The 45,681-nt window shown below is 70.9% G+C and carries 37 protein-coding genes and 1 pseudogene (1 of these 38 running past the window's edge); 15 read left to right on the top strand and 23 right to left on the bottom strand.

Features of this window, described 5'->3' with window-relative positions:
* Positions 1-291: 291 nt before the first annotated feature.
* Positions 292-1,332 (top strand): AI-2E family transporter, encoded by a 1,041-nt coding sequence (locus tag ABGA98_RS31245; protein ID WP_347621978.1) that lies wholly within the window; start codon positions 292-294, stop codon positions 1,330-1,332.
* Here the strand turns inward: ABGA98_RS31245 and ABGA98_RS31240 are convergent.
* Both ABGA98_RS31240 and ABGA98_RS31235 read right to left on the bottom strand, forming a co-directional pair.
* Positions 1,309-2,016 carry a DUF6597 domain-containing transcriptional factor gene (locus tag ABGA98_RS31240; protein ID WP_347621977.1) on the bottom strand — a complete coding sequence of 236 codons (708 nt, stop codon included), beginning with the start codon at positions 2,014-2,016 and terminating at the stop codon, positions 1,309-1,311. The two genes, ABGA98_RS31245 and ABGA98_RS31240, sit on opposite strands and share 24 nt — an antisense overlap.
* Positions 2,017-2,052: 36 nt before the next feature.
* Positions 2,053-2,604: a hypothetical protein gene (locus ABGA98_RS31235; protein WP_347621976.1), complete on the bottom strand. Its 552-nt coding sequence runs from the start codon at positions 2,602-2,604 to the stop codon at positions 2,053-2,055.
* Positions 2,605-2,897: 293 nt separating this feature from the next.
* Here ABGA98_RS31235 and erm point away from each other — a divergent pair, with 293 nt between their 5' ends.
* Positions 2,898-3,722 carry an ErmE/ErmH/ErmO/ErmR family 23S rRNA (adenine(2058)-N(6))-methyltransferase gene (gene erm / locus ABGA98_RS31230; protein WP_347621975.1) on the top strand — a complete coding sequence of 275 codons (825 nt, stop codon included), beginning with the start codon at positions 2,898-2,900 and terminating at the stop codon, positions 3,720-3,722.
* On the opposite strand, the gene ABGA98_RS31225 is transcribed toward erm, so the two are convergent.
* Positions 3,711-5,105 carry a hypothetical protein gene (locus ABGA98_RS31225; RefSeq protein WP_347621974.1) on the bottom strand — a complete coding sequence of 465 codons (1,395 nt, stop codon included), beginning with the start codon at positions 5,103-5,105 and terminating at the stop codon, positions 3,711-3,713. The genes erm and ABGA98_RS31225 overlap by 12 nt on opposite strands.
* Positions 5,106-5,222: 117 nt before the next feature.
* Here ABGA98_RS31225 and ABGA98_RS31220 point away from each other — a divergent pair, with 117 nt between their 5' ends.
* Positions 5,223-6,803, top strand: a complete 1,581-nt coding sequence (locus ABGA98_RS31220) for a molybdopterin-dependent oxidoreductase (protein WP_347621973.1) — start codon at positions 5,223-5,225, stop codon at positions 6,801-6,803.
* Positions 6,804-6,990: 187 nt separating this feature from the next.
* On the opposite strand, the gene ABGA98_RS31215 is transcribed toward ABGA98_RS31220, so the two are convergent.
* The 3 genes from ABGA98_RS31215 to ABGA98_RS31205 form a co-directional block, all read right to left on the bottom strand.
* Positions 6,991-7,731, bottom strand: a complete 741-nt coding sequence (locus tag ABGA98_RS31215; protein ID WP_347621972.1) for a DUF4253 domain-containing protein — start codon at positions 7,729-7,731, stop codon at positions 6,991-6,993.
* 205 nt (positions 7,732-7,936) lie between these two features.
* Entirely contained in the window at positions 7,937-9,352 is a 1,416-nt protein-coding gene (locus tag ABGA98_RS31210) for a carbohydrate-binding protein (RefSeq protein WP_347621971.1), read from the bottom strand.
* Positions 9,349-10,914, bottom strand: coding sequence for a cellulose binding domain-containing protein (locus tag ABGA98_RS31205; protein ID WP_347621970.1), 1,566 nt, complete (start codon positions 10,912-10,914; stop codon positions 9,349-9,351). The genes ABGA98_RS31210 and ABGA98_RS31205 overlap by 4 nt, the downstream gene beginning before the upstream one ends.
* A gap of 281 nt (positions 10,915-11,195) precedes the next feature.
* Between ABGA98_RS31205 and leuE the strand changes: the two genes are divergently transcribed.
* Both leuE and ABGA98_RS31195 read left to right on the top strand, forming a co-directional pair.
* A complete protein-coding gene (leuE, locus tag ABGA98_RS31200; RefSeq protein WP_347621969.1) occupies positions 11,196-11,855 on the top strand; it encodes a leucine efflux protein LeuE in 660 nt (219 codons plus the stop codon).
* Positions 11,856-12,069: 214 nt separating this feature from the next.
* On the top strand, positions 12,070-12,711 hold the full coding sequence (locus tag ABGA98_RS31195) for a VC0807 family protein (protein ID WP_347621968.1): 642 nt from the start codon (positions 12,070-12,072) through the stop codon (positions 12,709-12,711).
* Here the strand turns inward: ABGA98_RS31195 and ABGA98_RS31190 are convergent.
* The gene (locus ABGA98_RS31190; protein ID WP_347621967.1) at positions 12,619-13,593 is read right to left on the bottom strand and encodes a hypothetical protein; all 975 of its coding nucleotides are present in this window, start codon (positions 13,591-13,593) and stop codon (positions 12,619-12,621) included. The genes ABGA98_RS31195 and ABGA98_RS31190 overlap by 93 nt on opposite strands.
* Positions 13,583-14,800, bottom strand: a complete 1,218-nt coding sequence (locus ABGA98_RS31185) for a histidine kinase (RefSeq protein ID WP_347621966.1) — start codon at positions 14,798-14,800, stop codon at positions 13,583-13,585. Before ABGA98_RS31185 ends, ABGA98_RS31190 begins: the two co-directional genes overlap by 11 nt.
* Positions 14,801-15,189: 389 nt before the next feature.
* On the opposite strand from ABGA98_RS31185, the gene ABGA98_RS31180 reads away from it, so the two are divergent.
* The 7 genes from ABGA98_RS31180 (at position 15,190) to ABGA98_RS31150 (ending at position 23,804) form a co-directional block, all read left to right on the top strand.
* Positions 15,190-15,807, top strand: a complete 618-nt coding sequence (locus ABGA98_RS31180) for a DedA family protein (protein ID WP_347621965.1) — start codon at positions 15,190-15,192, stop codon at positions 15,805-15,807.
* Positions 15,808-15,843: 36 nt separating this feature from the next.
* A complete protein-coding gene (locus tag ABGA98_RS31175) occupies positions 15,844-16,656 on the top strand; it encodes a DMT family transporter (RefSeq protein WP_347621964.1) in 813 nt (270 codons plus the stop codon).
* A gap of 63 nt (positions 16,657-16,719) precedes the next feature.
* On the top strand, positions 16,720-17,925 hold the full coding sequence (locus ABGA98_RS31170; protein ID WP_347621963.1) for a glycosyltransferase: 1,206 nt from the start codon (positions 16,720-16,722) through the stop codon (positions 17,923-17,925).
* Complete coding sequence (locus ABGA98_RS31165) at positions 17,922-18,611, top strand: DUF998 domain-containing protein (protein WP_347621962.1); 690 nt, start codon at positions 17,922-17,924, stop codon at positions 18,609-18,611. Before ABGA98_RS31170 ends, ABGA98_RS31165 begins: the two co-directional genes overlap by 4 nt.
* 48 nt (positions 18,612-18,659) lie before the next feature.
* Complete coding sequence (locus ABGA98_RS31160) at positions 18,660-19,439, top strand: cytochrome P450 (protein WP_347621961.1); 780 nt, start codon at positions 18,660-18,662, stop codon at positions 19,437-19,439.
* A 7-nt stretch (positions 19,440-19,446) separates the two neighbouring features.
* Positions 19,447-22,263, top strand: coding sequence for a BTAD domain-containing putative transcriptional regulator (locus tag ABGA98_RS31155; protein WP_347621960.1), 2,817 nt, complete (start codon positions 19,447-19,449; stop codon positions 22,261-22,263).
* 35 nt (positions 22,264-22,298) lie between these two features.
* Entirely contained in the window at positions 22,299-23,804 is a 1,506-nt protein-coding gene (locus tag ABGA98_RS31150) for an MFS transporter (RefSeq protein ID WP_347621959.1), read from the top strand.
* Between the two features lie 47 nt (positions 23,805-23,851).
* Here ABGA98_RS31150 and ABGA98_RS31145 read toward each other — a convergent pair whose 3' ends face one another.
* The 7 genes from ABGA98_RS31145 to ABGA98_RS31115 form a co-directional block, all read right to left on the bottom strand.
* Positions 23,852-24,775: a serine hydrolase gene (locus ABGA98_RS31145; protein WP_347621958.1), complete on the bottom strand. Its 924-nt coding sequence runs from the start codon at positions 24,773-24,775 to the stop codon at positions 23,852-23,854.
* A gap of 451 nt (positions 24,776-25,226) precedes the next feature.
* Entirely contained in the window at positions 25,227-27,500 is a 2,274-nt protein-coding gene (locus tag ABGA98_RS31140; RefSeq protein WP_347621957.1) for a phosphodiester glycosidase family protein, read from the bottom strand.
* An 11-nt stretch (positions 27,501-27,511) separates the two neighbouring features.
* A complete protein-coding gene (locus ABGA98_RS31135; RefSeq protein WP_347621956.1) occupies positions 27,512-28,318 on the bottom strand; it encodes a phosphatase in 807 nt (268 codons plus the stop codon).
* 4 nt (positions 28,319-28,322) lie between these two features.
* A complete protein-coding gene (locus ABGA98_RS31130; RefSeq protein ID WP_347621955.1) occupies positions 28,323-29,441 on the bottom strand; it encodes an ABC transporter ATP-binding protein in 1,119 nt (372 codons plus the stop codon).
* Positions 29,442-29,461: 20 nt separating this feature from the next.
* A complete protein-coding gene (locus ABGA98_RS31125) occupies positions 29,462-31,171 on the bottom strand; it encodes an iron ABC transporter permease (RefSeq protein ID WP_347621954.1) in 1,710 nt (569 codons plus the stop codon).
* A 3-nt stretch (positions 31,172-31,174) separates the two neighbouring features.
* Positions 31,175-32,206, bottom strand: coding sequence for an ABC transporter substrate-binding protein (locus ABGA98_RS31120; RefSeq protein WP_347621953.1), 1,032 nt, complete (start codon positions 32,204-32,206; stop codon positions 31,175-31,177).
* Positions 32,207-32,323: 117 nt separating this feature from the next.
* Positions 32,324-33,133, bottom strand: coding sequence for a GntR family transcriptional regulator (locus ABGA98_RS31115; protein WP_347621952.1), 810 nt, complete (start codon positions 33,131-33,133; stop codon positions 32,324-32,326).
* A 284-nt stretch (positions 33,134-33,417) separates the two neighbouring features.
* On the opposite strand from ABGA98_RS31115, the gene ABGA98_RS31110 reads away from it, so the two are divergent.
* Entirely contained in the window at positions 33,418-34,599 is a 1,182-nt protein-coding gene (locus ABGA98_RS31110; protein WP_347621951.1) for an SGNH/GDSL hydrolase family protein, read from the top strand.
* 62 nt (positions 34,600-34,661) lie between these two features.
* Positions 34,662-34,781 (top strand): annotated as a pseudogene (locus tag ABGA98_RS31105) (FAD-dependent monooxygenase); the annotation flags it as partial.
* A gap of 223 nt (positions 34,782-35,004) precedes the next feature.
* Here ABGA98_RS31105 and ABGA98_RS31100 read toward each other — a convergent pair.
* The 6 genes from ABGA98_RS31100 to ABGA98_RS31075 are packed head-to-tail and all read right to left on the bottom strand — an operon-like array spanning position 35,005 to position 41,872.
* Entirely contained in the window at positions 35,005-36,399 is a 1,395-nt protein-coding gene (locus ABGA98_RS31100; protein ID WP_347621950.1) for an FAD-dependent oxidoreductase, read from the bottom strand.
* 40 nt (positions 36,400-36,439) lie between these two features.
* Positions 36,440-37,234 (bottom strand): ABC transporter permease, encoded by a 795-nt coding sequence (locus tag ABGA98_RS31095; RefSeq protein WP_347621949.1) that lies wholly within the window; start codon positions 37,232-37,234, stop codon positions 36,440-36,442.
* Positions 37,231-38,082 (bottom strand): ABC transporter permease, encoded by an 852-nt coding sequence (locus ABGA98_RS31090; RefSeq protein WP_347621992.1) that lies wholly within the window; start codon positions 38,080-38,082, stop codon positions 37,231-37,233. The genes ABGA98_RS31095 and ABGA98_RS31090 overlap by 4 nt, the downstream gene beginning before the upstream one ends.
* 52 nt (positions 38,083-38,134) lie before the next feature.
* Positions 38,135-39,340: a spermidine/putrescine ABC transporter substrate-binding protein gene (locus tag ABGA98_RS31085; RefSeq protein WP_347621948.1), complete on the bottom strand. Its 1,206-nt coding sequence runs from the start codon at positions 39,338-39,340 to the stop codon at positions 38,135-38,137.
* A 9-nt stretch (positions 39,341-39,349) separates the two neighbouring features.
* Entirely contained in the window at positions 39,350-40,417 is a 1,068-nt protein-coding gene (locus tag ABGA98_RS31080; RefSeq protein ID WP_347621947.1) for an ABC transporter ATP-binding protein, read from the bottom strand.
* 21 nt (positions 40,418-40,438) lie between these two features.
* On the bottom strand, positions 40,439-41,872 hold the full coding sequence (locus tag ABGA98_RS31075; protein ID WP_347621946.1) for a gamma-aminobutyraldehyde dehydrogenase: 1,434 nt from the start codon (positions 41,870-41,872) through the stop codon (positions 40,439-40,441).
* Positions 41,873-42,142: 270 nt separating this feature from the next.
* On the opposite strand from ABGA98_RS31075, the gene ABGA98_RS31070 reads away from it, so the two are divergent.
* A complete protein-coding gene (locus ABGA98_RS31070; RefSeq protein ID WP_132597601.1) occupies positions 42,143-42,634 on the top strand; it encodes an Lrp/AsnC family transcriptional regulator in 492 nt (163 codons plus the stop codon).
* A 28-nt stretch (positions 42,635-42,662) separates the two neighbouring features.
* On the opposite strand, the gene ABGA98_RS31065 is transcribed toward ABGA98_RS31070, so the two are convergent.
* Both ABGA98_RS31065 and ABGA98_RS31060 read right to left on the bottom strand, forming a co-directional pair.
* A complete protein-coding gene (locus tag ABGA98_RS31065; RefSeq protein WP_347621945.1) occupies positions 42,663-43,541 on the bottom strand; it encodes a hypothetical protein in 879 nt (292 codons plus the stop codon).
* 31 nt (positions 43,542-43,572) lie between these two features.
* Positions 43,573-45,681, bottom strand: the 3' portion of a protein-coding gene (locus ABGA98_RS31060; RefSeq protein ID WP_347621944.1) for an alpha-mannosidase. Its footprint extends 633 nt past the window's final position; the window shows 2,109 of its 2,742 coding nt (coding positions 634-2,742); its start codon lies beyond the right edge, outside the window — the gene reads right to left on this strand; the stop codon is at positions 43,573-43,575.

Raw genomic sequence — 45,681 nt, 5'->3', positions numbered from 1 at the left:
GCGTTCATTTCGTTGTGTCTTAACTCTTTCAGCCGTTCAAGTCCCTGTCAAATTGACCGGACCTGCACAACCTGCGGGAATTAAGCGCCGCCCCCTTTCGGAGACAACCCCTCTAACTTACCAGCCCTTCAGAGTGGACGCGAACATCCACGAGGGTGATCAGTGTCTGGAGGTGGCCCCCGAGTGAGACCGGCGACCAACGCCGCTCTCGTGGGACTGCTGAACTCTATGTACGCCTCCCGGAACCGTCAAATCGGCGGTGCTCCCGCCGGGTACGGGTAGGTAGGGGGCGTGCCAGATCAACCCGTCCCCAGGGCGCTCATCATCTTGGTGGGAATCGCCGCCGCGGTGGTCGCCCTGTTCGGAATCCGCGAGGTCGCCTCGATCGTGGGCCCCGTCGTGCTGGCGCTCGTGCTCGTCATCGCCGTCTCGCCGGTGCGCACGTGGCTGGCCGCCAGGGGGGCGCCCACGTGGTTGCAGGTCGCCGTGCCCTTCCTCATCGTCGTGTTGGCGCTGCTCGGCATGGTGGGCATCCTGACGATCTCGATCACCCAGCTCGTCTCGCTGCTGCCGGCGTACGCCGCACAGTTCGACCGGCTCCTCGCCGACACGCTGGCCTGGGCCGCCGCGCACGGCGTCAGCAACGACGTGCTCGACAGAATGCTGCAGGCGTTCGACGCGGGGTCGATTCTCGGCTTGGCGCAGAGCCTGCTCGGCAGCCTGATCGGCGTTCTTTCCGCGCTCTTCCTCATCATCGTGCTGCTGCTGGCGATGTGTCTCGACGCGCCGGTGACGTCGAGGGTCCTGACGACCGGTGAAGGGTATCGGCCGCAGCTGGTGACGGCGCTGGCCACGTTCGCGCACAAGACGCGGCGCTATCTGATCGTCTCGACCGTCTTCGGGCTGATCTGCGCGACCCTCGACGTGCTCGCCCTGTCGGTGCTGGACGTGCCGCTGCCGCTGCTCTGGGGTGTGCTGGCGCTCATCGCCAACTACATCCCGAACATCGGCTTCGTCATCGGGCTGGTGCCGCCGGCCATGCTCGCCCTGCTGGACGGCGGCGTGCAGACGATGGTGCTGGTCATCGTCGCCTACAGCGTCATCAACGTGGTGGTGCAGTCGTTCATCCTGCCCAAGTTCCTCGGGGACGCGGTGGGGCTCTCGACCACGATGACGTTCCTGTCGCTGATCGTGTGGACGTTCGTGCTGGGGCCGCTGGGCGCGATCCTCGCCATCCCGCTGAGCCTGCTGACCCGGGCGTTGCTGATCGACAGCGATCCGCGCGCCAGGTGGGCGCAGAGCCTCGTGTCAGGCGGACCGTCCCGCAGGTGAGAGCAGGCGGCGCATGGACCCGCCGCTCAGCCGCCTGACGTCGTGGGACAGGTGGCTCTGGTCGGCATAACCGGCCGTGACGGCCGCCTGTGCCAGCGGGACGCCGGCGCGGGCCAGGCCGAGTGCGCGCTGGAAACGCACGATGCGCTGGAGGGTCTTCGGCGCGTAGCCGAACGAGGCCAGGCTGCGGCGGTGGAGCTGGCGCTCGCTGAAGCCGAGCTGCCAGGCCACCTCCGCGACCGTGCGGCCCTCGCGGAACGCCCTCGTGATGGCGGAACCGGCGGGGTCGGCGCCCGTGGTGGCGGCCAGCCGCCGCCTCACCTCGGCGCGCATGGCGGCCGACCGCGCGCCGGCCCGCGGGGCGGCCTCCTCGATGCGCTCGGCCGGGAAGGGCAGCTCGGACAGGGGGACGCGCCGGTCACGCAGCTCGGGGAGCGGCACGCCGAAGAAGTCGCCCACCGCGCCGGGACGGAACCGCACGCCCGTGAACGTGTCGCCCACCGCCATGGACGTCGGCATGGGCCCGGTGTCGGGGCCCGCCACGAACAGCCCGCGGGGGCCCCAGATGAGGTCGACGCAGGCGTCGGGCACGACGATCTGGGTCTGCTCCGTCTCGCTGACCAGGTGCCACACGCAGGCGACACGGCCGGCGAGGTCGGGGTCGGGAGGCCGTTCCGCGTACATGCCCCCAACGTACGCCGCCCCACCGACAGGACGGTCTCACGCCTTCAGCCGTCCGTACGCGCGCAGCGTCTTCAGCTGGTGGACGGTGAGGTAGCCGCCCCATTCGTGCGCCACCAGCGGCGTCCACATCAGCCAGTTGCCGTTCCAGCCGCCTTCCTCGGACTGGGCGGCGGCGAGCGCGTCGAGGTGGGTGTCGAGGACGTCCTGTGTGAACAGCGGCAGCCGCAGCGGCTCCGGCGCGAAGTCCAGCGGGAAGTGCGCCTCCCCCGTGGCTTGGGGGTCGAGGGTGACCGTCGCGAGGATGACCTCCTTGATCCGGGCGAACTCGGCCTCCGCCCTGTCCCGGTCGGGCACGAGGTTGAGGAAGGTCACGACGGCGCGGGCTTCGTACGGATTCGTCTCGCCGATCCCGGCGATCCGCGACCAGCAGAACGCGGTCGCGGCGGCCAGCCACGGGTGGGTGCTGCCGTGCTTGTGGAGCAGCGCGGCGATCGACGCGGTGGGCACGAGACTGCCCGGAGGGTCGTCGGCCGTCTCCCACCACGGGGCTCTCGGCGTGTTCCTGACCGACGGCAGCACGAACGGCACGCCGCCGTCCTCGGCGCTGACCTGGGAGAGGTAGTCGAAGGCGTCGAGCTCGTGGCCCGCGCGGGAGCGACGGCGTCGCCGGCGCGAGCGATTAAATGTTTTGCCCGGTCGCCGGCGGGCGGCTTAGGGTCGGCCTCATGTCATGCATGTTCACCTGCCAGGTTTTCATCCGCATCCGCCGCGGCCGGGCTCTGGCCCGCTAGCGGACGCGATCACCTGAGGCTGGGCGTCCGCGCGCGTGCCCAGGGCCCTTCGAGCAACCCGTTGTCTCGAGGACCCGGAAGGGCAGTGCTGTGGCGCAGAATTACGCGCACGGAAACTATTCACACACTCAGAAGAAGGCCAGGAACAGCGGTGGCGGCCGCACGCCCGTGGATCGGGCGCGGCGCACGCTCTCGCAGAACTTCCTGGTCGACCGGCATGCCGTCGACCTGATGGTCAAGGCCGCCGCCCCGGAGGGGCTGGTGCTGGAGCCCGGCCCCGGCGAGGGCGCGCTCACCCTGGCGCTGGCCGAGGCGGGCGCCCAGGTGGTCGGCTACGAGGTCGACCCCCGGCTGGCCGGGCGGCTGGCCTCGCGCACCCGCAGCGACCCGAGGATCGACATCGTCAGGCGCGACTTCACCACCGTGAGGGCGCCGCGGGAGCCGTTCGCGGTCGTGGGGAACATCCCCTACTCGATCACGTCGAAGATCGTCGACTGGTGCCTGCGGGCACCGGCCCTGACCTCGGCGACGCTGCTCACGCAGCGGGAGTACGCCCGCAAGCGCGCGGGCGGCTACGGCCGCTGGAGCCTGGTCACGGTGGAGTCGTGGCCGTGGTTCAGCTGGAAGCTCGGCGACACGATCGGCAGGGAGAGCTTCCGGCCCGTCCCGTCGGTCGACTCGGCGATCCTGCGCATCCAGCGCAGGCCCGAGCCGCTCGTGAGCGGCGGCCGCTCCTACCAGGAGCTGGTCGAGGTGGGGTTCGGCGGCGTGGGCGGGTCGGTGCGCGCGTCGCTGAAGGCGAGGTATGACGGGGTGGACACCGCGCTGGCGGCGGCCGGCGTGCCCCGCGACGCCGTCGTGGGACACGTGCACCCCGACCAGTGGATCACGTTGTGGGGGCGCCTATGCCGGTGACGTGATTTTCGAGTCGTCAGAACACCCCTGAGACGGGGCCGGTCCCGGGGCTGTCGCCACGCGGCGGCGGCCCCAGGGCATGGCCAGGGCCAGGATCGGCAGCAACAGGATCGAGGCCCGCGACCAGTCGGCGTGCTGCAGCCACCACCCGTTGAAGTCGAACTGCGTCATGTAGAGGTAGCCGTAGCCGGCCCAGAGCGAGGCGCCGATGATGGCCGGCCAGGCGAACCTCGTGGGCCTGGCGACCAGGAACGGCATGAACCACATGAGGTATTGGGCGCCGAGCCGGGGCGTCATGACCATGAAGACCAGCAGCACGGCGATCGTCATGTCGACCGGGTCGGCCCGCCGCCAGTAGAGCACGGCGGCGACGACGCTCACGTAGATCAGCTTCGTGCCGAACGAGGCCAGGTCGGGCCGGAGCGCCCACTGCCCCTCGGTCAGCCACGGAGTCCAGCCCCACTCGCCGACGATGGGCCGGATGTCCTGGATGGTGTGGATGACCGCCGGGATCTGGTCGAGCGACGTGCCCGCGAAGACCGGCAGCGTCACAAGGAAGAAGACGGGCACCAGCCCGGTCGCGAACAGGGCGGCGACGCGGGCGCGCAGATGGGGCAGGAGCAGCAGCATGCCGGGGATCAGCCAGATGGGCCAGCTCTTGGCGCACAGCGCCAGGCCCATCAGCAGCCCCGCCAGCGCCCCCCGCCTGAGGTCGGCGTGGTCGTCCTCGCCCGGCAGCAGCGAGCGGTGCAGCATGCCGCCGCGGCCGATCACCCGCGGGACGGAGGCCCGGACGCCGTGCGCGGCCAGGCCCGCGCGCACCCGCGCGACCACGTCGGTGGTCATCCCGGGGCGCTCGGGCGCGCCCGGCCCTCTGGCCACCACGAACGCGGCGACGCCGAACACCAGCGCGACCGGCTCGACCTGGCCATGGATGCAGGCGACCATCAGGGCGAGCGGGTTGAGCGCGTACTGGAAGGCCCGCAGCGACGCCTTGGGGCCGCCGGCCAGCTTGGCCACCAGCGGGATGAGCACGATGTCGGCGACCACGGTGACCAGGCGCCCGGCGTATTCCCACGGGATGCCGAGCCACAGCAGGATGCCGTACGCGTAGGGGATCGTCGGCAGGAAGTGCCAGCCGCCCTCGCTGGCCAGCACCGGGTCCTCGCCCCGCAGCACGGCCTCGCCCGCGGGCTTGAAGCTCTCCACGAAGTCGACGGGCTGCCACGAATCGATCGCCGACGTGTACATGATCAGCACGCGTACGGCGATGCCCACGGCAACGGCGACGAGGAGCGGCGGCCGCCAGTCGCGCCACTGGGCGACGAGGGCGAGCACGACACCGGTGACGAGGACGATGCCCGTGAGAACTGCGTAATCCATGGCGGGATATAGCCTGCCGCACCCGGCGCGCAGCCGCCACCAGGGGTTCCGATTCTTATCCCCGACATGCCGACACGTATAGCGATACGGCATCACTCTTTGTGTTGAACTTTTCGCATGGGGGGATCGCAGGTCAACCAGGCACTGGTCAGGCTCTATTTCGAGGTGAGGAACGGGCTGCGCGACCCGGTCGCGGCGTGGGCGAAACTCACAGCCAATTCGCAGGAGTACCAGCGGGCCAGGGGTGAGCGGCGGGTGCCGATCGACGACGCGACGGCCGCCGAGCTGGTGGCGGCGGCGATCGTGCACACCGCCGACGAGCACGGGCCCGAGCGGGTGGCGGCGCTGGCCAGCTCCCCGCTGGCGCGTCTCGTCGGCCAGCTCGGCGGTGCGGTGCTGACCGAGCACCCGTGCGCCCCCGAGCAGGTGCTGGGGCCGCGCTTCGCCGGTCCGTCACGCGCCGAGGACTGGGCGCGGGCGGCATACGTGCTGCTGTGGGGTGAGAACAACCGGCTCGTACGCTCGGCGGACACGCCCTGGGTGATCGCCGGCCGCTACAAGGGCCAGAAGGTGGTCGCGATCGGCACGCATCCGACGCGGTTGTCCGACGAGACGCTGGTCGTGCGGCCCGGCACGGACGGCGCGCTGGCCATGGCCATGGGGCACGTGCTGCTCAAGGAGTTCTTCCTGGACCGCACGCCGTTCGCCGGGCAGGCGATGGAGCACACCGATCTGCCGCTCCTGGTGCGGCTGCGGGACCGCGAAAAGGCGTACGTGCCGGGCGGGCTGACGGGCGGCGCCTGCGACCGGCTCAGCGTGTACGGCGGCGAGGCGGTGGAGGTGCTGCTGCCGCGCTTCGACGACGGCCCGGGGGTGCTGCGGCGCGGCGTGCCCGTGCTGCGCGACGGCGGCGAGCTGGTGACGACCGTGTTCGACCTGCTGCTGGCCGTCTACGGGGTGGTAAGGCCCCGGTTGCCGGGCGTGTGGCCGCGCGGCTACGACGACCGGGCGGAGCCGTACACGCCGGCCTGGCAGGAGGCCTGCACCGGGGTGGCCGCGTCGCGGACGGTGAAGATCGCGCGGGAGCTGGGCGTGACGGCGGAGAAGACGGGCGGCGAGTGCGTGATCGTGCCCGGTCGGCTGGAGACGCCGCACGCCGACACCGCCTACCGGGCGATGCTGGCGCTGCTGGTGCTCACCGGGTGCGGCGGCGGATGGGCGCAGGCGGGCGGGGCCGGGGTTCCGCTGGTGCCGTACCTGTGCCTGCACGCCTGCGGCGAGGACCGCTCCGACGTGGGCGCGCTGAGCTGGGCGCTGGCCGACGGGTTGTTCGCGCACAGGACGTCGCGCTCGGTGCTGCTGGAGGCGGTGCGCGACGGCTGGCCGATGGCCCCGCCGCCGCGCGTGCTCGCCCTGCCGCGCCCGATCTATCCGCTGCCTCCCGACGCCGACCTGCTCATCGGGCCTGACGACCACTGCGACCTGTCCGCGCCGGACACGGAACTCGTGGTGGCGGCCGTGACGAGGATGATCGGCCGGGTCGACCCCGCGAGGCCCGGCCGGGTGCCGCCTGCCGGGCGGATGCGCCTGCTGGTGGACCACGCCTGGATGCATGAGTACGGCGAGGCCCTGCCCACCTACCGGCCGCCCGGGCTCGGCGTCCCGCTCAAGCCCACCCAGCTCGTCCGCGTCAGGTGAGCCCGTCCAGGTACGCCCGGTGGCTCCGGGAGAACTCGAACCCGTTGCGCCGGTCCCCGTTGATCGACCAGGTCATCAGGCCGCGAAGACCCGGCCCTCTGGGCGCATTCGACGGATCGTCGCAACACAGTGATCACCCGGCAGGGGTCAGCATGGCTCGGACCGACTGGGTTCAACGTCCCCCTGGTCAGTCCCACCAGAAGGACCAATGGCCGGAGCCGATCAGTTCTTCAGCGTAGTCCTCGAAGTCTCCGCAGCCCTGCCAGATGGTGTCCGGGGAGAACGCCTCATGCTCGGCTGCCACCTGGTGTGCGTGCTCGCGTGTGGTCGGTGGTGCGGCCACGGACAGCTCAAGCGTGTCGTAACCGACGGTCACCACACGAGCCCCGAACCGCTCCTCCCACGAACGGACCACGACCGAGATGTCCTCCGTTTCGTCGGTGTGGTTGCACGGCCCGGTCCATCCGCACAGCGTCAGTGTGTCCGCGCCGCGCGTGGCTGGGACCAGGCCGAGCAACGGTGGGCAGGCCGAGCCGAGGGACTCGGCGAGCAGCATGGCAGCCGTGTCCGGATCCCGGTCCGACACGCCCGGCGGCGCCAGTCCGGGCCAAGGGCCGCGCGCATCGGAGGTCCAGAACCCGATCAGTACGTTCTCGGCGGTCAGCGCGTCGATCGCCCCGATCGGCGCGGCCGCGAGTTCGCCGTCGTGCCACGGTCGTCCGGGGTTACCCTCGAGCGAGTTCAGCAGCAGCGGGTAAAGGCCGGTCTTGTCGCGAAGTTCGAAGAGCCGCCGCCAGTGTCGTCCCGCGTCAGGAAGCCGTTGGTCCGAGACCCACATGACAGGGCTGTCGGAGCCGTGTTCGGGTGTCACCAGACGGCCCGGTGGCAGTCCGTCGGGTAACGCGTTGAGTGGCGATTCGTGATGCATACCGCAGAAGTTAGCGACATGCTCCGACTCTCCCGCACCCGGTCGGCGATGTGGACCCGCTCGGTCTCGTCGAGGTAGCGGCACGCACGTCTGGGGGCGCCGCCGATGTGATCGGTAGCGCCCCCACGTTCTTACCGTCGGATCGCATCCGTTACGCCATCGTCGTCCGGTTCGGAGTCGATGGCGACGACGGATTCGCGCGGGGTTAGAAGCCGGCGGTGGTCCTGGTGAACTCCCAGTCGGACTGGGCGATGCCGCTGCAGTTGGAGGTCACGCCGCCGCCCGGGCAGGGCCGGTCACGGTTGACCGCCCAGTACGCGAGCCTGGTCAGGCCCTTGGACCTGGCCCAGTCGCGGATCTGCGTCCAGGTGCCGGGCGAGGTCAGCTCCTGCTGGTCGGACAGGCCGTTCATGCCGGAGATGCCCATGTGGGCGTACGCCTGGGCGTCGGACCAGCCGTACGCGTTCTTGAGCGCGTTCTTCAGGCCTTCGGACGCGTTGACGGTGTCCTGGTAGATGTTGGGGCTGCCGAAGTCGAAGGGCATGATCGTGAAGTTGTCGATCGGCACGCCGAGGGCCCTGGCCTGGTTGATGAGGCGGACGCCGTGGGCGTTCGGGCCGGTCCTGGTGGTGCCGAAGGTGACGACGATCTTGACGTTCGGGTTGTTCTGCCTGACGATCTTGAGGGCGTTCAGGATGCGGTCCTGGACGGTGTAGTTCTCGAACTCGTCGGTGTTCTCGATGTCGAAGTCGACGACGGCCGGGCCGACGGCGTTGATGACCTGCTGCACCGCGCCCGCGAACGCCTGCGGCGAGGAGCAGTTGGGGCCGAGCTTGTTGCCCTGCCAGCCGCCGAAGGAGATCTGGACGCTGCCGCCCTTCGATTTGATCGTGTTGATCGCCTGCTGGTCGGCGCCGCCGGTCAGCGGGCGCTGCCCGTCCCACGCCGGGGTGCAGCCGCCGCTGGACAGGATGAACGCCATCGTGAACGACTTGACTCCGGTGGCGTCCATGACGGCGCCCGGGTTGGGCGGGTTGCCCCAGCCCATGTAGAGGTAGGGGGCGCCGGGCATCTTGCTGGGGTTGTTACCGGTGCAGCCCGACGTGGTGGCGGTGGCGTCGCGGCCGGCCGACTCGCCCGCCGCGTTGTACGCCTTCACGGTGTAGGTGTGGGTCGTGCACGCGCCGAGCCCGGAGATGGTGGCGCTGGTGCCGGTGACCTGGGCGCGCCGGGTCGAGCCCTCGTACACGCGGTAGCCCGTCACGGTGCCGCCGGCGGCGCCCCAGCGCAGCGTGATGCTGGAGTTGGTGACCGACGTGCTCACCGTGCCCGGCGCGCCGGGGGTGCCGGGGTCGGGGTCGCCGCCCGAGGTGGGCTTCCAGAGCGCGGGCACGGCGGGAGGCTCCCAGCCGGTCTGTGAGGTGTGACCCTGCAGGCAGACGTAGTCGACGCCGTTGTAGGTGACGACCGCGCCGGTGGCGTACGCGGTCCCCGGGGCCCAGGCGGCGGCCATGTGCCGCACCGTGCCGGTGGCGTGGGCGGCGGGCCCGCTGGTGGCCAGGCCGGTCAGGGCGAGGGCGACTCCGGTCGCTAACGCAAGAATTTTGCGACGAAATTTCATGACATTCCCTGAAGGTGAGGCTTGACGGTCTTGGAGAAGGACCAGTTGTTGCTCGCGTCCCAGTTGATGGACCACGTCATCGCGCCCCTGATGTCCGGGTAGACGCGCGGCGGCACGAAGGTCCCGCAGCCGGTCCGCTCGGCCAGGCAGTCGAGCGCCCTGGTGACGACCGAGGGCGACACGACGCCGCCGTTCGCGGCGCCCGGCCCGGCCGGCAGGCCCAGCGCCACCTGGTCGGGACGGAGCCCGTTCTCGAGCTGGATGCAGGCCAGCGCGGTGACGAAGTCGACCGTGCCCTGCGAGTACGCGAAGGCCTGGTCGCAGCCGAGCATCGAGCCGGAGTTGTAGAACTGCGTGTGGACGACGGTGAGGATGTCCTTGATGGACAGGGCGAGCTTGAAGTACTCCATCCCGGTCGACTGCATGTCGATGGTCTGCGGGGCCATGGTGATGATCAGCCCGGATCCGGCCTGGGCGCGCAGCGACCTCAGCGCCTGACCCATGTAGGTGGCGTTAAGACCGTTCTCCAGGTCGATGTCCACGCCGTCGAAGCCGTAGTCGCGCATCAGCGCGTACACCGAGTCGGCGAACCGCGTGGCGGCCGCGGCGCTCGCGACCTGCACGCGCCCGGCCTCGCCGCCGACCGACAGGATGACCTTCTTCCCGCGCTGCTTCAGCGCCTGGACGTCGGCCCTGAACTGGGCGTCGGTGTAGCCGCCCAGCGCCGTGGCCAGTCCGGGGTCGACCCCGAACACGACCTCGCCCGGGGTGGCGGTGGCCTCGCCGAACGCCACCGCGATCAGGTCGTACTCGTCGGGCACGGCCGACAGCTTGAGCTCGACGGCGGGATTGACGAAGTTGTGCCAGTAGCCGGTGAGGACGTGCCTGGGCAGCGTGCCGCTCTGGCAGCCGGCCGTGGTGAAGCCGAAGGGATCACCGGCGGGGCCGTCGCCCGAGGCGGCCGTCGCGGTGATCGTGACCGTGTGCGAGGAGCAGGGGTCCAGGCCGGTGAAGGTGTGCGTGGTGCCGGTGACGGTGACGGCCGCCGCGCCGTCGAGCCGGACCTTGTAGCCGGTGGCGCCGGGGACGGCGCTCCAGCTCAGCGCGGCGCTGGTCGCGGTGGCGGAGGTCAGCGTGATGCCGCCGACCTTGCCGAGCCCGCCCGGGTCCTCACCGGAGCCGCCGCAGGGAGCGCCGTTCAGCGTGCAGCCGGAGACGCCGGGGAAGTCGCCTGGGCTGCCGTTGAAGCCGAAGCTCACGCTCGCTCCGGCGGCCAGCGCCGGCGCCCAGGACGGGTTGGTGAACGTGTAGTGCTGCCCGCTCCTCGACATGACCGCGTCCCACGCGGACGGGATGGAGAAGCCTGCCGGGACGTCGAACTCGACGTTCCAGCCGTTCATGGTGGTGGAGGTGCCGTTGGTGACGGTGACCTTGCCCTCGAAACCCGAGCCCCAGTCGGAGACCTTGACGAAGGTCGCGGTGGATGAGGCGGCGTGGGCGGGCGGGGCGGTCAGGCTGAGTGCGAGGGTCGCGAGCGCCAGGAGGATCGGCCGAAGTCTCACGGTTCTTCCTTGGGGGGTGTGCGTGCCGTACGCCTTGCGCCGGGGGGTGAGAGCGCAGGGCGTACGGCACGGCCCGTGGGGGAGGTGGCACGGGCGTTGGAGGTGTCAGCGCGGACCGGTGGTGTCCATCTTTTAGGAAACTTTCCTAAGCATTCGCGGCGATCGTAACCTTGACTCCGGAGCCTTACAAGACCCAAACAACGTCCCCGCCACCTGCGGGTGGGACAAACCAGGCGATATCGTGATGTGTCACTAGCAAGCGTTCACGGAGGGCGGTCCGCATGTTCTTCGGCATCACCGACTTCTGGGCCTACGTCATCGGCGCCTTCCTGATCATTCTGCTGCCGGGCCCGAACTCGCTGTACGTGCTCAGCCTCGCCGCCCGCCACGGTGTCCGGCAGGGTTACCGGGCCGCCGCGGGCGTGTTCGTCGGCGACACCGTGCTGATGGTCCTGGCGGCCGCCGGCGCCGCGTCCCTGCTCCGCTCCACCCCGCTGCTCTTCACCGTCGTCAAGTACGCGGGCGCCGGCTACCTGGCCTGGATCGGCTTCCAGATGATCCGCGGCGCGGTGCGGGCCTGGCGGGCCGGGCATGACGGGGACGCCGCCACGCGACCCCAGGAGGAGCGGGAACGCCGCCTTCGCCCGTTCCGCAAGGCTCTGGGCATCAGCCTGCTCAACCCGAAGGCGATCCTGTTCTTCGTCTCGTTCTTCATCCAGTTCGTGGACCCCGCCTATCCGGCCCCCGCGCTGTCGTTCGCCATCCTGGGCGCGATCATCCAGGTGTTCAGCGTGCTCTACCTGACGGCCCTGATCTTCGGCGGCACGTTCCTGGCCGGCCAGTTCCGCCGGCACAGGAAGCTGGGCGCGGGGCTGACCTCGGGGGTCGGCGTCGTCTTCGTCGGGTTCGGCGCGAAGCTCGCCACCGCGTCACTCGGATGAGAGCCGGGTTCACTACCCAGCCGATTCCGTATGGAACAGGGGGAACGTGTCGAAGGAGGCAGTCGCATCAGCCGGCCTCAGGTACGGTAGGCCACCGGCCCGCTTCCCGGGACGGCGCTGATGACGCTCTGGTCACCACGAGCGGTCCATCTGGAGAGCCTGGTCCTGCGAGGCCCGGGTAGTCGCTGATCGTCGGCCTATCTGCGGAGCAGCCTTGAATCACCCTCAGGTCACCCTTCCACGCCTCACGGCGCTCGCCCGGCAGGCGGCACCCCAGCTGCTCGAAAGCGTGGTGGCGCCGCTGGTGGTGTTCTACCTGGCCATGGTCGTCCTCGGGTTCCAGTGGGCGCTCGTCATGACCGTCGCCTGGGTCTATTTCGGGGTGGCGTGGCGGCTGGTCAGGCGGATCAGGGTGCCCGCGACCATGTATCTGGCGGCGTTCGCGATCACCATCCGCGCGATCGTGGCGTTCTGGACCGGCACCTGGGTGTGGTTCTTCATCCAGCCGGAGATGGGCACCATCTGCATCAGCATGGTCTTCCTCGCGTCCGTGCGGCTGAACAGGCCGCTCGTGCAGAAGCTCACGCTCGACTACATCCACCTGCCGTCGGCGGTGCTCAAGCACGAGCGGGTGCGCAGGTTCTTCGCCAGGATCACGCTGCTGTGGGCGTTCGTGCTGCTGATGAACTCGTCTCTGAGCATCTGCCTGGCCGTCTACGAATATGTCGCGGGCTCGCTCGGCTCGTACATGGTGCTGCGGACGTCAGCGGTGGCCGTGATAAGCGGCCTGGCGATCACCATCTCGATCGTCGCCTTCAAGCGGCTCCTCAAGCGGCTGCACGTCGCCCACGCGTGACCGCTCGGCCAGCACGTACGCCCCGCTCATCCCCATGACCAGCCCGGTCAGCATGCCGAACAGCTCCACGAGGCCGGCCGCTCCCGAGCCCTCGCCGGCGAGCGGCCCTCCGACGGAGCTGACGATCATCGTGTAGAGGCCCCAGCCGAACAACGAGCCGGAGCCGAGCCAGACCGGCACGAGCAGCCGCCAGAACGGGCCGTCACCGCGCCGCCGGACGACGGCCACGAACGCGACGGCCCCGGCGAGAGCGAGCAGCGCCTTGAACCCGTCCATGACGACCGCCACGGCGGGCGCGCCGAACGTCCACGACAGGCGCACCCCGGCGACCGCCGTGGTGACCAGCAGCGCTCCCCAGGCCACGACCCTCTGGAACGACTCGGCAGGGCCGGGGAAGGCGTGTCCGAGCCGGGCGGTGAAGATCGCGGGCCACCGGTCGTGGGCGTAGAGGACGAAGGTCGTCATCAGGCCGATGCCCTGCCCGACGAAACCGCAGTAGACCATCATGTAGACCCACGCCTCGATGGCGCCGCCGCTGAACACCGCGATCCCGTCGGTCGCCACCAGGACCGGCGCCGTGACGGTCACCACCGACAGCAGTCCCGTGCCCACCCACAGCGGCAGCAGCACGAGCCAGGCCGGCAGCCGCATGCCCCAGCGCGTGGTGAAGGCCACCGCCAGCAGCAGCCCGACGGCGTCCATGCCGAAGGTCATGGCGTTGAGCCCGACCATCGCCGAGTCGTTCATCAGCTCCGGCTCGGTGACCCCGACGGAGCTCCCGGTCAGCCAGAGGATCTTCAGCGTGAGGTACGGGAGCATCGCGGCGACCGTCACGATCGCCGCGGTGACGCGGCCTATCGCCGGTCTCTGTTCAGTGGTCATGCATCGAGCGTCGCGCGGCGGGCCGTTCGTCACCTCCCGAGCGGCGGGGATCCTCCTCCCCCGCGTGGGGGAGGGTCACGGCCAGCTCGTAGCCGCCGCCCTCCCCCATCGGGCCCGCGGTGAGGGCGCCGCCGGCCAGCCGTACGCGCTCGCGCAGGCCCGCCAGCCCGAGACCGCCGGGCTGCGCGGTGGGCCGGGAGCGCGGCGGCCCGTTGCGTACGGTGACGCGCTCCGGCGAGACCTCGACCTGCACGGCCGCCCCCGGCGCGTGCTTGGCGGCGTTGGTGATGCCCTCCTGGACCACCGCGCGTGCCAGGCCGGGCACCGGCCCGGGGATCAGGTCGAGGTCGACCGTCATGCCGGAGCCCCTGGCCCGGCGTACGAGTTCGGTCACGTCCTCGTCCGCGGGTGTCAGCGGCGGCGCGTCGGCCTCCTCGCGCAGCAGCCCGATGATCTGGCGCAGCCGCTCGGTGGCGTCCGCGGCGGCGACCCGCAACTCGCCCGCGGCCCTGACCTCGGCGGGGCCCAGCCCGGGAGCCAGCTCCAGCCCGGCCGCCCTGACCGCGATCAGCGCCAGGTCGTGGCCGAGCGAGTCGTGCATGTCGCGGGCGATCCTGGCCCGCTCGCGCAGCCTGGCCTGGGCCTCGACCGACAGCCTGGCCACCCGGCGCTGCTGGAGCAGCCTCCTCCTGAGCAGCCCGAGCAGGTAGGGCACGAGGTAGGTGCCGATGAGCGCGGTGGTCATGGAGACCCACAGGGCCAGGTCACCGCCCCTGGCCAGGACCACGCCCACGCCCACGACCGTGACCAGGCAGAACGCCGCCGGCGCGGGCCACGCCCTGGTCATGCGCCGCCCGGTGAGGTAGGCGTACCACACGATGAAGGGCGACGTGGGCAGCAGCGGGAGGATCTTCACGTCGCGCCGGGGCAGCAGCCAGCTCAGGTCCACGGTCGCGAATCCCTCGGTGAACTGCCACGGCCCGAGCGGCAGCAGCAGCACCAGGGCGGCCAGCGGCCAGCGCCGGCCGACCAGCACGGCCGCGGCGGCGAGCACCAACCTCGGCACGGTGATCATCGCGAACCCCGCGGGGTCCAGGAACGGGTCGGGCCCCATGGCGGACACGAAGACGCTGAGAACGGCCCACAGCAGCAGGTCGTAGACCAGCTTGCGGCGGGTCTCGCGGCGGAGCGGGCGCAGGTGCTTCACGGCGTCGACGTTATCCGCCGCGTGCCGGCCGGCGCCCTCGCCGGACGGCAGGTGACACCCCTGACGAAAGTCAGGGTGGGGCTCGGGTCACCGCCGGAGTAGAGCTAACCCCACCGTGAAAGCGCCTATCTGCACTGGTGTCCAGAAGGGCCGATCCGGGTTGGATCGATGGTGTCATCGGGAGGTCGCGCCGCGACCCTGACGAAAGTAGGGGGCGGTGTGTGCCGATCGTCCGATGTGCCGTGACCTGCGGAGTTTCTAGCTTCATGGGGTACAGGCCCTGACCCGTATCGGGGATGGGTCCGCGTTCGACCGGGGGCATCCCCGATGTTCCCCACGGTCCAGCGCCGACACGCTATGTGAGTGCCCTGACGATCGGAGCCCCTGTTATGTCGCACGCCATTCTCGACCTGGTCCAACAGGCCATGGCGTCACCATGGTTGTACGCCGTGCTCTTCGGCCTGGCGTTGCTCGACGGGTTCTTCCCCATCGTGCCCGCCGAGACGTCGGTGATCACCGCCGGGGTGTTCGCGGCGTCCGGCGAGACGAACCTGGCGCTGGTGATCATCGTCGCGGCTCTGGGCGCTTTCGCGGGCGACCACATCTCCTACCTGATCGGCAACACGTCAGGCGGGAGGCTGCGGAACAAGAAGGCGTTCGTCTGGGCGCGCGGCGCCCTGGAAGAGCGGGGCGGGCTCGTGCTCGTCGTGGCCAGGTACATCCCCGGCGGGCGCACCGCGACCACGCTGACCATGGGCGCGGTCCGGCACCCGCTGCGCTCGTTCACGTTCTTCGACGCGATCGCGGCGAGCTCGTGGGCGGTGTACTCCGGCCTGATCGGCTTCTTCGGCGGGATGGCGTTCGAGAACGACCCCATCAAGGGCCTGCTGCTCGGGCTGGGCATCGCGGTGTCCATCACCGCGGCCGTCGAGATCGTGCGGTGGATCAGGAAGCGCCGCGCCATCCAGCCTTCCCCTGAACGTCGTCCCACGGACACACCCGTTTGACCCTGCCCGGCGACCATCCGTCTGAAAGGAGTGCGCATGACTGTGCTGGCCGCGGTGACAGCCCTGGTCGGTTCGCTGTTCTTCGCGCTCGGAGCCGCCCTCCAGCAGTTCGAGGCGGTCGGCACCGCCAAGCCCGGGCTGCTCGCGCTGCTGCGCAGGCCGCGCTGGCTGATCGGCGGCGTCTCCATTCTCGCGGGTGGTGGCCTGCACATCGTCGCGCTCGGGCTGGGCCCTCTGACCATCGTCCAGCCGATGGGCGTGGCCAGCCTGCTGTTCGCCCTGCCGATCGCCGCCACGCTGCACGGCCGCAGGCCGTCGCGCAAGGAGCTGGCGGCGGCCGGCGTGGTGGCGGCCGGGCTGATGGGGCTGGTCCTGCTCGTTCCCGAGTCGCACGGCCCCACCTACCTGAGCCCGACCGGCGTGCTCACGCTCCTGGGCGTGGCCGGCGTCGCCGCGGTCCTGCTGTGGGCCGGTTCGCGGGCGGTCTCGCCCGCGGGCCGGGCGGCGCTGCTGGCGACCAGCTCGGGCGTCCTGTACGGCGCCACCGCCACGCTCGTGCGCGTGCTGGTGGACGGCGAGTGGAACTGGTGGTACCTGCTGGCGCTGCCGATCCCCGCCCTGCTGGCGCTGATGATGCTCCAGCGCGCCTACGCCGTCGGGCACTTCGGCGTCTCGTTCGCCTCGCTGCAGATCGCCGACCCGCTGACCGCGGTGGCCTTCGGCGCGCTGCTGCTCGGCGAGCCGCTGCCGACCGGAGTCCTGCCGGTCGCGGCCGCCGCGCTCACCGCCGCCGGCACCGTCGCCCTGGCACGGACCAGCCCGCTGGAGGCACACCGCGACCTTGCCTGATCGGTCCCGTACGTTTCACCGGCCCTCCCCTGGCCTCTCATCATTGGAGTCACTCTCATGGCCATGCCCCTGCACAGCGTCACCGAGCAGCCGGCCCTCGCCCCGGCCGCCGAACGCCCCCGCCGGATCCTGATCTCAAGCGACACCTACCCGCCCGACGTCAACGGCGCCGCCTACTTCACCCACCGCCTCGCCACCGGCCTGGCCGCGCGCGGCAACGAGGTGCACGTGGTCTGCCAGTCGGAGGTGGGCCCGGCCAGCGCCGACGTGGAGGACGGCGTGGTGGTCCACCGGCTGCGCTCCGCGCCGCTGCTGGTCCACCCCACGATGCGGGTCACCGTGCCGACCAGGCTCGACCGCCTGATCGCCTCGATCGCCCCCGACGTGCTGCACACGCAGGGCCACTTCGTGGTGGGCCGGGCCGCCATCGCCGCCGCCCGCCGCGCGGACGTGCCCGTGGTCGCCACCAACCACTTCATGCCCGACAACCTCTTCCAGTTCGGCCACATCCCCGAGCGGCTGCGGGCCAAGGCGGGCAAGCTGGCCTGGCGCGACTTCAGCCGGATCTTCAACCGCGCCGACCACATCACCACGCCCACCCCGCTGGCCGCCCAGCTCCTGTCCGAGCAGGGCTTCGACCGCGAGGTGGAGCCGGTCTCCTGCGGCATCGACCTGACCAGGTTCCGCCCGCACTCCGAGCCCAAGGCGTGGGCGCGCAAGATGTTCGACCTCCCCGACCGGCCCACCGTCATGTTCGTCGGCCGCCTGGACGAGGAGAAGCACATCGACGAGATCGTACGCGCGCTGCCGATCGTGCTGAACGACACCGACGCGCAGGCGGTGCTGGTCGGCCGGGGCAACCAGCGCATGGAGCTGGAGCGGCTGGCCAAGCGCATCGGCGTGGGCGATCGGGTGTTCTTCCTCGGCTTCGTGCCCGACGAGATCATGCCCCAGGCGTACGCGTCCGCCGACGTGTTCGCCATGCCGGGCGTCGCCGAGTTGCAGAGCATCGCCACGCTGGAGGCCATGGCCACCGGGCTGCCCGTGGTGGCGGCCGACGCGATGGCGCTGCCGCACCTGGTGCACGGCAACGGCTACCTGTACCAGCCGGGTGACGTGGCCACGCTGGCCAGGCACCTGACGGCCGTCCTCACCGACGACGGCCTGCGGGCCAGGCTCGGCAAGGCCAGCCGCGAGCTGGCGCTCACCCACGACGACCAGACGTCGCTGGCCCGGTTCGAGACGATCTATGACGAGGTGGCGCGATGACCCGAAAGCAGACCGTGTGGGGCACCGTCATCGGCACGGTGGTGTCCTTCTGCGCCCTCGCCTACGCGGAGATCACCTTGCCCGTGCAGCCGCTGATCAGCGACTACGCGCTGGTCTCCGGCGGGCTGGCGCCCGTGCTGATCGGGATGCTGGCACTCGCGGGAGCGTGCCTGAGTCTCGCGTACGGGCTGGCGTCCACGGAGCCGGCGCGCACCGCGGCCACCCGTGTCCTGCTGCTGGCCGGGGCGGCGGGGCTGATGATGAGCGCGATCTTCCCCACCGACCCCGGGTCGTCGCAGATCGGCACGCTGTCCGGGGAGATCCACCGCTGGGCGGCGGCCGTGGTCTTCACCTCGCTGCCGGTCGCCGGCTGGAGCCTGGCCAGGGGCCGCGCGGCGGCACCCGGCTGGAACGCGGTCAAGGCCCTGAGCATGACCTCCGCGCTGTCGCTGGCGTTCTACCTGGCGGCGCACCCGGCCTCCATCACCTCGCCGCTGATCGACGGCGCCGCCTACTACGGGCTGCTGGAGCGGGGGCTCGTGGTGGCCGAGATGCTGCTCATCGTGGTGATGGCGCTGGCCTTCGCCGGAAGGCGGAGCGCCGCCCGCACCGCTGGGCAGACCACTGGGCCCGCGAGCCCCGCCGAGGCCGGACCGCCGGAGCGCCAGGAGCGGCTGGCCGCCTGACGGCATGTTTCGAGCGCCGGCGAAACGATCCCGTTCTAGCGTGACGTCATGCTCATCACCCGTCATGCCGAGGCCCGTGCCGTGCTCGACGACGCCGCGTACGTGCCGCCTCCCGTACGCCAGGACGGCGCGGAGGGGACGCTCGCCTGGCTGCGCGCCCGCGTGTCGCGGTTCAGCACCGGCGAGATCCACGCCGGGCGACGCCGCGTCCTGGTCGAGCTGCTGGCCGGGCTGGAGCCCGCCGAGCTGAGGCGGGCGGCCGCGACCATGACCGAGGCGCGGGACGGCGACTGGCGGGGCGTTCCCACGGCCGTGCTCGCGTCCGCGCTCGGCGTCGAGGACACCGCCGCCGTGTCCGCCGCCGTACCCGCCGCGGCGTCCGGCTACCTGTCCGGTGAGGAGACCCCGCAGGCCGACGCCGCCGTCGCGCGGTTGCTCACGCTGGCCGGCGTTCCCGTGATCACCCTGCTGCTGCAGGGCCACGCCGCCACGGAAGGGCTGATCGAGAACGCGCTCCGGCACGCCGGGCCCGGCGACGACCCCGGGGCGGTGCTGGACGAGACACTCAGGCAGGACCCGCCGCTCAGGGCCACCCGCAGGCTCGACACGAGGACCGGTGAGACGGTGACGATCGATGTGGTGGCCGCCAACCGCGACCCCGGCGTGTTCGCCGGCGCCGAGCGGTTCGACCCGGCCCGCGGCCCGAGCCCGCACCTGACCTTCGGCTCCGGCATCCGCCCCTGCCCCGCGCCCGGCCACGCCCTCGCGCTCGCCGCCGGTGTGCTCGACGCGCTGCTCGCGACATCCTGGCCGCCGCGCCCGCGATAATCGGGGTATGCGCTTCCAGATCCTCGGGCCCACCGCCGTGCTGGGCGAGGACGGCGAGCAGGTCACGCTCGGAGGCCCCCGCGTGCGCGCCCTGCTGACCCTGCTCGCCCTGCACGCCGGCCGCATCGTCGGCGCGGAGCAACTCGTGTCCGGCATGTACGGCCCCCGGCCTCCCGAGGGCGAGGCCAACGCGCTGCAGTCGCAGGTGTCCCGGCTGCGCAGGGCGCTGGGCCGGCATCTGGTGGAGTTCCATCCGGCCGGATACCGGCTGGTGGCCGATCCGCAGGACGTCGACGCGTGCAGGTTCGAGCAGCTGGCGCGGGCGGGAGGGCAGGCCCTGGCCGGCGGCGACCCCGAGCGGGCGGCGGCGCTGCTGCGCGAGGCGCTGAACCTGTGGCGCGGCACCCCGCTCGCCGACGCCCCGCACGCGGTGGCCGCCGCGACGGCGCTGGAGGAGCTGCGCCTGTCGGCCACGGAAGACCGGGTGCAGGCCGACCTCGACCTGGGCAGGCACCGCGAGCTGGTCTCCGAGTTGAGCCGGCTCGCCGCCGCCCACCCGCTGCGCGAGCGGCTGCGGGCCCAGCTCATGCGCGCGCTCTACGGCAGCGGCCGCCAGGCGGAGGCGCTGGCCGCCTACGACGAGGCCAGGAAGCTGCTGGACGACGAGCTGGGCGTCGAGCCGGGAGCCGAGCTGGCCGCCGCGCATCTGGCCGTGCTCAGGGCCGACCCGGCGCTCGGCGCCCCCGCGGCCGGGCAGAGCTCGCGGCAGGGGCTGCGCGCCCAGCTCACCAGCTTCGTCGGCCGCGCCGACGAGCTCCGGCAGGTGGCGGCGAGACTACGCGAGCACCGGCTCGTCACGCTGATCGGGCCGGGCGGCGCGGGCAAGACGCGCCTCGCGATAGAAGTGGCCGGCCAGGAGGCGGGCGACGTGTGCTTCGTGCCGCTCGCGCACGTCTCCGACGGGGCCGACGTTCCGGCGGCCGTCCTCGCCGCGCTCGACATTCGCGACGCCGTGACGCACGCCTCCGACCGGCCCGCCGTGGACCCGGCCACCAGGCTCGTCACCGCGCTCGCCGGCCGCAGGCTGCTGCTGGTCCTCGACAACTGCGAGCACCTCATCGCGGCCACCGCCGAGCTGACGGACCTGCTGCTGGCCTCCGCCCCCTCGCTGCGGGTGCTGGTGACCGGGCGGGAGGCGCTCGGCATCACCGGCGAGTCGATCCTGCCGGTCGCGCCGCTGCGGTTGCCTCCGCCGGAGTCGGGCGACCCGCTCAGCTATCCCGCCGTCCGGCTGTTCGCCGACCGCGCCGCCGCCGTGGCCCCCGGCTTCGCCGTCGACGCGGGCAACGCCGCCCAGGTGGCGGGCATCTGCCGGGCGCTCGACGGATTGCCGCTGGCCATCGAGCTGGCCGCGGCGCGGCTGCGCACACTCCCGCTGGCCGACATCGCCGCGCGGCTCGACGACCGGTTCCGGCTGCTGACCCGGGGCAGCCGCACGGCGCTGCCCCGGCACCAGACGTTGCGCGCGGTCGTCGCGTGGAGCTGGGACCTGCTCGACGAGGACGAGCAGCGGCTGGCCAGGAGGCTGACCGTCTTCTTGGGCGGCGCGCGGCCCGCGGCGGCCGAGCGGGTGTGCGGGCTGCCGGAGGAGGTGCTGTTCTCGCTGGCGGAGAAGTCGCTGGTGCAGGTGGTCGACGGGCGCTACCGCATGCTCGACACGATCCGGGCGTACTGCGCCGAGAGGCTGGCCGAGTCCGGCGAGGTCGAGGCGATCCGCGACGCGCACGCCGGCTACTACCTCGACCTCGTCATGGAGGCCGACCCATGGCTGCGCACGAGCGAGCAGCTGGAGTGGCTGGCCCGGCTCGACGAGGAGGGCGACGACGTCAACGCCGCCGTACGCTGGACCACCGAGGCCGGGCGGCTGGAGGTCGCGTTGCGGCTGCTGGCCCACAGCGCCTGCTACTGGTGGATGCGCGGTCACCGCGCCACCAGCGCCGACCTGGCCGCCGGGCTGCTGGCGGCGCTCGGCCCGCGGCGCCCGGACGGCCTGGACGAGGAATACGTCATGTGCGTGCTCGTCACGGCCTGGGCTGGAGGCGCGGACGACGAGCTGCGCGAGCGGATGGCCGAGGTGCGCCGGCTGGTGAGCTGGGACTACATGCCGGTGCGGGTGGAGTTCATGATGTTGCTGCTGTCCATGTTCACCGGGCCTCCCGGCGACTTCCAGGAGGCCTTCGACGAGATCGAACGGATCGTGCAGGACCTGCCGCCCTGGCAGCAGGCGCTGTCCTACGGCGGCGCCGCGTTCGTCCTGCAGGCCCTCGACCGGCCCGAGGAGTCGCTGGCCCACTTCGAGCGGAGCCTGGCCTCGTTCAAGGCCATCGGCGAGCGCTGGGGCATGACGCTCGTGTTGTCCGGGCTCTGCGAGTTCCACCACGAGGCCGGCGACTACGACACCGCGTACACGCTGGCCGACGAGGCGCTGGCGATGGCGCGCGAGCTGGGCGCCACGACCGAGATCGCCGAGAGCCTGTGCCGCCGCGGCGACGCGCTGATCTGCAGGCAGGCCACGGACTCCGCGCAGGCCGACTACGTGCTCGCGGCCGATCTGTCGCGCAGGAACGGCTCCATGGAGACCCTCGCGTGGGCGCACCTGGGCCTCGGCGAGGTGGCGCTGCGCCGCGGCGACCTCGACGAGGCGCAGGCGCTGCTCACCCGGGCGCGGGCCGAATGCCCCGGCGACTGGTACAGCGCCGAGGACACCCGCACCCGCATCGCGGCCGGGCTGAGCGAGATCAGCCGGTTGGTCAGCGAGCGGTAGGCCGGCCGTCAGCCGCACCCGCGACCGTGAGCGGCATGACGAACAAATGGGCCGCGCTGGCGATCGCCTGCCTGGCCACGCTCCTGCTCTCCCTCGACCTGACCGTCCTGCACCTGGCGCTTCCGCGCCTGGTGGCCGACCTGGGCGCCACGTCCACGCAGCTGTTGTGGATCGGCGACATGTACGGCTTCGCGCTGGCCGGCCTGCTCGTCACCATGGGCAACCTCGGCGACCGCATCGGCCGTAAGCGCCTGCTGCTGATCGGCGCGGCCGCGTTCGGCGCCGCCTCCGTGGTCACCGCGTACGCACCCAGTCCCGAGTTGCTGATCGCGGCCAGGGCGCTGCTGGGCGTCGCCGGGGCGACGATCATGCCGTCCACGCTGTCGATCATCCGCAACGTGTTCACGGAGCCCGGCGAGCGGACCGCGGCCATCGGCGTCTGGAGCGGGATGAGCGCCGCGGGCTTCGCGATCGGCCCGGTCGTCGGCGGCGTGCTGCTCGACCACTTCTGGTGGGGCTCGGTGTTCCTGATCAACGTACCGATCATGCTGCTGGTGCTGGTGGGCGGCGCCCTGGTGCTGCCCGAGTCGCGCAACCCGGACGCGGGCCGGCTCGACCTGCCCAGCGTCGTCCTGTCCTTCAGCGGCGTCGTGACGGCCATCTACGCCGTCAAGGAGGCCGCGAACAAGGGGCTCGGCCACGCCGACGTGGCGGCCGCGGGCGTGGCCGGGGTGCTGCTGCTGGCGGTGTTCGTGTGGCGGCAGACGCGGCTGGCCGAACCGCTGATCGACGTGCGGCTCTTCCGCAGGAGGGCGTTCAGCGCGTCCATCGCCACGAACCTGCTGGCGATCTTCGCGATGTCGGCGATGATGCTGATGTTCGCGTGGTACCTGCAGCTCGTGCTCGGCTGGTCGCCGCTGCAGGCGGGGCTGGCCCAGCTGCCCGGCGGCCTGGCGGGCGCCGTCGGCGGGGTGCTGGCCGCCAAGCTGATCAACCTTGTCGGCCGCAACGGCGTGGTCGCGCTCGGCCTGGCCATGAACGCCGGCTCGTTCCTCTACTACGCCACCCTTGGCACCGAGCTGAACTACCTCACCCTGCTGCCCGTCATGGTGATCGGCGGCATGGGCGTCGGGTTCGCGTTCACGGTGAACAACGACAACGTGCTGGCCACCGCGCCCAGGGAACGGGCGGGTGCGGCGTCGGCGGTGTCGGAGACGGCGTTCGAGCTGGGCGGGGCGCTCGGCATCGCGATCCTCGGCACGGTGCTGACCAGCGCCTACCGGGCGAACCTGGAACTGCCCGCCGGGGTGGACGGCGCGGCCGCGAGGGAGTCGATCGCCGGGGCGCTGCAAACGGCCGCCGGCCTGCCTGCCGGCCAGGCGGACCGGCTCGTGCGCGCCGCGCAGGAGGCGTTCCTTGCGGGTGTGCAGGTGACGTCGCTGGTCACGGCGGCGCTGCTGGCCGTGGTCGCGGGGCTGGCGCTGGCAGGGCTGCGCGGGGTGCCGAAGGAGATCCCGGAGGAGCTCCTCACCAGGGCGTGAGGGGTTTCCTTGCGGCGCCCGTTTGAGAGGAGCGGGTGCCGCGAGGATCAGGGGATGGGGTGGGTGGGGCAGGGGCGGGTGTAGGTCGGGGAGAGGCTGTCGAGGCGTGTGCCGATCGTACGGGCCACCCGTTCGATGGTCTGGACGCCCGCGCCGTGGCCGGGTTGCTGGTCGGTCTGGACCGACAGCAGCAGGTCGCGGCCGGGGCCCTGGATGCGGCCGTAGCTGGTGACGGCCCACGTGTTGTGGATGAACGGGCGCGGGGTCCAGCCGTTCTTCAGGGCCACCCGGTCACCGGGGCGGGCCGCGGCGCTGACGCCCCACGCCTGCTCCTTGTGCACCCGGCTCATCAGCCCCAGCAGCAGCCGGCGGTCGGAGGCGCGCAGCCCCTTGCCGCCGCCGACCAGGACGTCCAGCAGGCGGATGCGGTCGGCGGGGCTGGTGGTGGTGCCGCCCCAGTAGATGCCGGGCCCCGGCGTGGTCTCCCGCATCCCCATTCGCCGGTAGAAGGTGCTCATGGCGCCGCCCCCGCCGACCCGCGACCAGAGCGCGTCCGCCGCCTTGTTGTCACTCTCCGCGATCATGCGTTCCGCCAGGTCGCGGTCTCCCTCGCTGAGGCCGCTCGCGTGGTGGCGCTGGAGCAGCGCGGCGAGGATGTCCACCTTGGCGCCGCTGGCGGTGATGAGGTCGTGCCGGTGCTCCCCCTGGCCGAGGGTGACCCCGCCGACCAGGTCGTGCGCGCCGTACACGATGCGGCCCGGGCGGGTGCGCAGGTAGCGGGAGAGGTCGTGTTCGAGGCGCTGGCGGGCCGCGCGCGCGGCCCGCCTGTCAGGAAATTTCATGACGCATCGCGCCACCTTGACCGGCGCCTTGGCGGAGGCCCGCACCGCGACGGGCACGGTCGGCGCCCGCTCGGCGCCACACGCCGCCACGAGCGCCAGGCCCACCCAGGCCGCCCACTTTGTACGCATGCACAACCCCCGTAGCGTTTGCAGGGGTTACGGGAAATCATGCCCGATTCGGCGGCTTTATCCCTCACATACGGTACGGGACCTTCAGCACCTTCTTGCCGAGCGCGGTCAGAGATGCCTCTCCAGGAAGGCGGCCGTCGCGTCCACACCGCCGCCCGCAGGTCGTGCAGCTTGCCCTGCGGATCCTCGTGCCGGCGCGGCTCCCCGCCGGACTCGCCCCAGTTGCGGTGGTCGAAGGACAGCATCACGTAGCCCCGCTCCGCCAGCCGGGCCGCGTACAGCCCGGTGACCTGGTCGCGCACGACAACCAGTACCGCAACCACTGCGCGACCGTGCACCCGGCAGACAGCGGCGCCACACGATGCGCACCGGAACCGCCTCGGGGACTGTCTATCGCACCGATGGCAGGGCCGTCACCGGGCGCGGCACCAGAGGTGCCGCGCCCGGACGGTCAGCCGGCGGCTACGGCGGTCAGTTCGTCCAGGACCAGGGTGCCGGTGTAGCGGGCGTCAGGGTTGATCTCGTTGAAGAAGATGCGGCGCAGGCTCACCGGGTACGCCATGGTGTCCGGCAGGTCGTACGTGATCTGCTGCCACCCGGGTTCGGTGATGAAGGCGGGTTCGATCGTGTGCAGGGTGCCGTTGCGGTCGACAACTTCCAGGCGGGTCCGCTGGTCGTGGCCTTCGGACTTCACCCACACCTTGAACGCCGTCGGCTGGCCGGCCACCGGGAGGAGGTTGGCGGACGGCCAGATGCCGACGCCGCGCGTCTCGGTGCTCTGGGTGAAGTCGTAGTCCAGCTTCAGCCCGTTCCCGACGTGACCGTCAGGGGTGGAGGAGGCGGTGCCGGTGGCGCGCAGGCTCCAGAAGTCCCAGTTCGAGGTGTCGTCGAAGGTGTCCACGACGTCCTGGGACGTCCCGATGCCGACGACCAGCTCGGTCCGCACGCCGCCGGCGGACACCGTGACGACGTGCTCGCCCTCGGCGGCCCGCGCGGTGACGGTGAACGCGCCGGTGCCGGTCGCGGTCACGTCCAGCGCCGCCTTGTCGTAGGTGAGCTGGACGTTGGCGGGGTCGATGGGGGCCGCGTACCCGGCGGAGTCCGAGCCGTTGACCTCGAAGGTTCCCTGGGCGCCCGTGTTCAGCAGGTTGATGCGGCGGGTGTCGGTCTCCAGGCGGGCCAGCCGGCCCAGCACGGTGAGGTCGATGTCTCCGGCGGCCTTGCCGTGCTTGGCCGTCACGGTCGTCTCACCGGACGACAGCGCGCGGAAGACGCCGTCGCGGTCGACCCGGCCGATCCGGCTGTTCTTGACCCGCCACTGCGGCTTGATCGTGCGCGGCACGCTGGCGGGACCGTACGTCTCGTCGTACGCGGCCGCCGTCAGCCGGCGGGTCAGTCCGGGGAAGACCCGCTCGGTACGCCACGACGCGGCGGCCTCGGGCCCGGGGAACCGGTCGCGTTCCGTCGCCGTGTCCACCCAGAAGCCCTTGGCCTTGCCGCTGCCCTTGGGCAGGAACATGGCCAGCCCGGTCGGCACGGGACGGGTGCCCGCCGCGTCGGACGGCCGGTTGACGAGGTCGACCTGCTTCTGGCCGGGTTCGCGCACGACGAGCGTCGTCGAGCCGCCGCCGTCGAGGTTGAGCGCGCTGTGGGCGCCCAGGCCGGCCATCATCTCGGCCAGCTCGTCCAGCCCGATACCGCGGGAGAACTCGGGCTGCCGGCCGTCCACTGCGACCAGCCACATCTTGGTCCCGTCGGCGGAGAATCCGACGGCGGTCCTGGGCTCCGGCGTGTTGTTCTCGGGCGGGAGTTCGAGCGGCTTGCCGTCCGCGACGATGAGCTGACGTCCGCTCACGGCCGCCTTGACCTTCATGTCGCCGGGAGCCCGTACGGCATAGTCCACGGAGACCCGGTCGCCGGCCCGCAGCGAGGACAGCGCGTCGGCACCGGCCTCGCGTCCCACCAGCACGAACGCGCCTTCGGCGATCGCGCCCTCGCGGGGAACGTCCACCACCTCGGCCACGACACCGTCGCGCACGACCACCTCGATGGTCCGCGCGACGCCCCTGACCGGATGGCAGCGGCAGTACGTGCCCCAGACCGGGGTGAACATCCCGATCTGGTCCTTGAGCAGCTCGGCCTTGTTGAGCGCGTCCAGCGGGACGGTCCTGCCGGGCAGCTTGACGGTGCCCTCGAAGACGATCTCGCCGATGGCACCGATCTGGTCCTCGGAGAACATCACCGCGGTCTGGTTCGTCTGGGACGCCTTGGTGTTGGGCAGCGGCGACTGCAGCAGCTCGCCGTCCTGGATGGCCACGCCCCAAGGCGCGCCGGAGGCGGCGATGTCGAAGTAGTCGGCGTTCGTCGCCGCGATGGCGCCTGCTTCGCGCGCCATGTCGAGCAGCGGCCGCCGCGCGGCGACCTGGCCGGGGAACAGCCGCCCGATCTGCACGCCAGCCTTGAGGTCGACGGACATCTGGTACGTCTGCAGCCAGCCGGGCTCCCCGGTGGCGCCGTCGGGCCCGTACAGCTCGACCGTGCTCAGCTCGACGCCAGGAGCGACCGGCTGGGATTCCCGGTAGGTCTCGGTGCGGCCGTCGAGGACGACCGCGGCGGCGGCGGGCGCCGGCGTCTCCGCGTACGCCGGCCCGGTCAGGACCAGGGCGAGAGCCGCCGATAACAGGGCAGAGGGAACTTTCCATCGCATCAAACCGTGACGGGACATGACCATCCTCCTCAAACAGCGATACCGGTCGCGCGCCGGAGCATGTACGCGGTCACCGGCGAGAACTCGGCGGGCGTGAAGTTGTCCTCGATCGGCAGGACGTGCTCGTGCCGTCCCCTGGCGCGCGCCAGTAACAGGGCGATGTCGTTGGCGTCGGCGATCGACAGCGTGTGCAGGCCGGCCGCGATCGCCGCGCCCGCCATGCCGTGGTCGGCGATGACGAGATCGATCCGCACGCCGCCGGCGGCCACCGCGGCGATCATGGCCTCCATGTAGTCGGGCCGGTGGGTGTGCAGGATCGCCTCGTCGTGGAAGGCGCACGCGACCCCGCCGAAGAACCGGATACCCGTCTCGCCGGCGGCGTGGGCCCCGACTGCGCGGTCGAGCCGGTGGTCGTCGAGGGCGCGGACGATCCTGTTGCCCGCGTTCCGCAGCGCGCGCGCCAGGTCGGCGTAGTGGTCGAGCAGCCCGGTCGGGTGCCCGGTCGCCAGCAGCACCGTGCCGCCGCCGTCCCGCAGGAAGGGGGCGAGGGCGTCGGCGTGCGCCCTGATGCCGGCCAGCGTGTGCTCGGGCGCGATGTACCCGAGCTCGGGGTCGCCGTCCGTGATGCGGTCGCCGATGCCGGCCTCGACGGCGGTCACGACCGCGTCGATGGACGCGGTACGCCAGTCCTCCAGGCCGAAGGTGTTGTCGGGGTCTCCTTTGAGCATCTTGTGCGCGTACGCCAGTGACTGCCGGCGGACGGTCCTGATGCCGCCGGACAGGCTCCGCTCGACGAGCAGGTCGCGCAGGTCCGCCTCTTCGTGTGCGATGCCCATGCCGTCAGCTCGCCGCCGCGACGACGGGCCGGGCGGCGGCTTCCGGTGGGCGCCACGCGCCCTCGACCCTGGGGAACGCCCGCGCCGCGCCCTTGCCGATGCTCAGCCGGACGTTCGCTCCTGGCGACCAGCCGCTCTGGGCAGAGTGCACGATCACCACCGAGCCGCCGGCCTCGACGTAGGTGCGGACGACCGGGCCGAGGAACTGCACGTCGCGGACGACGCCGCGCAGCACCCCCTCACCGGGGGCGTCCTCCTCGCTGAGCGACACGTCCTCAGGGCGTACGGACACATCGACGGGCGAGCCGGAAGAGACGGAGGACGACGTGCTCGCGGGCGTCGCGGGGAGCACCGCTCCGGCGACGTTCACCTCCCACGACTCGTCCGACCCGCCGGCGTACTCCCCCGCCAGCCAGTTCGTGATGCCGACGAAGTCGGCGACGTACCCGTTGGACGGGGCCAGGTAGATCTCGTGCCCGCTGCCGAGTTGTTCGAGCGAGCCGTCCTTCATGACGGCGATCCGGTCGCCCAGGGCCAGCGCCTCCTCCTGGTCGTGGGTGACGTAGACGATCGTCGTCCCGGTGTCGCGCTGGATCTCGCGAAGCTGGGTGCGCAGCTGGATGCGGGTCTTCGCGTCGAGGTTGGACAGCGGCTCGTCCATGAGCAGCACCGACGGCCGGATCGCCAGCGACCGGGCGACGGCGACGCGCTGCTGCTGCCCGCCCGAGAGCTCGTTCGGCCGCCGACCGCCGAGTCCCGTGAGGCCGACCAGGTCGAGCGCCTCCTCGGTACGGCGGGCCCGCTCGTCCTTGGCCAGTTTCTGCGCCTTCAGCCCGAACTCGATGTTCTCCGCGACGGTGAGGTGCGGGAAGATCGCGTAGTCCTGGAACACCATGGACGTCGGCCGCGCGTCGGGCCCGTAGCCGGACACGTCCACGCCGTCGATGAGCACGCTCCCGCTGTCCGGCTGGATGAACCCGGCGATCATCCGCAACGTGGTGCTCTTGCCGCACCCGCTGGAGCCGAGGAGGCAGAGGAACTCGCCGCGGCCGACGACGAGGGCGAGGTCGCGAACGGCCGGCACCCCGTCGAACGACTTGCACAACGACTTCAGTTCGATCATGGAATCTCCATCAGCAGGTGTCACAGGTCGTAGAGCCGCAGCCGGGAGCCGAGGGCGAGCTTCGCGACGGCGAGCCCGGCGAAGCTGACCACCATCAGGCCGGCCGCGACGCCGGTCGCGGCGCCCCACTGGCCGAACTCGGCGAGGTTGACGATGGTGGGCGCGCCCAGGCCGATGCCCGGCGAGGTCAGGAAGATCACGGCACTCAGCGTGTTGATCGCGTGGAGGAACCCGAACACGAGCGACGTGGTGAACGCGCCGCCCAGCAGGGGGAACATGATCTGGACGATGACCCGGGCGCGCGAGGCGCCGAGGTCGGTGGCGGCCTCGTCGATCGACGGGCTGATCTGGTTGATGGTGGTCACCGCGGTGCGGTAGCCGACCGGGATGGCCCGCACGACCATGACCAGCACCAGGATCAGCGCGGTGCCGGTCAGGGCGATCGGCGGCTCGTTGAACGTGAGCAGCCACGCGATGCCGATCATCGTCCCGGGGATCGCCGACGGCAGCACCGCGAGCCCGTCCATCACGCCTCGGCCGAAGACCCGCGTGCGGTGCACGACGTACGCGGCGACCAGCGTGCTGATCGTCGTGATGATCGCCGCCGTGGCGGAGAACAGCGCGGAGTTGCGGATGTCGTCACCGCGCAGGAGTGCCGTCCGCCAGTGGTCCAGCGTGAGGCTCCAGTCCGCGCCCCACGCCCGGGTGAACGAGCCGGCCAGGATGCTCCCGTAGATGAGGATCATCAGCACGCTGACCAGGCCGAGGACGGTGAGGAGCCCGCGCCGCACCGCCACGGGCAGCGGCGCGGGCGGCAGGCTCCCCGTCTTCCCCGACACGGTGACGGCGGAGCGCCGCGCCAGGACGCGGCGCTGGATCAGGAAGAGGATCAGCGTCGGTACGAACAGAAGCACGCACAGCACCGCCGCCATCCCGAAGTCCTGCCGGCCCACCGCCTGCACGTACGCCTCGACCGAGAGCACCTGGTACCCGGCACCGATGAGGACGGGGTTGCCGAAGTCGGTGATGACGAACATGCCGACGAGCAGCAGCGCGTTCAGGATCGTGGGGAACGCCAGCGGCAGCGTGACCCGGCGGAAGGTCTGGAACCACGTCCAGCCGAGGTCCCGGCTGGCCCACTCCAGGGTGGAGCCGATGTTCTTCAGCGTCGGCAGCAGGGTCAGCGTGGCCATGGGGAAGAAGGCAAGCGTCTGGACGAGCCAGAGCCCGCCGAGGCCGAGGAGGCTGATGTCCAGGCCGAGCACCTCGTGCGTGATCAGACCGCGCCGCCCGAACAGCAGCAGCACCGCCAGGCCGACGACGAACGGCGGCGAGATCAGCGGGAGCAGGGCCATCACCCGCAGCACGGCCCGGCCCCTGATGTCGGGCCGGCTGAGGGCGTAGGCGAACAGGAAGCCGACCACGGTGGCGCTCAGCGTCGAGGCCACGCCGATGACGACGGTGTTCTTCGCGGCCGTCGCCACGCGCGGCTCGGCGAGCCTGCTCCAGGCCTCGCCGTCGGGCTCGAACAGCATGGCGACCGTCGGCACGAGGACGAGGAGGAGGAGCAGGCCGGCGACGTAGGCGACGAGCGTGCCCACCGTGATCCGGTCGGCCAGCAGGCGTCTGCGGCTGCGCCGCTGCCAGTCCGGCCGGGTCCCGGGCGCCCGTTCGGTCCGCTCTTCCGGCCGCTCTTCCGGCACGACGGTCTCTTGGGTCGTCGAGGGCACGGATCAGACCCCGTACCGCTTGGCGAACTCCTTGGACACCGCGTCGCGCATCTCGCCCGCGCGCACCGGGTCGTAGTCCACCAGGTCGAGCTCGGCGAGACCCTGCGCGCCGTCGGGCAGGTCCACGTCGCTCCGCACGGGGTAGGAGTGGACGAGGTCGACGATCATCTGGGACGCCTTCTTGCCCTGGAGCCACTGGACGAACTTCTCGCCGCCCTGGGGGTTCGGCGACCCCTGGACGAGCGCGTTGCCGGAGATGACGACGCCGGTGGGCTTGGGGTAGACGAGCTCGATGGGGAACCCGGCCCCGCGCACGTTGAGCAGGTCGTGGGCGAAGGAGACGCCGGCGGCGTACTCGCCGGTGGCGACCAGCTGCGACGGCGCTCCCCCGCTGTCGGTGTACTGGCCGATCAGGCTGTGGAACGCGTCGAGGAACTTCCACGCGCCCGCCTCGTCGCCGTGGCGGAAGATCTGCGTCGCCACGAACGTGTACCCGGTGCCGGACAGCGTCGGGTTCGGCATGACGAGCTGGCCCTTCAGGTCGGGGCGCAGCAGCTCGTCCCACGTCGTCGGGAGCGGGGCGCCGCCGGTCTCCTCCTTCCACCGGTCGGCGTTGACGCCGACGGTCATCAGGATGAGCTCGTTGGCGTGCCAGTAGCCCTCGGGGTCGACGAACCGCTTGTCGATGCCCTCGACCGTGGGCTTGAACGACCGGATCAGCTTCTCCTTGGCGAGCGGTCCGGCGTCCCCGCTGGCCAGGCCGATCACGTCGGCCGCGGGGCGGCCGGCCTCGGCCTTCAGCCGCGCCAGGAGCTCGCCGGCGCTCTGCCGCAGCACCTCGACCTCGATGCCCGACTCGGCCTGGAACGCCTCGGCCAGCCGCCGGGCGGGTTCCTCGGGCATCGGCGTGTACCAGGTCACCGTGCCGCCGGACGCGGATGCGGCGTCGTCGCCGCCGGATCCGCAGGCCGACCCGAACATGAGGAGTGCGAGAGAGAGCGCGCCTGCGGCGACTCGTAACAGGGATTTGTGCATGAGTGACCGCCTCCGGATCGATGCGCCCACAGGAAGGGACGCAAGGTCACGATGCACGAAATGGTGTTATCTGTAACGCGAGGTGTCAATACCTCTTGTAGACCAATTGGCCGGTCGTCATCCCAAAGACGTCGCCTTGTGGGTCACTCCGCGGGGGTGTCCGAGGTCCTCCTCCGGGGTCGACGTGAGGTCCAGCTCCGATGTGATCATGTAGCGGTCGCCGCGGAACAACGTCTGGGTGAATTCGATCGCAACGCCGTCCGACGTGCGGGTCGCGGTCCTGAAGAGAAACGCGGGAGAGTACGGCGGCGCGTCCAGCACGGCCGACTCCTCCTGGCTGAGCACCGTCGGCTCGATGGTCTGCGTGCCCGCCGCCACCTTCAGGCCGTAGCGGTCGGAGAGCAACCGGTAGAGGGACTTCTCCTCGAGCTCCTCGGCGGGCAGGCCGGGCACCAGCGCGTCGGGGAGCGTCGTGGTGGCGAGCGCGATCGGGTCGCCATCGGCCAGCCGCAGCCGGCGAATCGTCACGATCGTGTCGGACGGCGCGATCTGCAGCCGCCAGCTCATGCGGACGCCCGCGTCGGAGCGCTCCACGCCGACGATGCGGGTCGAGGGCGTGATGCCGCGCCGGCGCAGCCCCATCGAGAACGACGACGCCGTCGGCGACTGGGTGATCGTGGGCCGCGCGACGTAGGTGCCGCTGCCCTGCTTGCGGATGAGATGACCGTCCCTGACCAGGTCGTCGACGGCGCGCCGCACCGTGAGCCGGGAGACGCCGCAGTCCTCTTCGAGCACTCGCTCGGGCGGGATCGGATCTCCCACGTTGAGGTCTTCGAGCAGGCTCATGATCCGCTCGCGGACCATGTTGTGCTTGCGCCCGCGACGAGCGTCCGCGTCGCTCACGTCCACCCCCTCCAACCCCTTCATGGCGACACCCGCACTTCTCCGCCATTTTACGCCACGGCCATGGATTGGTATTGACGACTTGTATACCAACTCTTACAGTCACCGAAGAATCATGACCTTCCGGTGAACCAGGGCGGGGCGCGATGACGCCACCGCCACTCCTCCGTCCCACGGCTGGCCGCGATCGTCAGGCCGGGTCCGATCATCGTCGCATCAGGGCCGACGCTTGACCACCCCGCCCCGACCCGCGCCTTCCCCCGACCGGCCTCAGCCCTGAACAGCATCGTTCCGACAAGGGAGCACCGATGGGCAACCACATGGTCAATCGACGTCATCTCTTCGGGCTCGCGGGCGCCGGCGGCGCCGCCCTCGCGATCCCCGGCCTGTTACCGACGCCGGCGCACGCCGCCGCCCCGCACCCGCCCGCCGCGTGGCCCACCGAGTTCGTCGAGGTGACGCCCAGCATTGAGGGCGACATCGCCTGGTACGACGTCTCGCACTGGGGCGTCGAGGGCAAAGGCTGGTCCGACACGGCAGCCTACTACGACCGGCTCCCGGCCAAGGCCGAAGGCGTCGTGACCCCCGCGGTCTGGGTGCGCAGCCGCAACTCCTCGGGGCTCCTGACCCGGTTCGTCACCGACTCGACCATCTTCCGGGCCCGCTACCGGCTCAGCCTGGCCACCGTCTCGATGTACCACATGCCGGCCATCGGCCACAGCGGCGTGGACCTGTACGCGCGCACCCCGGAAGGACACGACGCCTGGCTCGCCAACACGCACCCGGCGGCGCAGAACGTCGACCAGCAGATGGGCATCGCGGTCGACCCGGGAGAGCGCCTCTACACCGCGTACCTGCCGCTGTACAACAGCCCGCAGCGGCTGGAGATCGGCGTCCAGGCCGGCGCCAAGTTCCTCGGGGTCGTACCGCGCACCACCCCACCCGCCGTCTTCTACGGCAGCTCGATCATGCAGGGCGGCGTGGCGTCCAGGCCCGGCATGTCCATCACCGCGCTCCTGGGCCGCCGCTTCGACGTCCCCACCGTCAACCTGGGCTTCTCCGGCAACGCGCGGATGGAGCCCGAGATCGCCGAGCTGCTCACCGAGCTCGACGCGTCCGTCTACGTGGTCGACAGCTCCCCCAACATGAACCCGCAGCAGATCGCGGAACGCGCCGAACCCTTCGTCCGCATCCTGCGCGCGGCCCGCCCCGACACGCCCATCGTGATGGTCGAGGACCGCCGGTACGGCGACGGCCAGTTCGTCGAGTTCCGCCGCACCCGCAACGCCCAGAACGCGGCCGCCCTGCGCACGGCCTACGAGAACCTGCGCCGCTCCGGCGTCAGAGGTCTGTCCTACCTCTCGGCCGACAAGCTCCCCGGGCCTGAGGAGCTGGTGGACGGCTCGCACCCGAGCGACCTCGGCATGGCGACGTACGCCGACGCGTACGAGAAGGTCCTGCGCCCGATCCTGAAGGCACGAGGCCACTGACGCCGCTCTGAAATGCCCCGGGGCTTGCGGCACGTCCCGGGGCACGGCCCAGACTGGAGCGCATGATGGACGTGATCATCGCAGGCGGCGGGCCCACCGGCCTGATGCCGGCGGCCGAGCTGCGGCTGCACGGCGTACGGGTGCTGGAGAAGGAGACCGAGCCGGCCCCGTACACCAAGGCTCAGGCCGCTGTTACGCGCGACCAGCCGCTCCAGCGTGGCCACCCGCTCGCGCAGCGCAGCGTTCTCGGCCCGAAGCTCGGCCACCTCCGCCTTCAGCGCCGTGTGCCCGGCCATGAGCGCGCGCGTCAGAGCGATCAGCTCCTCGCGGGAAAGCCTGCGACCACAAAGCGTGCACATATCAACGAGTCATCTCTAAACCCCCACTCATACGCCCAGGTCTGCGCTATGAGTCGAACCCCAGCCCCATCCGGTCGAGCGCCCGCAACCACAGGTTGCGCCTGCCCTGGTGCCGGTCGGCCCGCGCGATCGACCACCTGGTGAACTGGATCACCCCCGACCGCACCGGCTCGGGCGGGAACGGGATCGGCTTCTCCTTCACCATCCGCAGCTCGGTGCGCTCGGTGCGCTCGCCCGACAGGAGGTCGAGCATGACGTTCGCGCCGAACCTGGTGGCGCCGACCCCCATGCCGGTGAAGCCGGCCGCGTAGACCAGCCGGCCTCCGTGGGCCTGCCCGTAGAAGGCGCTGAACCGGCTGCACGTGTCGATCACGCCGCCCCACCGGTGGCTGAACCGCACGTTCGCGAGCTGCGGGAACGTGGCGTAGAAGTGTCCGGCGAGCTTGACGAACGTCGCGTCGCGCTGGTCGTACTCCTGTTTGACCAGGCCACCGTTGTAGTAGACGGCGTCGTAGCCGCCCCACAGGATGCGGTTGTCGTCGGTCAGCCGGTAGTAGTGGAACTGGTTGCCCGAGTCGCCGACGCCCTGGCGGTTGCTCCAGCCCACCTCGACCAGCTGGGCCGCCGTCAGCGGCTCGGTCATCAGCACGTAGTCGTAGACCGGCACCACGAAGTGCCGCAACCGCCGCAGCAGCGGCGGGAACACGCCGGTGCCCAGGGCCACGTGGCGCGCGGCCACCGTGCCGTACGGCGTGCGCAGGGTGATCGTGGTGCCGTCGTCGTGCAGCGAGCGCACCGGGCTGCGCTCGTGGACGCGTACACCGAGCCGCAGGCACGCGTCCCGCAGCCCCCACGCCAGCCGCGCGGGGTCGACCATGGCGCACCCACTGCGCTCCCACAGCCCGCCCAGGTAGGTCGGCGAGTCGAGCTCGGCCCGCACCTGATCCCGGTCGAGCGGCACGTAGTCGAGGCCCAGCTCGTCGATCAGCTCGACGTGCTCGTTCAGCCCGTCGAGCTGCCACGGCTCGGTGGCCACGTGCAGCTCGCCGGTGCGCTCGAACGAGCAGTCGATGCGGTAGCGCCACAGCGTGCGCTCGATCTCGTCGAGATTGGCCACGCCCATGCGCTCCAGCCGGTCGATCTCCTCCGGCCACCGTTCGAGCCCGTTGGCCAGGCCGTGGGTGAGCGTGGCCATGCAGAACCCGCCGTTGCGGCCGGTGGCCGCCCAGCCGATTCTGCGCCCTTCGAGCAGGACGACGTCCAGCGTCGGGTTGCGTTCCTTGGCCATCAGGGCCGTCCACAGGCCGGAGAAGCCGCCGCCGACGACGACCAGGTCGGCGCTGGTGTGGCCGGCCAGCCGCGGGGCCGGCTCGGGTCGGGCCGGGCTGTCCAGCCAGTACGGCCCCCGCTCTGCGTCGGCCAGCGCCTTCAGCGGATCCACACTCCCACATCCCTACGATCGAGCGTGAGGTTTCGAAGGGTCAGGCGCGCCGCCTGGCCACCACAGCGTTGGCGACGGCGATCAGCACCCCGACGCCGAAGATCAGCGTACCCATGACGTTGACCTGCGGCGGGATGCCGGTCTTCACCGCGCCGACGATCCACAGCGGGAAGGTGACGGTCGAGCCGTTGACGAAGCTGGTCACCACGTAGTCGTCGATCGACAGCGCGAACGACAACATCGCGCCCGCCGTCACCGCGGGCATGATCGACGGCAGCGTCACCTGCCGGAACGTCCCCCAGGCCGTGGCACCGAGGTCTCTGGCGGCCTCCTCCAGCGACGGGTCGAGCGTGACGATCCGCGCCCGCACGGTCACCACCACGAAGGACAGCGAGAACAGCACGTGCGAGACGATGATCGTGTTCGCGTCGCGCGGCACGTTGCCCGAGACGAACAACGACAGCAGCGACGCCCCCATGACCAGCTCGGGCGTGGAGATGGCGGCGAAGACCAGGAAGTTCGTGACGCCCTTGCCGCGGAAGCGGTGGCGGCCGAGCGCGAGCCCGAGCGTGGTGCCGAGCACGACCGTGATGACGGTGCTGACCAGGGCGATGACCAGGGAGTTGCGCAGCGCCACCGTCAGGTCGGAGATCTCGAACAGCTCGGCGTACCACCTGAGGGTGAAGCCCTGCCAGCTGGTGTTGGACTTGCTCTGCTTGTCGTTGAACCCGAACAGGATCATCACGGCGATCGGCGCCGACAGCCACACGATGACGAGCCACGTGTACGCGTGCAGCAGCCGGTCCCCGAGCCTGCCCCGCTCGCCGCTCCTCACCGGGCCGCCGCCTCGAGCACGTTCTCCGTACCGAGCGCCCTGGCGTAGGCGAAGATCCCCACCAGCAGGACCGCCATCAGCGTGAACGACAGCGCGGCGGCGGTCGGGTAGTTGAGGTTCACCAGGTATTCGGTCTGGATGTTGTTGCCGATCATGGTGTTGCCCGTGCCGCCCAGGATCTGCGCGTTGATCGGGTCGGCCGTGGCCGGCACGAACGTCATGAGCACCCCGGCGAACACCCCGGGCAAGGACAGCGGCAGCACGACCCGGCGGAAGGCGCCCGCCCGTGTCGCGTACAGGTCCTGGGCCGCCTCCACCACCCGCGGGTCCACCCGCTCCAGCGCCACGTAGATGGGCAGGATCATGAACGGCAGGAAGTTGTAGGTCAGCCCGCCCACCACGGCGAGCGTCGTCGCGAGCACGTGGAAGCCCTCGGGCAGCAGCCCCCAGTCCTTCAGTGTGCCGAAGAGGATGCCGTTGTCGGCCAGCAGGAAGTTCCACGAGATCGTCCGCAGCACGAACGACACGAAGAACGGCAGCAGCAGGAGGAAGAGGTACACGGACTTGCGGGTGCCGCCCCTGAAGGCGATCCAGTAGGCCACGGGATAGCCGATCAGCAGCATGGCCACGGTCGCGAGCCCGCCGTACACCAGCGAGCGGAGCAGCTGGGTGCTGTACCTGCCGAGCGCGTCCCCGTAGGTGGAGACGTTGAAGGTCATGGCGTAGCCGTCGTAGGCGTTGCCGGTCTGCAGCGAGACGGACGCCATCGCGACCATGGGCACGACCAGGAAGATGGCCAGCCACATCCAGCTCGGCAGCGCAAGGAGGTAGGGGGTGAGCCGCCGCATCGTCACGCTCTCCCGGGTCCGGCGGCGCGCGGCAGGTGACGGGTCATCGTGCCTACGCCTGGGTGATCGACTGGAAGATCGGGTTGAACACCTGCTCCTGCTGGGTGGTCAGGGTGGTGTACGTGCGCAGCTTGGCGTAGTCGGCTTCGCTCGGGAACATGAGCGGGCTGTCGACCATGTCGTTGAGCGCCTTCTTGTCCTTGCCCTCGGCCGTCTTGGCCCGCTCTCTGAACAGGTCCTGGACGGCAGGGACGGGCGTGACGAACTGGATGAACTCATTGAGTTCGGCGGCCACGGCGGGCTGGTAGAGGTAGTCCATCAGCATGAGCGCGTCGAGGGGGTTGGCCGCGCCCTTGGGGATGAGCATGTTGTCGGTCCAGATCGTGCCGCCCTCCTCGGGCACCACGAAGGCGACGGGCTCGCCGGCGAGCTGGCGCTGGAAGACGTCGCCCGACCAGGCCATGGTCACCCAGACATCGCCCTTCGCCACGGCATCGATATACCCTTGATCATAATATTTCCGCACAAGTCCGGCATCACGCTGCGCCTTGAGCTTCTCCCCGGCCTTCTTCCAGTCCGCCTCCGTCGACTTCTCCGGGTCGACGCCCACCGCGAACATGCCGAAGTTGCCGATCTCCTGAGCGTCGTTCATCATTCCGATCCGCCCCTTGTACCGGGGATCGAACAACGCCTCGATGCTGGTGATCTCCTCTTTGACATGGTCGGTGTTGTAGGCGATCCCGGTCACGCCCGAAGCGTACGGGATCGTGAACTTGTTGCCCGGGTCGTAGGAGCGCTCCTTGAACTTCTGGCCCGCGTTGGCCTGGAAGTTCGGCAGCCGCGCGTGGTCGAGCGGCACCGCGTAGCCGAGCTGGAGCATGTGCTGGAGCTGGACGCCGTTGGTCATGACGACGATGTCGTAGCCCAGCGACTGGCCGGCGCGCAGCACGGGATCGGCCTTGCCGAAGAACTCGGCGTTCTCCTGGATGACCTCCTTGTACTCGTACGCGATGCCGGTGTCCTTCGTGAACCGCTCGAGCGGGCCCTTGTCCTCCGGCATGTACTCCGGCCAGTTGGCGAAGACGACCTTGCCGTTCTTGGTCTGCTTCGCCCAGAAGTCCTGGACGGCGTCCGCCTTGGGCGGTGCGACCTTCTGCCCCTGCACGCCGCAGGCGGCGAGGGCGAGCCCGGCGGCCGAGTAACCGGCGAGCCGGAAGACGTCACGTCTGGTGCGGGATGAGCGCAGTGGGGGGTGCATGAGGCGCTGTCAACTTCCAATCACGTACGAGTGCTGCGCCCGCCACGACAGCCAGACGGAGTCTCCCCGCTCCGCCGTCGCCACCGCGTCATGCGCGTTCTGCTGGAAAACGGTGATGTCGGTCCCGTCAGCGAGGCTCACGGAATAGCTGGTGTAGGTGCCCAGGTAGACGACCTCGGCGACGGTCCCGCGCACCCCGCTCACCTCCGGCCCCGGGTCCAGCGCCCCGATGGTGATCTTCTCGGGGCGTACGGTCACCGTCACCTCGCCGTCGTGACCGGGCACCAGCACCCGGCCGCCGCCGACCTTCACCTCGCCGCCGGTCGCCGTGCCCGCGAGCAGGTTGGAGGTGCCGATGAAACCCGCGACGAACGCGGTCGCGGGTCGTTCGTAGATCTCGCGCGGCCTGGCGAGCTGCTCGATCAGGCCGTCGTTCATGACAGCGATGCGGTCGCTCATGGTCAGCGCCTCGTTCTGGTCGTGCGTCACGTACACGAACGTGATGCCGACCTCGCGCTGGATACGTTTGAGCTCGATCTGCATGGCCTGGCGTAATTTGAGGTCGAGCGCGCCGAGCGGCTCGTCGAGCAGGAGCGCCCGCGGCCGGTTGACCAGGGCCCTGGCCAGCGCCACGCGCTGCTGCTGGCCACCGGACATCTCGCGCGGCCGGCGTTTCTCCCTGCCGGCCAGGTCGACGATCTCCAGCATCTCGCCGACCCGCCGCCTGATCTCCTCCTGCGGCGTCCTGCGCTGTTTCAGGCCGAACGCCACGTTGTCCCAGACGCTCATGTGCGGGAAGAGCGCGTAGGACTGGAAGACCATGTTGACGTCGCGCTTGTTCGGCGGGACGTCCGTGACGTCCTTGCCGTGCAGCTTCACCAGGCCCTTCGTGGGCGCCTCGAACCCGGCGACCATCCTCATGGTCGTGGTCTTGCCGCAGCCGGACGGGCCGAGGAGGGAGAAGAACTCCCCCTCGGCGATGTCCAGCGTCACGCCTTTGACCGCCTGGACGACCTCGCCATGCGAGAGGTACTCCTTGACGACGTCCTCTAGCTCGATTGCCGATAGCCCGGTCATGTCCAGGTTTCGCCCCTGCCGCTATTCGCCGATGTAGTGCATGACGTGCTTGACCCTGGTGTAGTCGTGCAGGCCGAACACCGACAGATCCTTGCCGTATCCGGAATGTTTGAAGCCGCCGTGCGGCATTTCCGAGATGAACGGGATGTGCGTGTTCACCCACACCGTGCCGAAGTCCAGCCGGTTGGACATCCGCATGGCACGGCCGTGGTCGGAGGTCCAGACCGAGCCGCTCAGGCCATATTTGACGTCGTTGGCCTTGGCCAGCGCGTCGGCCTCGTCGGTGAACGTCTGCACGGTGATCACGGGGCCGAAGACCTCGTTCTGCACGATCTCGTCGTCCTGCCTGAGCCCGTCGACGACCGTGGGGGCGAAGAAGTAGCCCTTGTCGCCGACACGCTTGCCGCCGGTGAGGATCGTGGCGTGCGCGGGGAGCCTGTCGATGAAGCCCTGCACCCTGGCCAGCTGGTTCTCGTTGTTGAGCGGCCCGTACAGCGCGTCCTCGGTGTCCAGGCCGCCCGTCACGGTGGCGGCGGCGGCCTCGCTCAGCGCGGCCACGAACGCGTCGTGCACGCTCTCCTGCACCAGCACCCGGCAGGCGGCGGTGCAGTCCTGGCCGGCGTTGTAGAGGCCGGCCTCGGCGATGCCGGCGGCGGCCGCACGCAGGTCCTTCACGTCCTCGAAGACCACGACCGGCGCCTTGCCGCCCAGCTCCAGGTGCACCCGCTTGAGGTCGTCGGCGGCGCTCCTGGCCACCGACATGCCCGCGCCGACCGAGCCGGTGATGGCCACCATCGAGGCGGCCGGATGGCTCACCACGAGGGCGCCCGTCTCGCGGTCGCCGGTGACGACGTTGAAGACGCCGGCGGGCAGCACCGAGCCGAGGATCTCGGCGAGCTTGAGCGTGGCGACCGGGGTGGTGTCGGACGGCTTGAGCACGACCGTGTTGCCGGCCGCGAGCGCGGGGGCGATCTTCCAGACCGCCATCATCACCGGATAGTTCCACGGCGTGACCTGGCCGACCACGCCGATCGGCTCGTGCCTGATGACGCTGGTGTGCTCGGCGAGGAACTCACCCGCCGTGGGACCCTCCAGCGTGCGGGCCGCACCCGCGAAGAACCGGAAGTGGTCGGCGGCGACCGGGGTCTCGTCCTCGGCCATGCGGGCGCGCGGCTTGCCGGTGTCGCGGCACTCGGCCTCGTTGATCTCGTCGGCCCGCGCCTCGATCGCGTCGGCGACCTTCAGCAGCAGGTTGGCCCGGTCGCCCGGGGTGGTCCTGCCCCACGACTCGAACGCGGCGGCCGCGGCGGCGAACGCCGCGTCGACGTCGTCCTGCCCGGAGACCGGGGCCTGAACGTAGGCCTCGCCCGTGCACGGGTCGATGATGTCGGAGAACCGGCCGCTCTTGGCGTCCACGAGCTCGCCGTTGACATAGTTCTGCAGACGGGTCGTCATGCGCCCTCCTTCGTCGGTCGCCAGACCCAGGTGCTCTGTCTATGGATGACCTCGGCAGGCTCGGTCATGAATGACCTCCTCGTGAGGTGGCAGAGATGCCCGCGACTCTTACAGAGCGGTCGCAGCGAAACAAGGGATTTCGTGGTGAATATATCAAATTGCTACGAATTCGCTTGACAGTCCCCCGGGAACTGACACCATGTCGCACCAGGACGGCATCCCAGCGGGAACGCCCCCGCCATGCCGGACCGCTAGGAGGAACCACATCCGATGACCACGCCGCCCCGCGTACGCCGCTCCGCTTCCCGCTCAGGGCCCGTGGTGCTCGACGACCTGTCCAAGCAGATCATCGAGCAGCTGCAGGCCGACGGGCGCATGCCGTACGCGGCGATCGGGAAGGCGGTCGGACTCTCCGAGGCGGCGGTGCGCCAGCGCGTCCAGCGGCTGCAGGACGCCGGTGTCATGCAGATCGTCGCCGTCACCGACCCTCTCACCCTGGGCTTTCCCCGCCAGGCCATGATCGGCGTCACCTGCGAGGGCGACCTGGAGTCGGTGGCCGACGAGCTCGCGGCGATCGAGGAGATCGACTACGTGGTGCTCACGGCCGGTTCGTTCGATGTGATCGTGGAGGTCGTGTGCGAGGGCGACGGGCACCTGCTGGAGATCCTCAGCAAGATCCGCGCCATCCCCGCCGTCCGCGCCACCGAGTCGTTCGTCTACCTGAAACTACGCAAGCAGACCTATTCCTGGGGCACCCGCTGACCGACCCGGCGGCGGGCTCCCGCGGGGCTCACCCGAAGACCTGCTCCGCACAGTCGGCCGTGAGCGCCCGCTGGAACCACCCCTCCAGCACCGCCGTGTCCATGCACGACGTGATCCGCTCCCGCACCTCCTCAGACACCTCGATGCCCCGCGCCTCAAGGAGCATCTGCAGCATCTTCGCCCCCTCTTCCGCCTGGCCTTTGGCCAGGCCTTTGGCCTCGCCCTCGGCGAGGAGGCTCTCGGCGAACTCCCCCTGGTACGGATGTGTCAGCATAGCCATAAGGTTCCCCCATTCCTTCTGGGCGACGCCAGTCAGAGAGACGTAGATGTACTGACCGTATCGCCCGGCCAGCTTCTGATCGATTTTGCTGAGGGCCGCGTCCAACGTGCTCAGGACTTCTTTGATCAACGGGTCCTGGGACTTGGTGACGGCGGAGATGACGGCCAGACCGATGTTGCCCAGCGCCTCGGCCACGTCGGTGATGAGCGGGGTGTTGTCGGGCCCGATCACCAGTGGATTGAGCACGAGTCCCGGATGGCCGGTCTCTATGGGCTTGGCCGCCCAGCGTGCTATCTGGCGATCGGGGCAGATGACGGTCAGGACGACCCGGCACTTCTCGCGCGCCCGGAAGTTGGCGATGTATTCCAGCCACGAATAGTGCTTGTCGTCGTCCTGGCCACGCTGCGTCTCGATGATGACGCCGAGCTTGTCGCCATCCTCGCCGTAGAGGAGGGCGCCATCGGCCCGGCAGACCGCAGGAACGGCTTCGGACAGGTCGGGCGAGGCCAGCCTGGCCTCGCCCGTCTCGGGTATCCGTAGATCGAACAGCGCGCGCAGCCCCTGCGCGGTGTGCCCGAGATCGAGGGTGACGAGCTTGGTCAGCCCTTCGTGTTGGGGAGTGATCACGGGCGCGACATTACTATATGCGTTCTAAAGATTACCGAGAGTTGACGAGATGGATCGTGGCGATCTCCCAGGGCTTCAGTGGCAGGCGGAGGGTGCCGTCCGTGACCGGGAGGGGGTCGCCGGGGCGGCCGCGCAGGTCGGCGTGCGTGGCCTCGGTGAAGTCGCCGGTGATCACGGCCTCCGTGTCCCCGGGCGTGAGGGCGACCACCCGCAGTTCGTGCCGGCCGTCCCGGTCGCGCAGGGAGGTCATCGTCACGCCCTTGCCCGTCACCGTCAGGCCCGCCGCCGGTGCGGGCAGGGGGAGGTCCCGCGCGCCCTGGCCGGGCACCACCAGCAGGTCGTGGCGGAAGGCCTCCGCGTGGGGCCCGACCTCTTCCCACGACTCGTGGTACGGCATCAGCGCCAGGCTCACCTTGCGCACCCCGCGCGACTGCGCCGCAGGTGTCGGGAGCTGGGGCCCGGCCGGTTCGGGGCGGAGGGGGTTGCGGTTGCGTGACAGGTAGCCGACCGAGCGCAGCAGGGTGAGGGCCAGCTCCGAGCCGTCCACGACCTCATATTCCGTCACGTGTTCCAGCAGCGCCGCCACGCCGCCCGCGGCCACCCAGGAGGAGGCGGGGAAGGTGGGCAGCGGGGTCTCGCCGCAGCCGCCCTCCGAGGTCAGCCCGCGGGTGGTCACCGCGAACTGCCCCTCGGCGTACGACTGCGTGGCCCGGTCGGGCAGCGGCACGTGCAGGCGCACCCGGTGGTCGGCGCAGCGGTTGTCGAACTCGACGTCGAGCCGGACGAAGGGCTCGCCCGCGCGCAGCTCGACGCGGGTGGTGACGACGACGTCCTCGGCAGCGGGCGTCCGCGCGATGGCGGGGAGCTCCGGGGCTCCGTCGATGGCGCCGCCGGCGGCCGGCCACCGGTACGTGCGGCGCACGTCTGCCATGGCCACCAGCGGGCCTGAGGCGATCAGCTCGGTCTCGACCGACACCGGCTCGTCGACGATCAGGTCGGCCGGAGGGGGCGCGTAGTTGTAGGTGTCGCCGACGTCCCCGCCGTCCACGATGCGGCCGGCGCCCGTGACCGTCGTACCGTCCTGGCCGACCAGCGTGAGCGTGCCGTCGCGGGCGATCGTGACGCGCAGCAGGCCGTTGTCCAGCACCTCCTCGTCGCCGCGCACCGGCAGGGTGGCCGAGTCGGAGCTGAGCCAGCAGGACGGGTCGTGCTCGGAGGGCAGGCTGCTCTCCCGCGCGGGCGGGCCGAACACCTGCTCGTGCGGCGTGGGCCGGACGCTCGTGTGGCCCAGCGGCGGGACCTCGACCAGGGCGGCGACCGTGCGCCGGGGCTCGGCGACGATGCGGACGCGCGTCACGCCGTCGAGCTCGCCGCGCAGGTCGTCGACGTCGAAGACCACCTGCGTCTCGTGGGCCACGGTGAACGTCAGCGTGCCGTCCTCGACCGACCAGGACGTGATCTGCTGGCCGTACAGCTCGGTGCCGTGGACGAAGCTCAGCGCGGTGGCCGGGTCCATCTCGTCGTCCAGCAGCAGCGTGGCGGCGTATTCCAGCGGCTGGACGGGCACGGCCGCGCCCGAGGCGTCCACCAGCGGGTGGTGGCCGGCCACGTCCACGAGGACCACGCCGCGCCTGGGGGCGGGTGTCGGGTTGACGACGAGCACGCCGTCGGACGGCACCGTGCCGGCCAGCCGGGCGGTCACCATGTCGCGCACGGCCTGCCCGAGGTGCTCGGCCTCGGCGATGCGCGCGGCGACCTGCTGGGCGGTGTCGTCGACGCCGCATCCGGTCACGGAGTCGTGGCCGCTGGCGTCCACCAGCCGCCACCAGGCCATGTCGAGGAAACGCCCGGGCCACTCCTCGCCCCAGAGCGTGGCCAGTGGTTCGGCGTAGCGCTCGACCATCCGCTCGGCGCGGCCCATGGCCTGCTTGACGTGGGCGCGGACGGAGATGACGCCGGGGAGGATGTTGGCGCGCGCGTGCGAGCGGAGCTCGCCGCGTACCTCGGGCAGGCCGTCCACCTCACCCGAATAAGCCCCTATATATCCGGACAAGGTGTCCATACGGGCGCCGATCGCCGCCACCATCTCCGGCAACCCTCGTACGGGCGCGGAGTGGTCGGTGCCGTACATCGCCAGCAG

The organism is Nonomuraea sp. B1E8, from assembly GCF_039871515.1.
In the GTDB taxonomy this organism is placed as follows: Bacteria; Actinomycetota; Actinomycetes; order Streptosporangiales; family Streptosporangiaceae; genus Nonomuraea.
The sequence above is the reverse complement of the archived record's forward strand: the minus strand, read 5'-3'. Positions and strand labels throughout refer to the sequence as shown.

Bases quoted from the DNA above. Each gene is read 5' to 3' on its own strand.
- ABGA98_RS31140 (WP_347621957.1), bottom strand. From the start codon at position 27,500: ATGTCCCGTCACGGTTTGATGCGATGGAAAGTTCCCTCTGCCCTGTTA.
- ABGA98_RS31160 (WP_347621961.1), top strand. From the start codon at position 18,660: ATGCTCATCACCCGTCATGCCGAGGCCCGTGCCGTGCTCGACGACGCC.
- ABGA98_RS31210 (WP_347621971.1), bottom strand. From the start codon at position 9,352: ATGAAATTTCGTCGCAAAATTCTTGCGTTAGCGACCGGAGTCGCCCTC.
- ABGA98_RS31220 (WP_347621973.1), top strand. From the start codon at position 5,223: ATGGGGGGATCGCAGGTCAACCAGGCACTGGTCAGGCTCTATTTCGAG.
- ABGA98_RS31090 (WP_347621992.1), bottom strand. From the start codon at position 38,082: ATGCGGCGGCTCACCCCCTACCTCCTTGCGCTGCCGAGCTGGATGTGG.
- ABGA98_RS31190 (WP_347621967.1), bottom strand. From the start codon at position 13,593: ATGACCACTGAACAGAGACCGGCGATAGGCCGCGTCACCGCGGCGATC.
- ABGA98_RS31120 (WP_347621953.1), bottom strand. From the start codon at position 32,206: ATGCACAAATCCCTGTTACGAGTCGCCGCAGGCGCGCTCTCTCTCGCA.
- ABGA98_RS31115 (WP_347621952.1), bottom strand. From the start codon at position 33,133: ATGAAGGGGTTGGAGGGGGTGGACGTGAGCGACGCGGACGCTCGTCGC.
- ABGA98_RS31155 (WP_347621960.1), top strand. From the start codon at position 19,447: ATGCGCTTCCAGATCCTCGGGCCCACCGCCGTGCTGGGCGAGGACGGC.
- ABGA98_RS31240 (WP_347621977.1), bottom strand. From the start codon at position 2,016: ATGTACGCGGAACGGCCTCCCGACCCCGACCTCGCCGGCCGTGTCGCC.
- ABGA98_RS31175 (WP_347621964.1), top strand. From the start codon at position 15,844: ATGACTGTGCTGGCCGCGGTGACAGCCCTGGTCGGTTCGCTGTTCTTC.
- ABGA98_RS31170 (WP_347621963.1), top strand. From the start codon at position 16,720: ATGCCCCTGCACAGCGTCACCGAGCAGCCGGCCCTCGCCCCGGCCGCC.
- ABGA98_RS31150 (WP_347621959.1), top strand. From the start codon at position 22,299: ATGACGAACAAATGGGCCGCGCTGGCGATCGCCTGCCTGGCCACGCTC.
- ABGA98_RS31075 (WP_347621946.1), bottom strand. From the start codon at position 41,872: ATGACGACCCGTCTGCAGAACTATGTCAACGGCGAGCTCGTGGACGCC.
- ABGA98_RS31085 (WP_347621948.1), bottom strand. From the start codon at position 39,340: ATGCACCCCCCACTGCGCTCATCCCGCACCAGACGTGACGTCTTCCGG.
- leuE (WP_347621969.1), top strand. From the start codon at position 11,196: ATGTTCTTCGGCATCACCGACTTCTGGGCCTACGTCATCGGCGCCTTC.
- ABGA98_RS31110 (WP_347621951.1), top strand. From the start codon at position 33,418: ATGGGCAACCACATGGTCAATCGACGTCATCTCTTCGGGCTCGCGGGC.
- ABGA98_RS31080 (WP_347621947.1), bottom strand. From the start codon at position 40,417: ATGACCGGGCTATCGGCAATCGAGCTAGAGGACGTCGTCAAGGAGTAC.
- ABGA98_RS31215 (WP_347621972.1), bottom strand. From the start codon at position 7,731: ATGCATCACGAATCGCCACTCAACGCGTTACCCGACGGACTGCCACCG.
- ABGA98_RS31070 (WP_132597601.1), top strand. From the start codon at position 42,143: ATGACCACGCCGCCCCGCGTACGCCGCTCCGCTTCCCGCTCAGGGCCC.
- ABGA98_RS31180 (WP_347621965.1), top strand. From the start codon at position 15,190: ATGTCGCACGCCATTCTCGACCTGGTCCAACAGGCCATGGCGTCACCA.
- ABGA98_RS31145 (WP_347621958.1), bottom strand. From the start codon at position 24,775: ATGCGTACAAAGTGGGCGGCCTGGGTGGGCCTGGCGCTCGTGGCGGCG.
- ABGA98_RS31130 (WP_347621955.1), bottom strand. From the start codon at position 29,441: ATGATCGAACTGAAGTCGTTGTGCAAGTCGTTCGACGGGGTGCCGGCC.
- ABGA98_RS31135 (WP_347621956.1), bottom strand. From the start codon at position 28,318: ATGGGCATCGCACACGAAGAGGCGGACCTGCGCGACCTGCTCGTCGAG.
- ABGA98_RS31165 (WP_347621962.1), top strand. From the start codon at position 17,922: ATGACCCGAAAGCAGACCGTGTGGGGCACCGTCATCGGCACGGTGGTG.
- ABGA98_RS31225 (WP_347621974.1), bottom strand. From the start codon at position 5,105: ATGGATTACGCAGTTCTCACGGGCATCGTCCTCGTCACCGGTGTCGTG.